The 57,671-nt window shown below is 45.8% G+C and carries 47 protein-coding genes, 3 tRNA genes and 1 riboswitch (1 of these 51 running past the window's edge); of the genes, 37 read left to right on the top strand and 13 right to left on the bottom strand.

Annotated elements, in window-relative coordinates; translation table 11 throughout:
- The 3 genes in view from Q5866_RS11885 to Q5866_RS11875 are tightly spaced (at most 27 nt apart) and all read left to right on the top strand, a layout consistent with a single transcriptional unit that may run on beyond the window.
- Nucleotides 1–269: the 3' portion of a zinc-dependent metalloprotease gene (locus Q5866_RS11885; RefSeq protein ID WP_186977500.1), read on the top strand. The gene continues 1,906 nt to the left of window position 1, outside the view; the window shows 269 of its 2,175 coding nt (coding positions 1,907–2,175); its start codon lies off the left edge, out of view; the stop codon is at nt 267–269.
- Nucleotides 270–296: 27 nt separating this feature from the next.
- Entirely contained in the window at nt 297–1,571 is a 1,275-nt protein-coding gene (locus tag Q5866_RS11880) for a DUF255 domain-containing protein (RefSeq protein WP_186977498.1), read from the top strand.
- Between the two features lie 7 nt (nt 1,572–1,578).
- Entirely contained in the window at nt 1,579–2,817 is a 1,239-nt protein-coding gene (locus Q5866_RS11875; RefSeq protein ID WP_303180427.1) for a thioredoxin fold domain-containing protein, read from the top strand.
- 63 nt (nt 2,818–2,880) lie between these two features.
- Here the strand turns inward: Q5866_RS11875 and kbl are convergent, their stop codons facing one another.
- The 5 genes from kbl to Q5866_RS11850 all read right to left on the bottom strand — a co-directional run bounded on the left by kbl (nt 2,881) and on the right by Q5866_RS11850 (nt 7,947).
- Nucleotides 2,881–4,071 carry a glycine C-acetyltransferase gene (gene kbl, locus Q5866_RS11870; RefSeq protein ID WP_186977494.1) on the bottom strand — a complete coding sequence of 397 codons (1,191 nt, stop codon included), beginning with the start codon at nt 4,069–4,071 and terminating at the stop codon, nt 2,881–2,883.
- 211 nt (nt 4,072–4,282) lie between these two features.
- A complete protein-coding gene (locus Q5866_RS11865; protein WP_186977492.1) occupies nt 4,283–5,446 on the bottom strand; it encodes an aminotransferase class V-fold PLP-dependent enzyme in 1,164 nt (387 codons plus the stop codon).
- Between the two features lie 199 nt (nt 5,447–5,645).
- Nucleotides 5,646–6,968 (bottom strand): (Fe-S)-binding protein, encoded by a 1,323-nt coding sequence (locus Q5866_RS11860; protein ID WP_303180425.1) that lies wholly within the window; start codon nt 6,966–6,968, stop codon nt 5,646–5,648.
- A complete protein-coding gene (locus Q5866_RS11855; RefSeq protein WP_186977490.1) occupies nt 6,965–7,618 on the bottom strand; it encodes a hypothetical protein in 654 nt (217 codons plus the stop codon). The genes Q5866_RS11860 and Q5866_RS11855 overlap by 4 nt, the downstream gene beginning before the upstream one ends.
- An 11-nt stretch (nt 7,619–7,629) precedes the next feature.
- Nucleotides 7,630–7,947, bottom strand: coding sequence for a TusE/DsrC/DsvC family sulfur relay protein (locus tag Q5866_RS11850; protein ID WP_186977488.1), 318 nt, complete (start codon nt 7,945–7,947; stop codon nt 7,630–7,632).
- Nucleotides 7,948–8,376: 429 nt separating this feature from the next.
- Here Q5866_RS11850 and Q5866_RS11845 point away from each other — a divergent pair, with 429 nt between their 5' ends.
- From Q5866_RS11845 to Q5866_RS11835, 3 genes are all read left to right on the top strand, one after another.
- The gene (locus tag Q5866_RS11845) at nt 8,377–11,019 is read left to right on the top strand and encodes an ABC transporter substrate binding protein (protein WP_303180423.1); all 2,643 of its coding nucleotides are present in this window, start codon (nt 8,377–8,379) and stop codon (nt 11,017–11,019) included.
- 275 nt (nt 11,020–11,294) lie between these two features.
- Nucleotides 11,295–11,681, top strand: a complete 387-nt coding sequence (locus tag Q5866_RS11840) for a hypothetical protein (RefSeq protein ID WP_186977484.1) — start codon at nt 11,295–11,297, stop codon at nt 11,679–11,681.
- Nucleotides 11,668–11,886, top strand: coding sequence for a hypothetical protein (locus Q5866_RS11835; RefSeq protein ID WP_186977482.1), 219 nt, complete (start codon nt 11,668–11,670; stop codon nt 11,884–11,886). Before Q5866_RS11840 ends, Q5866_RS11835 begins: the two co-directional genes overlap by 14 nt.
- Before the next feature lie 48 nt (nt 11,887–11,934).
- Here the strand turns inward: Q5866_RS11835 and Q5866_RS11830 are convergent.
- A tRNA-Asn gene (locus tag Q5866_RS11830) sits at nt 11,935–12,011 on the bottom strand.
- A gap of 234 nt (nt 12,012–12,245) precedes the next feature.
- Between Q5866_RS11830 and Q5866_RS11825 the strand changes: the two genes are divergently transcribed.
- The 21 genes from Q5866_RS11825 to ribE all read left to right on the top strand — a co-directional run bounded on the left by Q5866_RS11825 (nt 12,246) and on the right by ribE (nt 42,876).
- Nucleotides 12,246–12,818, top strand: coding sequence for an RNA polymerase sigma factor (locus Q5866_RS11825; protein ID WP_186977480.1), 573 nt, complete (start codon nt 12,246–12,248; stop codon nt 12,816–12,818).
- Between the two features lie 203 nt (nt 12,819–13,021).
- Nucleotides 13,022–14,185 (top strand): FecR family protein, encoded by a 1,164-nt coding sequence (locus Q5866_RS11820; protein ID WP_186977478.1) that lies wholly within the window; start codon nt 13,022–13,024, stop codon nt 14,183–14,185.
- A 103-nt stretch (nt 14,186–14,288) separates the two neighbouring features.
- Entirely contained in the window at nt 14,289–17,699 is a 3,411-nt protein-coding gene (locus Q5866_RS11815) for a SusC/RagA family TonB-linked outer membrane protein (RefSeq protein ID WP_186977476.1), read from the top strand.
- Between the two features lie 15 nt (nt 17,700–17,714).
- Nucleotides 17,715–19,283, top strand: coding sequence for a RagB/SusD family nutrient uptake outer membrane protein (locus Q5866_RS11810; RefSeq protein WP_186977473.1), 1,569 nt, complete (start codon nt 17,715–17,717; stop codon nt 19,281–19,283).
- Between the two features lie 20 nt (nt 19,284–19,303).
- A complete protein-coding gene (locus Q5866_RS11805) occupies nt 19,304–20,044 on the top strand; it encodes a DUF4843 domain-containing protein (protein ID WP_186977471.1) in 741 nt (246 codons plus the stop codon).
- 19 nt (nt 20,045–20,063) lie between these two features.
- Nucleotides 20,064–21,647, top strand: coding sequence for a PKD-like family lipoprotein (locus Q5866_RS11800; RefSeq protein WP_186977469.1), 1,584 nt, complete (start codon nt 20,064–20,066; stop codon nt 21,645–21,647).
- 157 nt (nt 21,648–21,804) lie between these two features.
- Complete coding sequence (locus Q5866_RS11795; RefSeq protein ID WP_303180419.1) at nt 21,805–24,468, top strand: zinc-dependent metalloprotease; 2,664 nt, start codon at nt 21,805–21,807, stop codon at nt 24,466–24,468.
- An 8-nt stretch (nt 24,469–24,476) separates the two neighbouring features.
- The gene (locus tag Q5866_RS11790) at nt 24,477–27,050 is read left to right on the top strand and encodes a zinc-dependent metalloprotease (protein WP_303180417.1); all 2,574 of its coding nucleotides are present in this window, start codon (nt 24,477–24,479) and stop codon (nt 27,048–27,050) included.
- Nucleotides 27,051–27,076: 26 nt separating this feature from the next.
- Complete coding sequence (locus tag Q5866_RS11785; RefSeq protein ID WP_099289862.1) at nt 27,077–27,997, top strand: ABC transporter ATP-binding protein; 921 nt, start codon at nt 27,077–27,079, stop codon at nt 27,995–27,997.
- 24 nt (nt 27,998–28,021) lie between these two features.
- A complete protein-coding gene (locus Q5866_RS11780) occupies nt 28,022–30,316 on the top strand; it encodes a Gldg family protein (RefSeq protein WP_303180414.1) in 2,295 nt (764 codons plus the stop codon).
- A gap of 396 nt (nt 30,317–30,712) precedes the next feature.
- Nucleotides 30,713–32,803, top strand: a complete 2,091-nt coding sequence (locus Q5866_RS11775) for an alpha-L-fucosidase (protein WP_303180413.1) — start codon at nt 30,713–30,715, stop codon at nt 32,801–32,803.
- Between the two features lie 15 nt (nt 32,804–32,818).
- On the top strand, nt 32,819–33,139 hold the full coding sequence (locus tag Q5866_RS11770; protein WP_227217254.1) for a 50S ribosome-binding protein YggL: 321 nt from the start codon (nt 32,819–32,821) through the stop codon (nt 33,137–33,139).
- A gap of 118 nt (nt 33,140–33,257) precedes the next feature.
- Nucleotides 33,258–35,294, top strand: coding sequence for a M13 family metallopeptidase (locus Q5866_RS11765; protein WP_303180411.1), 2,037 nt, complete (start codon nt 33,258–33,260; stop codon nt 35,292–35,294).
- Nucleotides 35,295–35,877: 583 nt separating this feature from the next.
- Nucleotides 35,878–36,618: a DUF169 domain-containing protein gene (locus tag Q5866_RS11760; protein ID WP_303180409.1), complete on the top strand. Its 741-nt coding sequence runs from the start codon at nt 35,878–35,880 to the stop codon at nt 36,616–36,618.
- Entirely contained in the window at nt 36,618–36,947 is a 330-nt protein-coding gene (locus Q5866_RS11755; protein ID WP_303180408.1) for a hypothetical protein, read from the top strand. The genes Q5866_RS11760 and Q5866_RS11755 overlap by 1 nt, the downstream gene beginning before the upstream one ends.
- Entirely contained in the window at nt 36,947–37,636 is a 690-nt protein-coding gene (locus Q5866_RS11750; RefSeq protein ID WP_303180407.1) for an ATP-binding cassette domain-containing protein, read from the top strand. Before Q5866_RS11755 ends, Q5866_RS11750 begins: the two co-directional genes overlap by 1 nt.
- The gene (locus tag Q5866_RS11745) at nt 37,602–38,924 is read left to right on the top strand and encodes a hypothetical protein (RefSeq protein ID WP_303180405.1); all 1,323 of its coding nucleotides are present in this window, start codon (nt 37,602–37,604) and stop codon (nt 38,922–38,924) included. Before Q5866_RS11750 ends, Q5866_RS11745 begins: the two co-directional genes overlap by 35 nt.
- Nucleotides 38,925–39,066: 142 nt before the next feature.
- Nucleotides 39,067–39,188, top strand: a riboswitch (FMN riboswitch).
- A gap of 93 nt (nt 39,189–39,281) precedes the next feature.
- Nucleotides 39,282–40,388 carry a bifunctional diaminohydroxyphosphoribosylaminopyrimidine deaminase/5-amino-6-(5-phosphoribosylamino)uracil reductase RibD gene (ribD, locus tag Q5866_RS11740; RefSeq protein ID WP_099289879.1) on the top strand — a complete coding sequence of 369 codons (1,107 nt, stop codon included), beginning with the start codon at nt 39,282–39,284 and terminating at the stop codon, nt 40,386–40,388.
- Between the two features lie 81 nt (nt 40,389–40,469).
- Nucleotides 40,470–41,117 carry a riboflavin synthase gene (locus Q5866_RS11735; protein ID WP_099289880.1) on the top strand — a complete coding sequence of 216 codons (648 nt, stop codon included), beginning with the start codon at nt 40,470–40,472 and terminating at the stop codon, nt 41,115–41,117.
- 31 nt (nt 41,118–41,148) lie between these two features.
- On the top strand, nt 41,149–42,402 hold the full coding sequence (locus Q5866_RS11730; protein ID WP_303180403.1) for a bifunctional 3,4-dihydroxy-2-butanone-4-phosphate synthase/GTP cyclohydrolase II: 1,254 nt from the start codon (nt 41,149–41,151) through the stop codon (nt 42,400–42,402).
- 12 nt (nt 42,403–42,414) lie between these two features.
- Nucleotides 42,415–42,876, top strand: coding sequence for a 6,7-dimethyl-8-ribityllumazine synthase (gene ribE / locus Q5866_RS11725; RefSeq protein WP_186977446.1), 462 nt, complete (start codon nt 42,415–42,417; stop codon nt 42,874–42,876).
- A gap of 324 nt (nt 42,877–43,200) precedes the next feature.
- Here the strand turns inward: ribE and yidC are convergent, their stop codons facing one another.
- From yidC to Q5866_RS11710, 3 genes are all read right to left on the bottom strand, one after another.
- On the bottom strand, nt 43,201–45,045 hold the full coding sequence (yidC, locus tag Q5866_RS11720; RefSeq protein ID WP_099289883.1) for a membrane protein insertase YidC: 1,845 nt from the start codon (nt 45,043–45,045) through the stop codon (nt 43,201–43,203).
- A 103-nt stretch (nt 45,046–45,148) separates the two neighbouring features.
- Nucleotides 45,149–46,747, bottom strand: coding sequence for a CTP synthase (locus Q5866_RS11715; RefSeq protein ID WP_099289884.1), 1,599 nt, complete (start codon nt 46,745–46,747; stop codon nt 45,149–45,151).
- A 188-nt stretch (nt 46,748–46,935) separates the two neighbouring features.
- Entirely contained in the window at nt 46,936–48,795 is a 1,860-nt protein-coding gene (locus Q5866_RS11710) for a DUF349 domain-containing protein (RefSeq protein ID WP_303180400.1), read from the bottom strand.
- A 145-nt stretch (nt 48,796–48,940) separates the two neighbouring features.
- Here Q5866_RS11710 and Q5866_RS11705 point away from each other — a divergent pair, with 145 nt between their 5' ends.
- The 10 genes from Q5866_RS11705 to Q5866_RS11660 all read left to right on the top strand — a co-directional run bounded on the left by Q5866_RS11705 (nt 48,941) and on the right by Q5866_RS11660 (nt 54,736).
- Nucleotides 48,941–49,807 (top strand): lysophospholipid acyltransferase family protein, encoded by an 867-nt coding sequence (locus Q5866_RS11705; RefSeq protein ID WP_186977440.1) that lies wholly within the window; start codon nt 48,941–48,943, stop codon nt 49,805–49,807.
- A 56-nt stretch (nt 49,808–49,863) separates the two neighbouring features.
- Complete coding sequence (locus Q5866_RS11700; RefSeq protein WP_303180398.1) at nt 49,864–50,868, top strand: glycosyltransferase family 2 protein; 1,005 nt, start codon at nt 49,864–49,866, stop codon at nt 50,866–50,868.
- 71 nt (nt 50,869–50,939) lie between these two features.
- Entirely contained in the window at nt 50,940–51,509 is a 570-nt protein-coding gene (locus Q5866_RS11695; RefSeq protein WP_099289888.1) for an RNA polymerase sigma factor, read from the top strand.
- A gap of 22 nt (nt 51,510–51,531) precedes the next feature.
- Nucleotides 51,532–51,915 (top strand): hypothetical protein, encoded by a 384-nt coding sequence (locus Q5866_RS11690; protein ID WP_303180396.1) that lies wholly within the window; start codon nt 51,532–51,534, stop codon nt 51,913–51,915.
- A gap of 22 nt (nt 51,916–51,937) precedes the next feature.
- On the top strand, nt 51,938–52,396 hold the full coding sequence (locus Q5866_RS11685) for a hypothetical protein (RefSeq protein ID WP_303180395.1): 459 nt from the start codon (nt 51,938–51,940) through the stop codon (nt 52,394–52,396).
- A 117-nt stretch (nt 52,397–52,513) separates the two neighbouring features.
- Nucleotides 52,514–52,604, top strand: a tRNA-Ser gene (locus Q5866_RS11680).
- Between the two features lie 18 nt (nt 52,605–52,622).
- A tRNA-Pro gene (locus tag Q5866_RS11675) sits at nt 52,623–52,696 on the top strand.
- Between the two features lie 140 nt (nt 52,697–52,836).
- Nucleotides 52,837–54,033, top strand: coding sequence for a site-specific integrase (locus tag Q5866_RS11670; RefSeq protein ID WP_303180394.1), 1,197 nt, complete (start codon nt 52,837–52,839; stop codon nt 54,031–54,033).
- A 78-nt stretch (nt 54,034–54,111) separates the two neighbouring features.
- Complete coding sequence (locus Q5866_RS11665) at nt 54,112–54,309, top strand: type II toxin-antitoxin system HicA family toxin (RefSeq protein ID WP_303180392.1); 198 nt, start codon at nt 54,112–54,114, stop codon at nt 54,307–54,309.
- Between the two features lie 34 nt (nt 54,310–54,343).
- A complete protein-coding gene (locus tag Q5866_RS11660) occupies nt 54,344–54,736 on the top strand; it encodes a type II toxin-antitoxin system HicB family antitoxin (RefSeq protein WP_303180390.1) in 393 nt (130 codons plus the stop codon).
- A gap of 325 nt (nt 54,737–55,061) precedes the next feature.
- On the opposite strand, the gene Q5866_RS11655 is transcribed toward Q5866_RS11660, so the two are convergent.
- From Q5866_RS11655 to Q5866_RS11640, 4 genes are all read right to left on the bottom strand, one after another.
- Nucleotides 55,062–55,544 (bottom strand): hypothetical protein, encoded by a 483-nt coding sequence (locus Q5866_RS11655; protein ID WP_303180389.1) that lies wholly within the window; start codon nt 55,542–55,544, stop codon nt 55,062–55,064.
- Nucleotides 55,545–55,564: 20 nt separating this feature from the next.
- Nucleotides 55,565–56,881, bottom strand: a complete 1,317-nt coding sequence (locus Q5866_RS11650; RefSeq protein ID WP_303180387.1) for an exonuclease domain-containing protein — start codon at nt 56,879–56,881, stop codon at nt 55,565–55,567.
- A 1-nt stretch (nt 56,882) separates the two neighbouring features.
- Complete coding sequence (locus Q5866_RS11645) at nt 56,883–57,335, bottom strand: hypothetical protein (protein ID WP_303180386.1); 453 nt, start codon at nt 57,333–57,335, stop codon at nt 56,883–56,885.
- 31 nt (nt 57,336–57,366) lie between these two features.
- The coding region (locus tag Q5866_RS11640) for a S24 family peptidase (RefSeq protein WP_303180385.1) at nt 57,367–57,671 on the bottom strand (305 nt) is incomplete at its 5' end.

Below are 57,671 nucleotides of genomic sequence, written 5' to 3'. Positions count from 1 at the left end.
CGGCAGATGAATTTTTAGACGGTCTGTACCGGGCTATATGGGTTGATGCGGGACATGAAGATGCTTGTATGAAGGCTTTGCGGTTGCGTTACTTGGAGATCGTTGGGAAAGTTGCGCGAGGGTATGCCAAAAGTAATGAGTCGGTAGCTTTGCGGGTGCATTTGCGTAAACTGCACGGAAGGATTGAACAAGCCTTGTCCGGAACGGTTGGCGGGGTGGAACGGGAGAGTTGGATGAGTTATAAAACTAAAATAGAGGATGTATTATAGTATGTTGTAAATTAAAAAAAGAAACGTATGAAATTGATTATTATTATTGCATTGGTGCTTTGTATGCCGGGCCTTACGAGGGCACAAGAACAGGGAATCCGCTTTGACAAGAGCATGAGTTGGCGGGAAGTGGTTGAAAAGGCCACGCGGGAGAATAAATATATCTACGTGGACGTTATGGCCACGTGGTGCGGACCTTGTCAAGCTATGGTCAAGAATATCTTTCCTCAAAAGGAGGTCGGAGATTTCTACAACGAGCATTTTATCTGCGTCAAATTGCAAACGGACAAAACCGCCAAGGACGACGAGTACGTGAAGGCTTGGCACAAGGAGGTGAACGATATATGCACGAAAGCGAAAATCAAGGTGTTGCCCACGTCTTTATACTATAACCCGCAAGGGGAGTTGGTGCATATCATCCCGGGCGGGATGCCTGATGCCGGGCGTTTCGTGGAGGCGGGCAAAATAGCCTTGGACGAGAACCGGCAAATATTCACGTGTTTGAAAAAATACGAGGCAGGGGAGCGTGACGTGGAGTTCCTGTATGAATTGTCCGTGAACTTCTTGATGTTGGGCGATAAGGTGATGGCGAGAAAGGTGGGTAATACTTTTTGGCAGACGATAACCCCGGAAGAACGGTTACTGGACAAGGGTATCCGTTATGCCGCCGATTTTTTCGAGAGTGTTGACGACGCCATGCTCCCTCTTTTCATGGATCACCCGGAGCGGGTCGATGCCGTACTCGGGAAAGGAGTGGCGGATCAGAAAGTAATACGGGCAATCGAGGCGAAATACATCAATCCGCTGATGAAGGATTCCGTGAATATACCCGATTGGGACGGGCTTTACCGGGAATTAACGGAGAGATACCCGAAGAAACAAGAGAGTATCCGGAAAATGTTATTGAACCGGAAATTAGGATACGGGCAACGGTATCATAATGATGGGCTTTGTGCCGCCGCGCTGAAAGAGTTGTTGCCTATCTGTTGGGAGGAAGGGAGTGAGGTGTTGATTCCTAATTACGCGTACGAATTGGGACGCAAGGCTCAAGACAAAGAAGCGGGTAAAATTGCCCTCGAGTGGCTGGAGCGCACGTTGGATGAAACGAACGCTTATCAGTTGTTGAATTACGCGGATATCCTTTTCTTGAACAAACAAAAGGGGAAAGGGTTGAAATGCGTGAACACGGCGTTGAAGCTGACCGAGGAAGGGAGTAAACTACACGAGAGGGCAATGGAAATGAAAAAGAAAAATGCCCGGGAAATGAAGTTTTTAAAGCAAGTGATGAATGAAATTAATTAAAACAGTTATGAGGTTTAAAGTGCTCGTGTTATTGGCTTTATTGTTTCCGGTGGGGACAATTGCCCAAGAGAATAAAGGTATCCGGTTTGATAAAAGCATGAGTTGGGAAGAGGTCGTGAAAAAGGCTACACGAGAGAATAAATACATCTTTATGGATGTCATGGCGACGTGGTGCGGACCTTGTCAAGCTATGGCACAAGCCGTTTTCCCGAACGAGGAAGTCGGGAACTTTTTTAACGAGCATTTTGTTTGCGTGAAGCTACAACTTAATAAAACGGCAAACGATGACGAGTATGTCAAAGCATGGTATCAAGAAGCGGAAAAGATACAAAAGACCTACAAGATACAGAGTGTACCGACTTTACTTTTCTTTAATTCCAAAGGGGAGATTGTGCATTCCATGTCGGGAGCGACGAATAATGCCGGTGCTTTTATCGAGTTGGGAAAGAATGCTTTGGACGAGAAGCAACAGTTGTACACCCGTTTACGTGCATTTGAGGCGGGAGAACGGGACGTGGAATTTCTCTACGACCTGTCAATTGATTTCGCCATGCGGCGGGATGGGGTGAATGCCATGAAGGTCGCCAATGTCTTCTGGCAGACCATTACTCCCGAGAAGCGGGTTTTGGAGAAAGGAATCCGTTATGCCAATGATTTCATGTCCGGTACGCGGGATGAAACTTTTAGGTTCTTTCTGGAACACCCGGAAGAAGTGGATGCCGTTCTGGGGGAAGGCAGTGCCAAGAAAAAAGTGGTGGGGCTTATCGAGCGGGAAATGGTTTTGCCTCTCGTGAATGACTCCGCTAGAATGCCGGAATGGGATGGTATTTATAACGACTTGTGTGTGAAATACCCTTCATTAGAGAAGAATTTTAAAGAAATGGTATCTAACCGGAAAATGTATTATGCCCAAAGATACCGCAAAGACGATCTGTATTTGGAAGCTTTGTTGGAATTAATCCCCATATACGGGGAACAGGAAAACGGTACATTGGCAAGATCGTACGCCCATCAATTGGGGAAAAAGGCACAGAATCGGGAACAAAGAAATATAGCCTTGAAATGGTTGAAAGAGAAGTTGGACGAGAAAGATGCGGTAGGGATGGCGTATTACGCGGAGATACTTTTCTTGTCCGGGCAGAAAAAAGAGGGTAGAAAATACATCGACTTAGCTGTCAAATCCATGGGTCAGGGGGATTTTGTTTACACGGAAGTGAAAAGGATAAAAGAGGAATACGCTAATTAAAAAGCGGGTAATGAAAAAAGGGCGTGCACAATCACGCCCTTTTTGTATATAAGATTATCTCGTTTACTTGATAACCCCGAGTTTCTTACCGATCTTGATAAAGGCAGCCAAGGCACGATCCAGTTGCTCGCGAGTGTGTGCGGCTGACAATTGGATACGGATGCGGGCTTGTCCTTTCGGTACAACCGGGTAGTAGAATCCGGTAACGTAGATGTTTTCTTTTTGCAGTTCGGCAGCGAATTGTTGTGAAAGCACTGCATCGTAAAGCATCAAGGCACAGATGGCTGATTCGGACGGTTTCAAGTCGAATCCGGCTTCCGTCAATTTAGCGCGGAAGTAGTTGGCGTTGTCCATCACGCGGTCTCTCAATTCCGTACTTTTTGTCAGCATATCGAATACGGCGATAGATGCACCGCAGATTGCCGGGGACAAGGAGTTGGAGAACAGGTAAGGTCTTGAACGTTGGCGCAACATATCGATCACTTCTTTCTTACCGGTCGTGTATCCGCCCATGGCACCACCGAGAGCTTTACCGAGGGTTCCGGTGAAGATATCCACGCGTTCCATGCAGTGGTGGTGTTCGGCTGAACCGCGTCCTGTTTTACCGATGAATCCGGCAGCGTGGCTGTCGTCAACCATTACGAGTGCGTTGTATTTTTCAGCCAAGTCGCAGATTTCGTTCATCTTGGCGATATCCCCGTCCATGGAGAACACACCGTCGGTAACGATGATGCGGTAGCGTTGAGCCTGAGAAATCTTCAATTGTTCCTCTAGGTCAGCCATGTTGGCATGTTTGTATCTGTAACGTACGGCTTTGCAAAGACGAACTCCGTCGATGATGGAAGCGTGGTTCAACTCGTCGGAGATGATGGCATCTTCCTGTCCAAATAACGGTTCGAATACCCCGCCGTTAGCGTCGAAACAAGCGGCGTAGAGGATCGTGTCTTCCGTGCCGAAGAATTGAGAAATTTTAGCTTCCAGTTCCTTGTGTATATCTTGAGTTCCGCAAATAAAACGTACAGAAGACATACCGTAACCGCGGCTGTCCAATGCTTTCTTGGCACCCTCGATGACTGTCGGGTTGGAAGAAAGTCCTAAATAGTTGTTCGCGCAAAAGTTTAACACTGTTTCTCCCGTGGCAAGTTTAATCTCCGCGTCTTGCGGGGTCACGATAATTCTTTCGCTTTTGTATAAGCCGGCGTCTTTTATCGACTGTAATTCAGTCTTTAAAAAGTCTTGAAATTTTCCGTACATATCGCTAATTTTAATGTTTGTTTTAATGGCCTCAAAAGTAATCATTTTTTACTTATAACGTATTCGAAAATGAATATATCGTACTTTATTCGGGGAAAAAATTCGAAAGTGTTATTTGCTTGAAAACAAGAGAGGTGTCAAAAGTCATTTTGACACCCCCTTCTAGTAAAGTCCATAAAGTCGACCTTTGGTTCCTAAAATTTCCCTTGCGTTAGTTTCTGATAGCGGCAATTTCCTTTACTGCCTCGATCGCCGTGTTCACGTCTTTTTCCGTGGTGAAGGCGCCGATGCTCATGCGGACGGTGCCGTGGAGGTCGAACGTGCCGATCACCTCGTGTACTTTCGGGGCACACTGTAATCCGGTACGAACGGCGATATTGTAGTCCACGTCGAGCATGGTACCCACGTCAGCGGAATCGAATCCGTTGATGTTGAAACTAAGTACCGGGTTTTTGTTCTCGGGGCTATTGGCGCAATAAGTGGTAACACCTTCGATGTCCTGTAACGCTTTGCGCAGTTTATCCCATAATTGGATTTCCCGGTGGTGTATATTCATGATACCCTGTTCTTGAATCCATTTTACCCCGGCATTCAATCCGGCAACGCCTAACAGGTTCAACGTTCCGTATTCCAAACGATACGGGTATTCATCCAGATGCACGGGATAAGCGGAACGTACTCCGGTACCTCCGGCGCGGGTATGTTTGATCTCGATGCCTTCACGCACGTATGAACCGCCGATTCCCGTCGGGCCCATGAGGCATTTATGTCCGGTGAAGCAATACACGTCGATATTCGAGGCTTGCATATCCAGATCCACGGCTCCGGCACCCTGACTGCCGTCAACCACGAATATCACACCCTTTTCTTTACATACCTTCCCGATCTCAGCCAAGGGTTGGATTGTTCCCAGTACGTTGGAACAATGGGTAACCACCACGAATTTGGTATTCGGTCGAATCGCTTTTTTGATGTCGTCGGGATGCACGTAACCGTTCTCGTCAAAAGAAACGTAAGTCACGTCAATTGTACCGTTTTGATGGTGCATGTTGAGGGGACGCAATACCGAGTTGTGTTCCAGCATGGTGGAAACCACGTGAATGCCTTTCTCCACCAGACCGTTGATGATGAGGTTTAATGAATCTGTGGCGTTGTAGCTGAACGTCAAACGGTTGTGGTCTGTTCCCCCGTTGAAGAGTTTCGTCAGCATCTTGCGGGTGCTGTTCACCACTTCTTCCGTTTCAACGGCAGCATCGAATCCGGAGCGTCCGGGATTAACACCATGTTTGCGATAGAAGTCGTTCATGAAATCATAAACTACGTCCGGCTTCGGGAAGCTGGTTGCTGAATTGTCTAAGTAGATTAATTTGCTCATAACTTGTATTAATTTTAGATCCTAATTAATTTTAGATTTTAAATTTTAGATTTTAAATTCCAACCGCACAAGCCGACCATTTTTTTGTTCAAAATTTGAATTACTCACGACCTGCGAATTAGTCACCAGCTTCTCCTCTGTTTATAGAGGAGGAGGCACGGAGTGCCGGAGGAGTTTCTTTATTTTTAATTTCCAATTTTCAATTCTCCATTTTCAATTCTCCATTTTCAATAATCAGGGCATCTGCGACCAGTTCCGCCACGGTCTTTATGGTAATGCCCAGATTGTACGTGTGATTGATTTGCGTTAATTGGTCCACGCAGTTGTGACAAGGGGTGACCACGATTTGTGCCCCGGTGGCGGTAATTTGGTCGGCTTTGACTTTACCGATTTTGAGGCGTCGTTCGTTGTACTCGCTCATGGCAAGAGCCCCGCCGCCGCCGCCGCAACAGAAGTTGTCGGTGCCGTAGGGCGTCATTTCCACCACGTGGGCTGCCGCCGCATTCACGACGAAACGGATTTCATCGAGTAATCCGCCGTTGCGCACGAGATTGCAGGGGTCGTGTATGGTGACCACTTTATCGTTGAGCGTCTTGTCCAGTTTGATGCGTCCGCCACGGATATATTCCCCGATCAATTCAACCACGGTAATCGTGTCGAAATCGTACTTCGTTTTGAGGTAGTTCGGGCCTTCCCAGCGCATGGCACGGGAACCGTGACCGCATTCTCCCAGCACGAGGCGTTTGCAATTGAGTTTGTGTATCTCGTCGTAGAGGTTACGGGCGATTTGGGTTGCCTCGGCGTTGTTGCCGTTGAAGTAGCCGTAATTCGTCACGTCGTAGTACTTGGACGAGAGCGTCCAGTCCTCACCGGCGGCGTAGAACACTTTGCCCATGGCGGCGATGGAGAGCGGGAAGAACTTCGGTTCGCGCGGGTTCACGGTGTAAAACACGTTTTTGTCCGTCCGGTCGAGGAACAAGCCTGCTTTCGGGTCTTCCATTTCGTCCTGCAATTCTTCTTCCATCCATTGAATCGTGTCCACGAATTCTTCCGTGGGGATAGCCATGTTGTTGCCCGTGTTAACCGCCGCGTCAACCGTGGATTGCAGGGTTTTCGGCACCATGCCCATCTCGGCGAGCATTTCCCTTCCTTTCTTCACCACGAAGGGAATATCTACCCCGATAGAGCAATGTTTCACGCAGCGCCCGCACATGGTGCAAGCCCCGAAAAGGGAATCGATCATCTCGTCACACGTCTCCCGGTTCAATTCCCGGGCGCGGAACAATTTTGGGAACGCAGCTCCCTGCCATGTCCGGTAGCGCCTGTAAATGGAGCTGACGAGGTCTACTTTTCTCGCCGGGATGAACTTGCTTTCTTTCATGGTGAGATAGTACATGCAACTATCTGCGCACAGCCCGCAACGCACGCATGAGTTCAAGTGGGTTTCCAGCTTGCTGTCATTCGTCTTGTCGAGGACGGCAAGGGCTTTGGCTTTTTGTTCGTTCGTGATATTGTTCATCATACGGTAGCTTTTTTAGGAGGCCATGTTCCACGCCAGCCGTAGAAAAAGCCTAAATGGTATCTCGCGAAGAAAAAATAAAGCACGTGTTTGATCTTACCGATCGGCATCCATATAAAAAGGAGTGCCATCGTGACGAAGTATACCGCCCCGAATTGGAACATCCACAGGGAATACGCCGAAACGAAGAGCATGACCGTGCAGAGAAAATTGGAAATGTAATCGTCCGCGCAGGATAGCTCCCGGAGTTCTTTTTTCACGATACGTTTAATGAATAAGGATAGTCCACAGATGCCGGCAACTAGAATCGCGGCTGCCGGCACGATGATGACCAAGTTCGTTACGCTTTCAACAGGAATCACGAGGCTGAAGATTGCCGATGCGGCGATAATTACGTACACGAGCAATGCCAAGAAGTTTCCTATATGAAAAATAATACCTGCCGAATAGGTGGGCAGGTGTAAATAAGCTGATTCTTTTTGCACGGGTGACATGGCTCCGATGCAAGAGTAACAGACTGCTTGAGCAATATTCCCGGATTTTTGGGAAAGGTCTTTCGGCGACCCTTTTTTCAAAAGCCGTAGGAAATATCCCCCTAACAGCACCACGCAAAAGAGAAGTGCAGCCAACGAGGTCCAAATATACCAAGACATAGTCGTGTATTTTAAACGCACCCGTCCGGTTTTGGCAGACCTGCTACCCGACATGCGCCGCGGGCTGGTCCTAACGGGAATAATTCATAAATTTCTTTCAGTTTCAATCCGGTTTCTTTGCAGATAGTCCGGACCATCGGTGCGTTCCCCTTCTCCTCGAAATTGTTGCGGATAATCTTGATGATAGCCCAATGTTTATCCGTCAACTCGTTGATTCCGTCCGCTTCGGCAAATAATTGTGCTACCTCATCGTTCCAGATTGCAGGATCGGTGAGGAAACCGTCACCATCCACTTCAAACATCTTTCCTTTAATTTCTAGTGTTGCCATAATGTTTATTTGGTTTTAGATTGTCCTGCAATATAATAAATATTTGAAAAAACAACAATGATTTTAATATGTGTTTCAAGCAATATAGGGGGAATATGATATGAACCGGGTTGGACAGTAGGCTTGAATAGTGGTATATTTTACTGTATACCAGATTGATATATAATATTTGGAATTACTTGAAAGAGAATATTTATGGTACGTCTTGATGATAGGATTTTATCTTTAGTATAATGTATTAATTATTTTTCGCGGTGATAGCCGCTTTGTTTTTACCTTTTTTAAGTAGCTGTATGGTGAGTTTATTTGGATGTATAAATAATTTACACGAGCGAAGAAATAACAAAATAGGCTATTCTTGGATAATTGTTGACTAAAAAACATTACCTTTACAAAATAAATATTGTGGTTGTTATAAAATATTCCTTGATGAAAATAATCCGATTATTATTGGTAATATTTTTAAGTGGATTCGTGTTTCGTGCCCAAGGAGGAGCGACGGTTGCTCCCGCGAGCGAGAGAATATTGTTTATTAGCTCGAATCAAGCAGGGCAAGCTGCGAATCAAAGGATGTCGGTATCTTTCATCCAACAATTCCGTTCAGCCCCGTTTAAGATGGAACTGGAAGAAATCTATCTGGGAGCCAAGAAAGTGTTGAACGCGGAAGAGAGGCGTCGGGTGTTGGATTCCTGCTTGAGGGATATAAAAGGAGATATGGATTTAATCGTGGCGTCGGACGAAGAGGCTGCCGCCGCTCTTTTTTCTTTAAATATTCCTTTGACCCGGGAGATTCCCGTTATCTTTTGCGGGATGACCGATTACCGGTGTGTATCCGGTCGGGATAACGTGACGGGAGTGGTTTATCCGGTTGATTACGAGAGAGTATTCTTGTCCGGACGCAAGTTGTTCCCTGAGGTGCAGCAAGTATATGTCTATTCGGACCGGACGGAGGAGGGACAGGTTCAAGCTCGTCTGGCAAGGAAACAACTGGAGAAGTACACGAAAGATTTTCCCCTTTATTTCGTGAGCGATACCACGATGGGAGTGGATGCTTTCACGAGTGAATTACAGAATATATTCCCGCTTTCGTTTGTTATTTTGACCACTTGGCAACAGGGGGAAGACGGGGACTATCTTAATCCGGATATTTATTACGCCACGTACGCGAACGAGTCCGCGGTACCGGTTTTCACGGCTTTTGACCGCGGTCTGGGGAAAGGGGTTTTCGGGGGTGTGGTTGTTACACTAGAGCGGCAAGGTGCCCGGCTGGGGAAAATGGCGGTGGACGTGTTGAAAGGGACGTCCGTTCGTTCTATTCCAGTCGACACGTTGAAGCCGGTTCACGTGTTCGATGATAATCTGTTAAGAATGTGGCGTTTGAAACATTCCGAACTACCGTCAGACAAGGTGATTTTGAATAACCGGGGTACGTTTTGGATCACGTATAAAACTTACATCGTGGCTATATGCTTGGTCTTCTGTGTTCTGGTATTTATGTTGGTATGTTTGGTCTTGTACCAGTTGCGTTACCGGAAAATGTTACGCCGGAGCGGGTATCTCGAAAAGGCAGCCCAGCAAATGGCAACTATGTTAAAAGAAAAAACGGAAATCTTATCGAACACCTTATCTTCCATGAGCGAGGGTATTCTGGTCGTGGATAAAGAATTGCGGATTATCGAGTTGAATCGCGCCACTGTCGAGGGATTGGGACTTGCGGGGAAGATTATCGGGAAGCCGCTTCACGAGGTTTGTGAAGTCGCCAGAGATAAAGTGGGGCATGGTATCGAGGAGTTGGCGGAAGGCGTGATGCGGGAGAAAGCGCGTAAGGATCTGGCTTTGGATACCGTGTTGATTCCCGGTGGGGATGCCCCGATACAAAAGGTGGCGGGTAGCATCTCTCCTTTGTTGAACTTCGATAACGAGGTTTACGGTGCGGTGATTATGTTCCGGGATATAACGAGGGAGTGGCAGCAACAGAAATTCCTGCGTATTTCGGTGAACGCTCTACAGGCGTTCTCGTGGTATTACGATGTCGAGAATGATATATTGAATATCGGCGAGGGCTTTGCCGAAGACGAGTTCGTGAAGGAAAACCTGAATACTTTGAACAAGTTTGTGGCACATATTCACCCGGATGACAGGGATAGCGTCATCTCTGTTTTCCGGCAAGTGTTGGAGGGGAAGATGAAAGAATTTGCCATTGAATGTCGGGTTGATTTCTCGCGAACGGGGAATTATCACTGGTGGGCAAGCCGGGGTGTCATGGAAATAGTCGTGATGGCAGACGGGAAGAAGGTGCAGTATCTTTACGGGATGGGCATAAGTATCGACAAGCATAAACAGGCGGAAGAGGAGTTGGCGAGCGCCCTGCGGCGGGCGGAGGAGTCGGACAGGTTGAAATCCGCTTTCGTGGCGAATATTTCACACGAGATCAGAACACCGTTGAACAGTATTGTTGGCTTCACCAATTTGATGACGGAGGAAGGGTATTCGGACGAGGAGAGAAAGTTGTTCAGGGATTCAATTTCAAATAACAGCAGGGATTTGTTGGGGTTGCTGGATGACGTGCTTGACTTGTCGCGTCTGGAAGCGGGGCAGGAAATGTGTTACCCGGGTGTGTGTGATATGCGTTTTCTCGTGCATTCGGTGTTGGATGTCGGGCATTTGAACGCCGCGGAAGGAGTAGAATTTATTGAACGGGGACCACGGGAAGAGTTGCTGGTTATAACTGACGAGATTAAGTTGACAAAGGTGTTTTTGAATCTGGTAAGAAACGCAAAGAAATTCACTTCCCGCGGGCATGTTGCTGTCGGTGCGAAAGTATCGGATGACGGAAACTGGATCGAGTGTTTCGTGGAGGATACGGGTATCGGAATATCAAAAGAATCTCTCGGGCGTGTTTTCGACAGGTTTTTCAAGGCGAACGAGTTCGTGCAGGGAACGGGACTCGGTCTGCCGATATGCAAGGCGATTATCGAGTTGTTGGGCGGAGAAATTTATTTGACCTCGGAACCCGGTAAGGGAACGACGGTTTATTTTAGAATACCTTATAAAAGACCGGAGACAGTGTAGTTTTCGCCTTCGGCGAGTTGCAAGTTACATGTTGCATTTGCCTTCGGCAAGTTGCAGGTTATTTTATTGTTTCTTGTTTATTTACAGGGGGGGGGACGGTACTGTTGCGCTTAACCTGCCCTTGAATTGCCGCTAACCCGACAAGGCGGTTTAACGGCACGATAACAGCACATTCACGGTACTCCCCGGAAAAACGTGACATCCTCGCGAACTCCTTGAGCGAGCGGGCAACCTGTTAGCCTCACCCCGGGCATTCAAACGGGAGAAATACCCCCTTGCCAGGCAGAAAATCAAAAAAAACATCCCGTTTTTATTTTTTTTTACGTTATAAAGGGGGGGTATTTTTTACGAAAAATCTATTATACAAGAAAAGAGAGTATCATGATAAGAACAGATTTAGAATTATTACATGGGAAAAAACGGTCAGGGGAACCACCGCCACTCTCTACTGGCGGCTGGGCAATCCCGTTATCCGGAGAAGGAGAAACAGGAACGTGTCCGGCAAAAAATGGAAACGTACCCCCGGACGGGAACAAGCGATAAACAAATTCACCAACGGGAAACGACTGGTGACTGAGTTCCTGCTGGAACTGGGAGAGGTGTCCTCGTGGAGGCGGGCGGCAAGGCTATACAGCAAGAACGGGCGGGGTGTGGAGAGGTGACGGAAAAACCGTGTTCTCCCTTGACCCGGCGCGGGGAACATGCGTGCACCTGTACTCTTTCTTCGAGCGGGAGGATAATTCGAAATTTTCGGAGAACGATTATTTCACGTGCGAGATAACCCCCTATCTTCCCCTGCGGACGCTCGTTCTACACGTCTTTCTTCGCGAGAATATCCCGACTCTTTCAAAAAGGAGGTTGGAATGAAGAATTGTATAAAAGAAAAAACCGACATTTCTGTCGGTTCACCCTGCTTGGCTCCTCAGGTAGGACTTGAACCTACGACCTACGGATTAACAGTCCGCCGCTCTAACCAACTGAGCTACTAAGGAATTTTTTTCAAAAGCGATGCAAATATAGGGGTTTTGTACTATCGAGCAAAATTATTTGGAGAAAAAATTGTTGAATGATACAAAATATTTTTAGTGTCTTGTCAGGTGATTAAAAATCAAAGAAATAGGATTTCGTTTGAATTGGAGGTAAGTATATTTTATTTTGGTTTCTGTATAAAGTATTAGGTTTTTTTATATATTTGTGAGAATTAGCGAAAGAACGTAATGGTTGATATGGAGATAAATATACTTCGGGATTTGAATCAAGGTAAGGAAAAGGCGTTAAAGGAGGTTTACCGCTTATTTTTTCATGCCTTATGTGCCTTCGGGAGTCGCTTTGTCAAAGATGATGCAGCCGTTGCCGATATCGTGCAGGAAGTATTTATAAAGGTGTGGGCTCGCCGGGAGGATTTCGAGGCGATTTATTCTTTGCGTTCGTTCATGTATCTTTCGGTGCGTAATGCCTGCTTGAATTATAATCGGGATCGGGCGCGGGTGAAAAAGATTTCCTTGAATGATACGGTTCCGGAAACTTTTGTCGAGGAGGATGATTGTTTCGTGATCGAGGAAGAGTTACATCGCCGGATCCGGAACGAGGTGGAGCGTTTGCCCGAGGCAATGAAGAAAGTTTTTAACCTTACCTTGCTGGATATGTCCATATCGGAGATTGCCGAAGTGTTGGAAGTGTCGGAAAACACGGTACGCAATCAGCGTGCCCGTGCCCGGGAGATTCTCCGTGCTCGGTTGAAAGACAAGATATTCCTGTTGTTTCTTTTTTATTTTGTCGATGTAAATCATATTAATTAATTCAAGTTTTTTCCTGCTCGATGAACAGAGGAGGAGTTAAAATACCGTCTTGAAAAGCAACCTGTAACTTGCCGAAGGCAAATGCAACCTGCAACTTTTCCAACTCTCAATTGTAAGGACAATTGAGAGTTGGAAAAAAAATGTGGGTATGGATAGTATGCCGTGTACTTTTTCGTGTTATAGGGTTAAAAAGAGAATAGAATATGTCGGAAGAGAATTTGAAAATCGCGGATATTATTTATGCTTATATTGACGGTTCGATCACGGAGGGGCAACTTGGGGAATTGACCCGATGGTTGGGAGCTGCCGCAGAACACCGGGAGGTATTTGAACGGTTGATTGCGGCTGCTTCATACCGGGACAAGGAGGCCATTTACCGACGGTTCGACGAGTATTATAATTTTGATCGGTTGAGGCGTGCTATACGGCATCAGCGGCGTATCGAGTGGAGGCGTATTGCAGCCGCGGCAGCCGTGGTGATTCTGCCGTTGCTGGTGACTTTTTTCTTGTTGGAACAGCGGGTGGACTCCGTGCGGCAGGAGTACCCGGGAGAGATGACTTTATTGCCGGGCAAGTCGATGGCGACGTTGACGCTGTCAGACGGGAGTAGCAAGGCGTTGAACCGGGAGAATTTTACGGTGGTGGACGGGAGTAAGCGAATCGTGAGTAACCGGGGTGGGTTGGTTTATACCGGGAAGGACACGAGTTCTGTCGAGGAGGAAGTGTACAACACGATACGGGTTCCCCGCGGGGCGGAGTTCAACGTGACTTTGGACGACGGGACGAAGGTATGGTTGAATTCGGAAAGTTCAATCCGTTTTCCCGTTGCATTCTTGGGGGAAGAACGCAGGATATGGGTGAGCGGGGAGGTATTCGCAGAGGTGGCGGAAGATGCCGGGCGACCTTTTATCATGAACACGGGGAAGATTGATATAAAAGTGCTTGGAACGAAGTTTAACGTGCGGGCGTACAGTGACGAGGAGTGTATTATGACGACACTGGTGGAAGGTGCCGTGCAAGTGGACGATTCATCGGGAGAGGTTGCCGTGTTGAGCCCGTCGGAACAACTGGTGTATGATAAGGCGAGCGGGAGGAACGATGTGCGGAAAGTGGACGTCGAGTTGTTCGTGTCTTGGAAAGACGGGGTGTATTTGTTTGAATCCCAACGTTTGGAGGATATCATGACGTTGATATCCAAGTGGTATGATGTCGAGGTATTTTACCAGAATGCGGGGGTGAAGGATATTATATTCTCCGGAAGATTGAAACGTTACGAGAATGCGGAAACGTTGCTGAACGTGTTCGAGAGTTTGGGTGGAGTGCGGTTTACCGTGCAAGGGAAGACCGTTGTTGTAGAGGCTGAGTAAAGCAAATGAGCGATAGGAAGGTGCAACTTCTAACCGCTCATGTATGACTCCCGACCGGGTGCAACCGGGCGGGCATTGTTTAATCATATAATGGTACAAATGTATGAAAAAAAATCGAGAATGTTATCTCCGTTGGTCGGGGATACGAAAAATCTTATTAACTATGCGTTTTCTAGCTCTTTTCCTTTTTTGTACGGCTATGCATTTATCTGCGGCAGTACATTCGCAACATGTGGTGTTCAGTTTTAACCTGAAGAACGCGACATTCGAGGATTTAATGAAAGAGATTCGCCAGCACAGTGATTATTATTTTATTTACAAGGACAGCGAGGTGGCGAGTGTCAACAAGTTGAACAAGCGGTTTAAGGCGGTGGAAATAGACGAGATTCTCCGCGAATGCTTGAAAGGTACGGGGTTGACTTATTTCGTGGAGGATAAATTGATTGTTATCCGGAAAACGAACGAGGTGCTTGCCTGCGACACGACCGACAAGAAAAATGTTGCCCAGTCGGTGAAAGGTACGGTGGTGGACGAAACGGGGAAGCCGTTGCCGGGGGTAACGGTGGTGATCAGGGGAACGACCGTGGGTGTCGCTACTGATATCGATGGCGGGTTCAGTATTGTTTTGCCTGTTGATACGGCAACGCTGGTTTTTACTTTTGTCGGGATGGAAACGCGATACGTGAAGATCGCTGCCCTAAAGAAAGGCGAAACTCGCAAGGCTCTCCGGGTGGCGATGAAAGAGGATAAGATCGCATTGGAAGATGTTGTGGTGACGGGATATGCGAATATCCGAAAATCGAGTTTCACGGGTAACGTGACTTCCGTGGACCGGGATCAGTTGCTAAAGGCGAATAACCAGAATATGATTTCGGCGTTACAGAATTTTGACCCTTCTTTCCGTATCCGGCCTAATTCATTGTGGGGGTCAGACCCGAACGCCTTGCCGGAGATAAATATCCGCGGCGAGTCGAGTATCGGGATGAATAAAAGTTTGGAAACGGAGTATATGAAACAGACGCAACGGACGAATCTGACGGATAATCCTAATTTGCCCGTGTTTATTCTGGATGGTTTCGAGGTGAGCGTGCAGAAGATTTACGACATGGATATGAACCGGGTGGAGAATGTCACGATATTGAAGGATGCCGCGGCGACCGCCATGTATGGTTCCCGTGCGGCCAACGGTGTGGTGGTCGTTACGACGATAGCCCCGAAACCGGGAGAAATGCGTATTTCTTATAATTTTACGGGCGGTGCCGTGTTGCCGGATTTGTCCGATTATAATATGTGTAATGCCGTCGAGAAATTGGAAGCGGAGCGGCTCGCGGGCGTGTACACGTCGGATAACACGAGTACTCAAGCCAGTTTGGATATTGATTATAACACGGTGAAGAACAAGATACTGAGAGGGGTTGACACGGATTGGTTGGCTCGACCTTTACGTAACGTGTTCAATCACAAGCACACGTTATATGTAGAAGGTGGGGTGGAGAGCATCCGTTACTCTATTGATTTTAATTATGACAGTAACGGGGGAGCGATGAAAGGCTCTTATCGTGACCGCATGGGGGCGGGGATGTCTTTGGATTACCGTTACAAGAAGTTGCAAATCCGGAATTACGTGTCCTACAATTCTACCCGTTCGGAGGATTCTCCTTATGGATTGTTCAGTACGTACGTTAATTTACTTCCCTATTACGAGATTTATGACGATTTCGGGAATTTGCTGAAGAATTTCTCGGGGTTTGCGGGGGCGATAAACCCGTTGTGGAAGGTTAAAAATTTGCGAAGTTATTCGGGACGGAGCCGTTACCACGAGTTTATGGATAATTTCAGTATTAATCTGTACATACTGGAAGGGTTACAGTTCAAGGGACAATTCAGTATAACGAAGACCGAACAGACGACGGAGAGTTTCTCTGACCCGAACGATCCGACTTATGATTATTATGACGCACAGGAAAAGGGGCGTTTGACCAAAAACCTGAGTAGCGGGTATAATTGGAACGTGAACGCCATGTTCTATTACAACAGGGCGCTGGGCAAGCATTTTATAAACGCCACGTTGGGTATCAACGCGAAACAGGATCATTCGGAAAGTCATAATATGGGTTTTAGAGGATTTCAGTTGGGTAACCTGCATAGTGCGGCATTCGCGGCTTTACAACCGGATAAGACTACCGTTGGCAAGACGGAAAGCCGTTTATTCGGTTTCTTGGCATCTGTGAACTATTCCTTTAACGATATCTATCTGTTCGACGGTTCGTTCCGGTTGGACGGTTCCTCTCAGTTCGGCTCGGACAAGCGTTTTGCCCCGTTCTGGTCATTTGGCGCGGGTATTAACGTGCATAATTACAGCTGGCTGAAAGATAACGGGATATTGAGCAAGTTGCGGGTACGTGCATCGTATGGAAGTACGGGTAAGGTGAATTTCCCCTCGTACACGGCTGTAACCACTTACGAGATTGATGCGGATGGTTGGTATTACACGGGGCCTGCCGCTTATCTGGTGTACTTGGGTAACCCGAAGTTGAAATGGGAAACGACGAAAACATTAGATGCCGGTATCGAGTTGGGATTCCTGAATGATCGTATTACTTTCTCTGCCAATTATTATAACAAGAAAACAGAGGATTTGATCGATCAGATTTCTATACGCCCTTCTTCCGGTTTTTCCGAGTATCGTTCTAATTCGGGTGCAGTGGTGAACAAAGGTTTTGAGTTGGATTTGATGGCAACCGTTTACAGGGATAAAGATTGGGTGATTACTTTGATCGGGAATCTGGGTGCGAATAAAAACGAGATTACGGAACTGGGTGCTGCTTCTGAAGCTTATAACAAGGCTATTGACGAGAATTACGAGGCCCGCTACGGGTACAGTGCGTTGAAAGCGACCCCCCTCCGGAAGTATTACAAGGGAGCCTCGACAACGGCAATTTATGCTGTTCGTTCTGCGGGAATTGATCCGGCAAACGGGAAAGAGAAGTTTATTAAAAAAGGAGGAACCAGTACTTACACGTGGTGCGCGGACGATCAGGTAGTGGTGGGAGATGAGTCTCCGGATGCTCAGGGTACTTTTGCCATTAACGTGGGGTTCAAGGGGATTTATCTGAATGCCGCTTTCCGGTACCAGTGGGGAGGACAGACGTATAACGAAACGTTGTTGAAGAAGGTAGAAGAGGTTGATATCAAAACTAGTAACGTGGACAAAAGGGTGCTTTCCGACAGGTGGAGGAAACCGGGAGACATAGCTCCGTTCTATGACTTGGGACAGCAGATATCAACCCGCCCGACGACTCGTTTCGTTCAGGATGAAAATATCGTGGAGTTTGCCAGTTTGTCCGTCGGTTATGATTTCAGGAGAGAGATGATCTCGAAATGGAGATTGACTTCATTGGGATTGCGGTTTAACGCTAATGACTTGTGCCGGTGGTCGACGGTGAAAGAGGAACGGGGTATTAATTACCCGTATGCCAAGAATTACAGTTTTACCTTGAGTATTGGTTTTTAATTAAAAGTTAGAGATATGAAAACCTGTATAAATATAATTATTATATCATCGTTATTCTTCCTCGTGTCTTGTGATTCTTGGTTGGATTTGAAGCCGGAAACGCAGGTGACGGAGGACGAGCTTTTTAATTCTGGGGACGGGTACCGTGCCTCGCTGAACGGATTGTATAAAACTATGGGAACTGCCAGTTTGTACGGGCGGGAGTTGTCGTTCGGGATGGTGGATTGTATTTCCCAACAGTACCAGATGGATTTGGGTACTACTATCACTTATGACCAGAAATACGTGGATATCGCCGGATTTAATTACATGACGACGGATGCGATCGCGCTGATAGAAAGTACATGGAGACAAGCCTTTAACGTGGTGGCGAATGCAAATAATCTGATACAGAACGTGGCGAACGAGTCGCCGGACTTGTTCGCGCAGGGGGAAATGGAGAAGAATCTGATCTTGGGAGAGGCTTATGCGTGCCGGGCTTTGATGCATTTTGATATGTTGAGGTTGTTTGCCCCGTCACCGGTGAATGATGACGGGAAAATCTATGTTCCTTACGTGGAAACTTATCCCGATATCACGGCTATCCCGATAGCGGTCAAACCGTTTCTGGACAAGGTGATCACGGATTTGGAGTATGCCAGAACGCTGGTCGCGGAATGGGATACCTGTAACGTGGGCGTAGGGACGTTGATTACCGGGAAAGCGCGTTTCTATAACACGTTTTCGTTCGGTACGGAAATCTATGACAATAGTAATTTGAGAATCGAGAATTTCTTCAAGGGGCGGGGGTATCGGTTGAATTACTACGCGATAACGGCATTGCTGGCACGGGTATGTCAATACGCCGAGTTGGAACAAAAGGCTTTCGAATACGCCCGGGAAGTGATGGCTTTCGAGGTGAAGGATTATTACGGTTGGCAGAAGGCTTTCGCCATCGATGATTATTCCGGAGTGACCAGCACGAACTGGAACTCAAAGAGTGATCTGCGGGTGGTGAGTAATTTGATTTTTGCCGTTTATAATGAAAAGGCTTATGATGAATTGAGTTTGTCGAAGTTCTTTACCCCGCAATCGAACGGGTACCCGACGTGGTTGGTCATAAACAGGACGAATCAGAAGACGTTTGAAACCCGCGAGGGTACGGATGAGTCTGTCCTTGACTATCGTTCTTTGAATATGATCTTTTACGGGAACGGTCAATATCCTCTCTCCGGAAAATGGTATTATAGCGAGAACGAGTCAGTGAGAGATAATAACGTGACGATACTTCCCGTTATCCGCGCTACCGAGATGCGTTATATTATGGCTGAATATTATGCCCGGCAAGGAAATTTTGCAGAGGCTAAAAGTATCTTGACGGAGATCAGGAGCCGGAGAGGTTGTTCCGAGGCAATTTCCATATCGAATTGGGCGGAATTCGAGGAGGAACTGATACGTGATGCCCGCCGGGAGTGGATTGCCGAGGGACAGTTGTTTTATTTATATAAACGGTTGAACGCCGCGGTGAATTTTGGTAGAAATGTTATTCGACCGCTAAACAGGTCTGAATATTTGTTACCGATACCAACGAATGAATCATTGTAATAATTTTTCAATTGAGAGATATGAAAAAGTGTATATTATTTATATTACCGGCTTTGCTTTTTGCTTGTACGGAAAAGAAGATTCCGACTTTTAACGACGGGCGAGAAATCTTTTTCGAGAAATTTTATATGGACGAAGTATACCCGGGTACGGCCTCGGCTGATTCCACGGTTATTTCTTATTTCTTTTATCCGGACGGTACGCGGGATATAGAGATTCCTCTGGTCGTGTGTTTATCCGGACGACTTCTGACGTCTGATGTCACTTTCGGGTTGAAAACGGTGGCAGACGGGACGACAGCCGTTGGGGAGGAATACACGCTGGAACCAGTGTACACGTTTAAATCGACCACAGTCGGGGAGGACGTCACGGAAGTGAAAGACACGGTTTTCGTGAAAATACACCGTAGTGCCCGGATGGACGACGCTCCCGTGAGGTTGATCGTGGAATTGGTACCGAATGAGATGATAGGGTTAGGGCAGTATGAACGTTGTCGGGCAAAAATTATTGTATCGACAATAGCGATAAAACCGGATTGGTGGACAACCGAAGTGACAAATAATCTGTTGGGTACTTATTCCGAGAAGAAATACAAGTTGTTCCTGAACGAGATTGACACGAATGCGGAGATGAGTGCCCGTTTGATACAGGAGCGTCCGGATCAGGCGATCAAGCTGGTGATGAAATTCAAGGCTTGGTTGAGTGAGCAAAATCCGCCGGTTACCGAAGAGGACGGAAGTATAATGAAGGTCGCAATTTAATTATCAAAAACGAGAGAGTATGAAGAATCTGATAACAATAGGATGTTTCCTTTTTATCTTCTTCCTGACGGGATGTTTTGAAGACGAGGGAAATTATGATCTGAAAGAGACAAACGAGCCGACATGGTTGTGGAACTACACGCAAAGTCCTTTATACATTACCACGTACGCGGGGGATACGATTAACGTGAATGTGCCGTTCCGTTTTGATAAAGATTCGGCGACGGCATTGGCAAACGCCCGCTACGAGTGGAGGTTTAACGGGACTCTTTTCTCCGAAGACCGGAATCTGAGAATGCCGGCGGATACTATCGTGAAGAAGTTGAATCTGCCTTTTTCCGAAACATCGGGCGGAAGCGGTACTTACGCGATTATAGACAAAACAACCGATATAAAGTATATGGTTCGCACGTGGTTGACTATCCGCCCCATGTATTACAAGGGAGATTGGCTGATTCTTTCGGAAAACGGGGCGGACTCGAAACTTTCTTTTTATAAAATAAAGAGAAGGACTGTCGGGGGAATGTCGACGACGACTTACACGTTGTATGATAACGTTTATGAAGAGTTGAACCCCGGGATGAAATTGCCGGGCACTCCTCGCAGATTGCGTTACCACGTGGCAAAGCATATATCTGCACCCATGGGGGCGACCACGATTGTCACGAGTCAGTCCGGTTACACGTTGAATAATGAGAATTTATTGGCGGTGGGGGACGTGAAAGAGGAATTTGAAGACGGGATTCCGGCGAACTTTAATATTTCCAACGTGTTCCACGGGGGACAGGTGTCATGGATAGCGACGGAGGACGGACGTTTGTTCCGACGGATTATGAGTGATAACTGGTTGGGCGGTAAGTATCTGGCAGACCCGTACGTGGTAGACGAGAAGGGATACAAGGTGACGGATTTCGGTCAGGGAAGAACCCCTTCAAATATTACTTCCCCGTGTTACGACGAGTTGAATAGGAGGGTGTTGATGATTCGGATGAGAGCTCCTTTCAGTATATTGCCGGTAACGTATATTGCGGGAACAAATCATCCGCTTCCCGTGTGGGATATGCCCGCTGGAACGGAAGTGTTGCATTTGTACGCGTCTTCTCATAAAAATCTACCATACGGTGATAATCAGATGTATTCTATGATATTTAATGACGCGAATGGCGATACATGGATGGCTGATTTCGTGTTGAATAAGAATAACGGACTTTGCGTGGAGCATGAACACGCCAGTTTGATACGTTTCCCGGGTGGGAATTTGCCTAAGGGAACGAAATTCCTGACGGCAGCTGCCGATTATAAACCTTATTCGAATATTTACACGTTTTATACCAAGGGAAACGAGTTGCGTTACGTGAATCGGGTGAACGACGTGGATTACCCGTTTATGACTTTCGACCACGAGATTACGGTGGTCCGTTATAACGCGTATAATATTAATTATAACAGGTTGGGAATCGGGTTGGAGAACGGAGATTTCTTTTTGGTTGATCTGACGGATATCGCGAATCCCGTGATTATGGAGGAAACAAAGGTAAACGTGGGTGGTAAGGTCGTGGATTTGATGGAGTTTGCCACGGATACGTATGTGGATTTGTATTAGTGTGTTTTATAAGTAATAGATGAACGGAAGGGTGTGTCACGGGACTCCTGTTCTTGATGGATACATCGGCACATCCTTCTTTTTTAGATTGCCTTCGCGTAAGAGTGTAAAGTACGTGTTGGTGTAATATCACGTGTGAAATTTAAATGAAGAAGTTATGAACAAATCAATTCGGATTTCTTTCTTGCTGGTGGCGGCTTTGGCTCTAGGGAGCGGGGATACCGTGTTCGCGAGGAAAAAGAAAGCGGCTGCTAAAGACAAGGAAACTAAAAAGGAAACTCCTTACGAGAAATTATTTAAGGGAAAAGCCTGTGAAACGGTAAAAGGGTTATTGACAATCCACAAGACGGATAATAAGGTGTATTTCGAGATTCCGTTTAACTTGTTGAACAAGGATATGTTGCTGGGTTCCACGATTTCGGAAACCACGAGTAACTGGTTCGGGAGCGTGGGGGAAAAGCCGACAGACCCGTTGCACGTGGTGTTTACCCGGACGGACTCCATTATCAGTTTACGTCAGGTGAACACGTCTTACGAAACTGACGTGGAAAGTTTGAGGCAGCGTATTGCCGAGAGTACCCGTCCCGCCGTGATGCATAATTTTGGTATTCAGGCTTACAATCCGGACAGTACGGCGGTCGTGGTTGACGTGAGCGAGTTCTTTCTGGCGGATAACGAACAGATGCCCCCGTTTTCGCCCTACGCACCGATATTGGGGGGCGGGCGTTGGATTGTGAAAGAGTTCAAGAAAGATAAATCCCAGTTGGGCAAGGTAAAGGCTTTTGATGATAACGTGAGTGTACAGTCTTCCCTGAGTTACGAGGTGAACGTGCGGGACGGAAGATATTATTATATATATAAATTACCGTTCACGGCGGTATTGACCCGTAGTTTCGTGCTGTTGCCGGAGGAGCCGATGCGTCCCCGTTTTGCCGACCCGCGGATCGGGATATTTTACAGTAATAAATCCGCTTTCAGTCACGAGAACAAGGGCATAGAGCCAAGGTATTACGCGAATCGCTGGCGGTTGGAACCTGCTGACGAGATTGCTTTCAGGCAGGGGAGATTGGTGGAACCGAAGCAACCGATCGTGTTCTACGTGGATAACGCTTTCCCGGAAAGCTGGAAAAAGTATATCCGTGCCGGGGTGGAGGAATGGCAAAAGGCGTTTGAAGAAATAGGATTCAGAAACGCGATTGTCGCGAAGGAGTTTCCAATGGATGATCCCGCGTTTGATCCCGATAACTTGAAGTATTCCTGTGTACGATATTCCCCGTCGCCGGTGGCGAACGCCATGGGACCCTCGTGGACGGATCCCCGGACGGGCGAGATATTGAATGCCTCGGTGTACTTGTACCACAATCTGGTGAAACTGGTGCAGGACTGGCGTTTCTTGCAGACTTCTCCCGCTGACGCTGACGTGCGCAAGGTGATGTTCGACGAGGAAACCTTGGGGGAATGTATCTGTTACGTGGTGGCGCATGAAGTAGGACACTGTCTGGCGTTGATGCACAATATGTCCGGTTCGGCAGCCATACCGACGGATTCGCTGCGCTCCCCGTCGTTCACGGGTAAATACGGGACGACGTACTCGATCATGGATTACGCCCGTAACAATTACGTGGCGCAACCCGGTGATAAAGAACGGGGGGTGAAATTGACCCCGCTGCGCTTGGGCGTGTATGATTTGTATGCTATCAAATGGTTGTACTCCCCGTTATTGGATGCCAAGAGTGCTAAAGAAGAGGTGCCGACGCTGAATCAATGGATTACCGAGAAGTCGGGGGACCCGGTGTATCGTTACGGGAAGCAACAGATTTTTGCCCGTTTTGACCCGAGTTCCGTGGAGGAAGACTTGGGGGATGACGCTATGAAATCGTCTGCTTATGGAGTGAAGAACCTGAAATATGTATTGGATAACATGAGCGATTGGGTGGGGAAAGATGACCCGGACTATACTTTCCGTCAGGGAATGTATAACGAGATCGTTTACCAGTACGTGCGTTACGTGAATCACGTGTTATTGAATATCGGGGGATTATACCTGAACGAGCGTTATGACGGGGACGAGTTGCCGAGTTTCGCGGTCGTGCCGAAAGAGAAACAGCAACGGGCTCTTCGTTTCCTGTTGGAACAGATCGGGAACATGGATTGGTTGAATGCTGCCAAGATGCAGGCGCAATGGCCGTTGATGAGTAATATTTCTTCCGAGTTGGAAGACAAAATATTCGGGGCGGTGATGTCCCGTCTGGCTTCCGTGGCGTTGAGTGCCGTGAAGGACGAGAACCCGGAAACATACACTCCGCGGGAGTTCTTGGCGGACGTGCAGGATTTCGTGTTTGCCCCGACCAAAAAAGGAAAAACACTCACCGTGCCGGAAAAGAATCTGCAAATGAAACTGTTGTCTAACGTGATGCTGTTCTCTGGGGTGGCGAAGAAAGGAATATCCGGCGATCCCCTGTCCGTGGCGTCCGTGAGCCGGATGATAGAGGTCCCGGAGTGCGTGAAGGCTTTCAGCAGAGAGAGATACGGTGTTCTTCCCGCTGAATGGTTAGGTATGTTTGCCAATCAGGAAACGGTAGAGGCTTGCGGGGAAGCGGTTCCGGTTCCGGAGAGTTTACCGAAGTATCTCGAGCGGCAGGGTTTCGGTTACTGGGTGAACGTCAATTCCAATATGGTCGTTGAGCCGTTGGATCACCTGTATTTCGATATGTTGAAGAGAATACAAGTTCTGGTAAAAAGTAAGGCGAACACGGGTTCTGAGGATACCCGCCAGCATTACCGGTTACTACTCTACAAGTTGGAACAAGCATTTAAATAACTCATCCTATGAAAAGAATAATATGCATCATATGGGTATCTTTTTTCTTGTTCGGACTTTGTAATGAAGGGATGGCAAGGAAGAAAAAACAAGATGCCAAAAAAGAACAGCGAGAGAAACAATCTCCTTACGACGAGTTCTTCAAGGGAAAGACGATGAAGACCGCCAAGGGGTTGATGACCGTACATAAATGGAAGGATAAAGTATATGTAGAATTTCCCGTCGAGTTGTTGGGAAAGGATATGATGCTTGTTTCTTCTATCGAAGATATCAGCGATAACGGAGAAGGGGTAGTCGGGCAGTTTGCCGGTTATTCTTTGCCGCTTTGTTTTACCCGTTTGGATTCGTTTTTGCATGCTCGAATCTCGTTAATTGACAAACCTCTGAACAACAGTAACCAGCGGAATATAGACGAGGCGATAGACCAAGCAAACGCGGGCGGGATTTACGCCATGTTCAAAGTTTTAGCTTTTACACCGGATAGTAGTGCTATCGTGGTAGACATGACCTCTCTATTTATGGAGTATTCCCCGTACACGACTCCCTTTGCTCCGTACGCTGCCAATTCATTTTACGGGTGGATAGCCCGGGAGCATGACTATAAAAAGGAATGCTCTTTCCTGAAAGACGTGAAAGCTTTTGACAATAACATTGCCGTGCAGTGTGAACTCGGGTTCGTGGAGAATCAATATTTGTTCGGGGCTTTCAAGATAGTTCCCGGTGACGTGAAAGTATCGGTAACCGTGAATAAGATTCTGTTGCAGTTGCCCGAGGAACAAATGAAACCCCGTCTGGCAGATCCCCGTCTGGGGGTTGCCTATACACGGGTTTCTCATTTCCCGGACGAGAGGAAACCGCTGGAACAAACGCATTACACGAAGCGTTGGCGTCTGGAGCCGGCGGATGAGGCTGCTTATAACCGGGGAGAATTGGTCGAGCCTGAAAAGCCGATCGTGTTTTATATGGATTCATTGATGCCGCGGACATGGAAAAAGTACGTGAAAGAAGGCGTGGAAGCGTGGAATCGGGCGTTTGAGGCAATCGGGTTTAAAGACGCGGTACGGGTGGTGGATTTCCCGCGGAATGACCCGGAGTTTGACGCTAATAATATAAAATATTCGACGATTCGTTACGCTCCCCTGTGGTTGGATATGCAGAGTTCAATGCATATAGACCCGAGAACGGGCGAGATATTGAATGCTTCCCTGTATTTGTATGACGGCATGGTGTCCGGCTTGCAGGACGAACGGAAATTAACCACGATGGCTGCTGACCCGGGGGTGAGAAAGGCTTTCCTGTCGGAAGAAATAGTAGGTGATCTGATTCGCTTAACCGTGACGCGGGAAACGGGAATCAACTTGGGACTCCTTTACAACGCGGGAGCTTCGAGTGTCTACCCGGTTGATTCGTTGCGTTCTCCCGCGTTCACGCGAGAGTACGGGCTAAGTCCATCGATTATGGATGATGTACCCTGTAACTATATTGCCCAGCCGGGAGATTTGGAACGGGGGGTGCGAATGACTCCCAAAGGATTGGGCGAGTATGATTATTATGTCATTCATTGGCTGTACAAACCGATTTCCCCGGCGGCGACACCTTGGGATGAGTTTGCCGTTTTGGACGGGTGGATCAAGGAGGGACGGGGTAACCCGAATCTTCGTTACGGTAAAATGCCTTACTATTATTATGATCCTACCTCTTTCTCCGGGGATTTGGGCGATGACCACCTGAAGGCTTTACGCTACGCGATCAATAACTTGAAACTCTCTTTGCGGCATTTCTACCGGTGGTATGCGGATGAGGATATCGATCAACGGAAACGTGCGGCCATGTATAACGCTTTGGGGTATCAATTGCGCAAGCGGATTAATGACCTTTCCGTGAATTTGGGCGGATTTTACCAGCATGAGGCATTCTCGGATGAAAACACGCCTTCTTATGTCGTGGTGCCCCGGGAAACACAAAGGGCGGCTTTGAAATATATGGTCGAACTGGCGAAAGACCTCTCGTGGCTGGATAACAAAGAGGTGGAGCGTAAACTGGAAATCAGAAATTCGATGGAAGACCAGATTCGCGGTTTCATACTGGGAACATTGACATTCAGGATAAAATACGTGGCTCTCGGTGCGGAGAAAGGCGGGGATTATTCCGTGAAAGAATATGTGAATGATATCTACAATACCGTGTGGGAAGGTACGATCAAGAACCGCCCGTTGAAGAAGTACGAGATGGATTTGCAAAAAGACTTTCTGGGAAGTGTGGTTGCCTCGTCGACTGCGGCCACGACGGCGGGGAATTTTACGCCTCGCAAGGGATTGGTGGAAAGTGAACTCGCGGAGTTACCGGGTATCGATCGGCGGCAGGTGGAAAGCATGATGATGACAGCGAGAGAACGTGGCGGATTCTCGCCGAATATGCGTGTCGTGATGCCGGGTGATTACGTGCCGGTAGACCATTACTTCAATATGTTGTTCCGGATTCAGGATTTGTTGAAAGGGGCAGTGACGAAAAGTACGGGGGATACACGTTTGCATTACGAGTATTTGTTGTACAAGATCAGGAAGATGCTAGATAATAAATAATGTTTGTATAAATAATTAAATCACGTATGGAAGAACCAATTATTAGAGTGGAAAATTTATCCCATCGTTACAGTATTCAATGGGCGATTCGGGATATAAGTTTCGAAATCACCGGAAATGGTATTTACGGGTTGCTGGGATCGAACGGTGCCGGGAAATCAACCACGATGAATATCATTTGCGGGGTGTTGAAACAGACGCAGGGAGATGTCTGGATCAAGGGAATCAATTTGCGGGAAAACCCGGTAGAGGCAAAGAAGCATCTGGGTTTTCTCCCCCAAAAACCACCTTTACATTCGGATCTTACCGTGGAGGAGTACTTGATTCATTGCGCGAATATGCGGTTGATGCCGGGAAAAGAGATTCCCGGGGCGGTGAGGGATGTTATGGTACGTTGCGGCATATCACATTTCGCCAAACGTCTGATTCGTAATTTATCGGGAGGATACCAGCAACGGTTGGGAATAGCGCAGGCTATTATTCATAACCCCGATTTCGTGGTGCTGGATGAACCGACCAACGGGCTCGATCCGAACCAAATCGTGGAAATACGCCACTTGATCAAGGAGATTGCCGAGGAACGGACGATTATTCTGTCGACTCATATCTTGTCTGAAGTGCAGGCTACCTGTGATTATATCCGGATGATCGAGGAAGGGCAGCTCGTGTTCGCCGGGACGGTGGATGATTTCGACAATTATATCGTGCCGGACACGTTGGTCGTTTCTTTGATAAACACGCCGGCAGCGGAAGAGTTGAAAGCCATCGAGGGTGTGCTCGGCGTGGAGGAATTGGGCGGTAAAAATTACCGGGTACGCTTTGACGACGCTACCGGGGTAACGGAACGTATCGTGGAAACCAGCGTGGCGAAGGGATGGAGATTGTCGGGTATTCAGGTGGAAAAAAATTCCATGGATTCCATTTTTGCCGTGTTATCAAAGAAGTAAATCACTCTATAAACTGATAAAAAGATGAAGACAATATATAAAATAGCCCGGACCGAATTGCAAACTTTGTTCTATTCGCCGGTGGCATGGTTGATTCTGGTGATTTTTACTTTTCAAGCGAGCATGGCGTTTACCGATATGCTGGGAGGATACGTCAGAAGCCAGTCGCTGGGCTACCGCCTGTGGAGCGTGACGGAAGGAACTTTTGGTGGGATGCGCGGTTTGTTTACTCAAATGCAGCAATACCTGTATCTCTATATCCCCTTGTTGACCATGGGATTGATGAGCCGGGAGTTAAGTAGCGGTTCCATTAAATTACTCTATTCGTCACCCGTGACGAACACGCAGATTATTCTCGGGAAATACCTTTCTATGATGATCTACGGGCTCGTGTTGACGGGAATATTGATGGTGTACATGATCTTTGCCTTGTTCGCCGTGAAGTCTGCCGATTTCCCGGCTATGCTTTCCGGTTTACTGGGGCTTTATTTGCTGCTCTGCGCTTACGCGGCGATAGGTTTGTTCATGTCGAGCGTTACTTCTTACCAAGTCGTTGCGGCTATGGGAACGCTGGCTATACTCGCAGTATTAAATTACGTGAAAGGTATGTGGCAGGATATCGAATTTGTGCGTGATATCACCTATTGGCTGGCGATCGGCGGACGCGCGGACGAATTTATCCGGGGACTGATATGCAGTGAAGATGTTTTATATTTCGTGATTGTTATCGTGCTTTTTCTGATGTTGTCCATTATCCGCTTACAAGGACGGCGTCAGAAAACTTTGTGGATGGTGACGTGGGGAAAATATGCCGGAGTGGTTGTTGTTGCTATGCTTATGGGGTTCCTCACTTCCCGTCCCAAGTTAATGGCTTTCTATGATGCGACACGTACCAAAATGCGCACGTTGACACCTAATAGTCAGGATATCGTGGCAAGAATGGACGGCGGGTTGACAATCACTACTTTCGTGAATATATTGGAAGAGAATTACTGGGCCGGTTTGCCCCGGAGCGTGAACGATGATCTCCGGCGTTTCAGAATGTACACGCGCTTCAAGCCGGAGATTAAAATGAAGTACATTTACTATTATGACAAGGCTGAAAATCCCTCGCTGGATAAGTCTTACCCGAACTTGTCCGATCGGGGACGGATGTTAAAACGTGCCGAGATATGGGATCTGGATTCGAATATGTTTATGCGCCCGGAAGAAGTGAAGAAAATAGTAGACTTGAAACCCGAGGGGAATCGTTTCGTACGTCTGTTGGAAAGGGATAACGGGGAAAAGACTTTCTTGCGGATATTCGACGATCTGCAACGCTTCCCCTTTGAAACAGAGATTTCTGCATCGTTCAAACGATTGGTCATGGAGCTGCCTTTGGTCGGTTTCGTGAAAGGTCATGGCGAGCGGGATTGTATCCGGGAAGGTGATCGGGATTATAACCGCTTCGCTCAAGATAAGCCTTTCCGTCATTCTTTGATTAACCAAGGATTTGATTTCACGGAAGTAACATTGGATAAACCCATACCGGAAAAGGTGGATATCATCGTGATTGCCGATATGCGTTACGCGATGACGGAGCAGGAGAAAGCGAATCTGGGCGCTTATATTGCCCGCGGCGGTAATCTGGTTGTCGCCGGAGAACCCCGTAGGCAGGAAGTGATGAACCCGATCGTGGAACAATTCGGCGTGAAATTCTTACCGGGACGTCTGGTAAAAGTCAGCGAGAATTTTGATCCTGATTTTATTATCGCTCGTTCGACCAAGGAAGCACAGGATATTGCTTACATTTTTGAGACTCTCTATCGCCGGGAATACGTGGTGACAATGCCGGGTTCTACGGCATTGGAGTATACCGAAGATAAAGGATTCAAAGTAACCCCGCTTTTCGTGAGCGACACGATCGGCAGTTGGAACGAGGTGGAAACAACCGATTTTCTGGATGATACCGTCCGTCTGAATCCTGCCGCGGGTGAAGTGGAGCGCTCGTATCCGACCGTGTTGGCATTATCACGCCAAATGGGTGATAAGGAGCAACGAATCGTTATTCTCGGTGATGCCGATTGCTTGAGCAACGGAGAGATTAGCATATCCCGAAAAGATGTTCCCGCGGCTAACTATTATTTAATCTCTGGTTCTTTCTTCTGGCTCTCCGAAGAGGAGGTGCCGATTGATGTGCGGCGTCCGACACCCCCCGATAATGCGGTGAACTTAGGGATGAACGCCATGTATTACTGGAAAATCGTACTGATGGGGCTTTGGCCTGCCATTCTGGCTTTCTTCGCTATCTTTATCTGGGTACGCCGGAGAGGGAGGTAAAAGAATAATTCCGGTAAGATAGAACTTTGAATTATAGTGCCGAAACGTGTGAGTTTTCTTTCTTTAAAGGGGCATTCCGGTGAGAATCGGGATGCCTCTTCTGTTTTTTTCACGGGATACTCTTGTGGGAAAAGAAAATGAGTTACATAGACAAGAGTCACTTCCTTTTTTATTTTGTGTGGCGTCACCACGTGTTACCACTGGCGTGTATAAGCCTGCATAGTGGTTAGTATTGTAATCGTATGTGAATTTATTTTTCATAGAACTATAAAAAAATATAATCAAGGTTTACTCGTCTGGAATAATATCGCGGGATGATTTAAGGAAACGCTAATAAATGCTATATTTACAACCTAAATTTTGTGTAATGTGTTTTAAATTGTAAATGTGTTTATTATGTTATTGCGCGGATGTTTAATTATTATTTTGCTGGGTGTGCAGTTTGCTTTCGGGCAACAGAAGCCCGATCCTGATTGGGTAAATCAGAAGTTTTCAATGTTCATTCACTGGGGTTTGTACTCGGAGTTGGGGGGAGTTTGGAAGGGAGAACCGGTACGGGCGGGATACAGTGAGCAGATTCAGTCGTTTGCACGGATTCCGAAAGCGGAGTACGAGGCGGTGGCGAAACAGTTCGATCCGGAGAAATGGAATGCGGACGAGGTGGCAGCTTTGGCAAAAGCGGCAGGGATGAAGTCGATCGTGTTCACGTCGAAGCATCATGACGGTTTTTGTATGTACCATTCCAAGTACACGAAATACAATATCGTGAATGCTACTCCATTCAAACGGGACGTGATGAAGGAATTGTCGGATGCCTGTCAGCGGCAGGGAGTGAAGTTCGCGGTGTATTATTCTTTGATAGACTGGAACTTCCCGGGCAACGGGATTACTCCTCATAACGCGGATGCTATTTCCCCGAAACATCACGAGTTTAGTATGAAGCAAGTGGAAGAGATCATGACGAACTATGGTCCGATCTCCGAAATTTGGTTTGACATGGGTTCCTTGACGGCGGAGCAGAGTAAGGAATTGTACGACTTGGTGACCCGCTTGCAACCGCGATGTATGGTGAGCGGACGTTTGGGGAATGACCGGGGTGACTTTGCCGTGATGGCGGACAATAAAATGCCTGACCATAAGATCGGGGTGCCTTGGCAAACCGCGGCTTCATTCTTCCATGAAACGTGGAGTTATCGTTCATGGCAGGAACGGGGTAATTTGGACGCGAAGATCAACGAGAAGATAGGCAGTATGGTCAAAGTGGTAAGCCGGGGAGGGAACTACTTGTTGAATATCGGTCCCCGGGGAGATGGTTCCGTGGTAGAGTTCGAGAAGGATGCTCTTTTGGCGATGGGACAATGGCTGAAAAATTACGGGGAAGCGATTTATAGTACCACCGCGAATCCGTTTGACCATGCCCCGGAATGGGGTGATATCACCCGTAAGGGGAACAACCTCTATTTGTTCGTCGAGAAAATGCCGGACAATCGGGAGATCGAGTTAAAAGGCGTGATAGGCAAGGCAAAGCGTGCGGCGTTGTTGCTTGACGGCAAGGCATTGGACATGAAACAAAACGGGCAAACGGTATCCGTGGCTATCCCGCGAACCGTGAAGCCGGACAGGGGGATGATTGTGGTGAAGTTGGAATTTGAGGATACATTCCGGGCGATACCCGACCAAGTTTTAAAAACGAAAGTGTTGACAGCGGTTAACGCTATACCCGTGTATGCGCATTCAAGTATGGATTACTATTCCAGTTACCGGAGTACGGTCGGTTTTGCGTGGCATTTCGAGAAGAAGGGGGCAACGGTGACCCCGACGGTCGTTTATGCGGCAGGGGATCAGGATCGGGTGGTACGTCTTACGATAGATGGAGAAGTACAAGATGTTACTTTAACAGGTGGTAAAACTCAAGCGTTGAATGGTAACCCGCGATCTTTGCACTGGGGCAACGTGTACATGTACAATGCCCGGGGCGGAGCCTATACCGGTAATGCCGAGGGATTGAAAAAGAATATCGATATCGTCGGGGATGGTTGGAAACCCCGTCAGGACTTAAAGCCGGGCGAGGAGGTGAAAATTCCGGTAGAAGAAAAGGAAGCCGTGGAGATTTTACACGAGTTCACCAGTGATCGGGAACAAGATATTCTGGTGGAGATTGCCGTTGCCGACGGAACCCAAGTTATTTTGAACGGGAAACGGGTATCCTTGCGCTCGTACGTGGGAGGAGTGCCCCGGAATAACACGGTGGTGAAATTGCACGTGCAAAAAGGGAAAAATCAATTGATAGTGCAGCTATATAACCGTTACGGGAAAGAAGTTACCTACTTGATGAACCCGAACGTGAAACAAGAAGAGTATAAACTACGTTTGAATCCTATGAAGCTTTGCCCGGGAAATATCCATGACTGCACGTTGAAAGAGGCATCCCCGGTGAACAAGAACAGTGACATGGGATTACGGGATGCACGGGTAGAATTTGAATAATAAATAATAGAGCGTATGAAAAAGAGATTGCGGAAAAAATTGCACAAGGGAGAGTTTAAAGAATTGGGATTCTCGTTTGATGCTAAATTTAAGGCAGATACGGATCTGGGTGTCGTGGAAGCATGGTTGCAGGAATTGGCAATTTTGTTGCATGACCGGGGGCTGGAAATGGGAGGAGGTTGGAATTCTGATGTTTGCGGGGGATTTATCACCCGTGAGCGGGGAAGCGTAACTTCCGAGGAACGGGAAATGATGAAAAAATGGTTTGACGAGCATAATCAAAATATCGACCAAATCAACGTGGGAGAGTTGAAAGATGCTTGGTACGGCTGGTAAAAATAGCCCGATCGGTTTTCGTTTTGTTGCAAAATATTTTACTTTTGTCAGTCACTACCCGGGGACAGGTTCTCCGGGTATGTGCTTGAAAGGAAAAGACGACTAGAAAACTGATAATATGAGAAAAACAATTTATTTACCTTTTATTGCATTGGCATTAATGGCTACAAGTTGCAATACTAAAAAAGCAGCCGCTCCCCAAGGGGGTATTCGGGTGGAGAACCTCGATAAGACGGCGAATCCGCGCACTGATTTTTATCAATACGCTTGTGGAGGTTGGATGGCAGCGAACCCGTTGACCGACGAGTATTCCCGTTTCGGTTCTTTTGACCAGTTGGCGGAAAACAATCGCACGCAAATCAAAAGTTTGATCGAGGACTTGGCTCACAAACAGTCCGAACAGGGGAGCGTTGCCCGGAAAGTGGGTGACTTGTATAATATCGCCATGGATAGCGCGAAGTTAAACGCCGAGGGGATTGCCCCAATCAAGGCGGAACTGGAAAAGATTGCCGCTATTTCCAACCGGAAAGGGTTTCCCCAATTGATTGCGAATATGCATCGTGACGGTTTCGGACCTTTCTTCGGGTTGTACGTGGGGGCTGACGAAATGAACAGTTCCATGAATATAGCCCAACTTTATCAGGGAGGCTTGAGCTTGGGACAACGTGATTATTACATGGAGAATGACGAGCACACGAAAGAAATTCGCGCGAAATTCGAAGAGCACGTGGCTAAGATGTTCCAGTTAGCGGGATTCACGACAGGGGAGGCTCAAAAGGCTGCCGCTAACGTGATGAAAGTGGAAACCCGTTTGGCTGAAAGCTCAAAATCGATGGTTGAATTGCGTGATCCGCAGGGAAACTATAATAAAATCACGGTGGCTCAATTGCAGAAAGAAGTTCCGGGGATGGATTGGAATACTTATTTCACCACGATCGGGTTGAAAGACTTGAAAGAGGTAAATGCCGGGCAGATCGCTCAATTGAAGGCGGTTGCCGATTTACTGAACAAGGAAAATCTGGATGTGTTGAAATCATACTTGGAATGGAACGTGATTAATTCCGCTTCCGGTTACTTGAGTGATGACTTGGTTGCCCAGAATTTCGAGTTCTACGGTAAAGTACTGTCCGGGAGAAAAGAGATGCAACCCCGTTGGAAACGTGCCGTGAGCACGGTCAACGGCGTGTTGGGAGAAGCGGTAGGCCAGATGTACACGGAGAAGTATTTCCCCGCTGCGGCAAAAGAACGTATGGTGAAATTGGTTGCCAACTTGCAGAAAGCGTTGGGTGAACGTATTCAAGGTTTGGCATGGATGAGTGACGAAACAAAAGCGAAAGCGCAAGAGAAGCTGGCTGCATTCCACGTGAAGATCGGTTATCCCGACAAATGGAGGGATTATTCCAGCTTGGAAATTAAGAATGATTCTTACTGGAATAACATCGTTCGTTCCAATCATTTCGATTATGACTACATGATCTCTAAAGCCGGCAAACCGGTGGATAAAGACGAGTGGTTGATGACTCCCCAGACCGTGAACGCGTATTATAACCCGACCACGAACGAGATTTGTTTCCCTGCCGGGATTCTTCAATACCCGTTCTTCGACATGAACGCCGATGACGCTTGCAACTACGGGGCTATCGGTGTGGTGATCGGACACGAGATGACTCACGGGTTTGACGATCAAGGTCGCCAGTACGACAAGGACGGTAACTTGAAAGACTGGTGGACGGCTACTGACGCCGAGAACTTTGAAAAACGGGCTCAAGTATTGGTGGATTACTTCAACAATATCAAAGTATTACCCGATTTGAACGCGAACGGAGAATTGACTTTGGGTGAGAATATTGCCGACCACGGGGGATTGCAAGTGGCTTACACGGCATTGCAAAAAGCGATGGCTGAAACCCCGCTCGGTAACGATGCAAACGGATTTACCCCGGCACAGCGTTTCTTCCTGTCATACGCTAACGTGTGGGCAGGTAATGTTCGTGACGAGCAAATCCGTCTGCAAACGAAATCCGATCCCCACTCTTTGGGACGTTGGCGTGTAAATGGTGCTCTTCCGCATATCGGTGCTTGGTACGAGGCATTCGGGGTGAAAGAGGGCGATCCGTTGTATTTGCCCGTGGAGCAGAGAGCTTCTATCTGGTAATTTGTAAATAGAATTTATTATGAGGGTGTGTTGAAGCACACCCTCTAGTTCACAAAGTCTAAAAATCCATAAGGTCGTAAGGTCAAATGTGTAGGTGATTTGTATATCATTATATTGAATATCATCGTGTTTTTAACTTTGTGGACTTTAAGAGCCGGAGGCTCGACTTTATGAACTTTATAGACTAGAGGTGTGTTCTGACACACCTCCTTTTTATTTTTAGTCGCGATAACAGCTATATTCTCGTGTAGTTATTTGGCTCGTGTTTGAGAAAAATTTCTATCGATTTTAGTTATCCTATTGTTATTAATCATGATTTTATCAAGTAGTTTTCAAGTATTAAATTTTAAATAATTACTATTTAATTTCTATTTTTCAACTATTGTAATAGGCTTTGAATGGGAGATGAATGGGAATTGAATAGGAGATGATACTAATGAACTATAAATGTGATAAAATAAAAATACTTATTATTTAACTTTTGTTTTGCTTTTCCGGTCTGTCCTTCCTGTCATTTTTGGCATAGGGCTTGTTTTTAACAAACAAATAATATATATTTGTTTGATACTAAAAATAATGGGTCATGGACATAGTTAAACGAGATCGTTTTACCGCACACTGGAAAAAATATTTCAATGACGCGGAACTTCCTGTCGCCTTTTATTATTCGAAAGAGAATAATAACGCGACTATCGTAAAAAAAGCCGTGGGACATACTTGTATTATAGCTCAACTCGGACGGGTAAGAAAAGGTGAGCCACTTTGTTTCCTGCCGGATTCAGTCGGTTGCGGAGGGGGAAAATATTACTTGGGATTTAGTGACGGGATGCGTGAAGGGTTCGAGTATTTTTTGTCACACGGGGAGAACGAGCCTCATTGTGAGCGCTATAAACGTACACCGGAACAAGTGAACGCGTTAATGAAAACTATACCGGTGTTGCCGAGGAAAGGTGATTGTCTGGTATTCAAGCGTTGGGATCATTTGACGGAACAGGATGAACCGGAAGCGGTATTTTTCTTTGCGACACCTGATGTACTGTCCGGTCTTTTTACTCTAGCCAACTTTGACAGTACCAAGCAAGAACCGGTGATCTCTCCTTTTGGAGCGGGATGTACCTCTATTATTTATTATCCTTACCGGGAACAACTGGAGGGGACGCGAAGAGCCGTAATCGGGATGTTTGACCCGTCGGCGAGAAAATGTATCACGAATAATTTAATATCGTTTGGCGTGCCTATCACGAAATTCATGGAAATGATCGACCAGATGGAGGAGTGTTTTCTGGTAACTGACACGTGGAAGGTGATACAAAAGCGAATTTGATGGGGACGGGGTGTACTTTGAGGGCGTGTATCTCTTTTTGTAGAATGTACATGACTCCTGCGTTGGCGGTATCTTGCTCTTGCGGGGGAATCATGTACGCGTATAGCATGAAAGCACCTGCCGTCATCGGGGTAATTATAGTCGCCACGTTTTGGTTCAAGGTGGCGACTATGGTGTTTTTCTATTTTGCCATGAAACGGAAAGTGTGGAAAATCTTCTATTATTACAAGAACGTGGGGGTGTCTGTCCGGTGGTTGTGGGGAACGACTTTGTCGTTTGACTTCTTGACATACGTGGCGGTTTTGTTTGTCGGTTATTATATAAGGTGATGCATAGACTTGATATAAGTAATCTCCGTTTGGAGTATGGTTTTAAACGTGTACTGTGGGACGTGTTTTTGCGTTGCGAAACGGGAAAAGTACTCGGTTTGTTAGGACGGAACGGTTGCGGCAAGACCTGTTTGATGAAAGCCGTGTACGGGGAATTGAAATTGCAGGATCAATACGTGGGGATTGACGGAAAGGTTTTGTTGACAAGCGAGAGGCGACCGGAAGATATGCGTTATTTACCCCAGCACGATTTTATTCCTTCCGGTTTATCCGTGAAGCGGGTGTTTGGTGATTTTGGCGTGGATTTTGAACGGTTTGTAACGGACTTCCCGGAGTTTGAGCAAGTTTACCGGAAACGGATAAAGGCGTTTTCCTCGGGAGAACGGAGAATAATCGAGGCGTATTTGATATTGACTTCCGAAACGAAGTTTTGTTTGTTGGATGAGCCTTTTTCTTTTTTGATGCCGTTGCACGTGCAGAAAATGAAAGAGATTATTCGCCGGGAGAAAGCGACGAAAGGTATACTGATTACCGATCATTATTTCGAGGACGTGATGGAGGTTAGCGACGAGTTGTTCGTCTTGCGGGGTGGCAAGACTTGGAAAGTAAACGAGCGTACGGATTTGGAATTATTGCAATATATAAAAGAGTCAGATGGAATTCAAGACAGACGAGCAGACATTGAATGACCTTGAGTTATTCGCCGCGAGAGAGGGAAAAAGTGTCTTTTCCTATTTCGATTATGCCCGCTCGGATGGGGGACGGGCGTACATGAAAAAGTTATTCGAGAATCCGTTGGCTGACGCGGAGCGTATTCGGGAACGGGTGGAGGCTATCGTTTATTTGCAGCGGTTGCCTTTCTTCTTGGAAATACGGCGGGATGAATTGAGTTTTATCGAGATATATTTGCAGCAGAAGGAGGTGCCTAAACGGGACGTGCTTCATTTGATGAAACGTGCCGTGGCGGGATGGGTGAATCCGGATAACGATCACTACGTGCGTCAGCGTGCGGTGTCCTATCTGGGGCGGTTGATTCACGAGTTGGCTGTTTTTATGGATGATGTACCTGCGGTTCGGGTACCGAAGATCATGCGGGAATTGAAAGAGCAAGTGGCTAAGGTGCTCTCTCGTCCCGGTATGCGCTATCTGGCAAACCGGAAAAAGGATACTTTTTGGTCGAGGGAGAAGTTAGACCTTTATTTCAGGGGAAAAGAAGCGGATGCCGTACGGACGGTGTTGGATACGCTTTATATGTTGGAGGCTTTGAGGACAATAGGTCAGGTGGCACTGGAGCATGGTTTTGTTTTTCCGGTTTTTGTCGAGGAGAGAAGAAAGATTGAAATAGAAGGTTTGTTTCATCTTTTTTTGCCTGATCCGGTGAGGAATGACGTGCGGGTGGATGATAAGCATCACTTGTGTTTTTTGACAGGACCGAATATGGCGGGGAAATCGACTTACATGAAGGCTTTCGGGGTGGCGGTGTATTTGGCGCATTGTGGTTTCCCGGTTCCCGCGCGAAGAATGGAAGTTTCCGTGTTCCGTGGATTGTTCACGACGATTAATTTGTCTGATAATTTGTCATTGGGGTATAGCCATTATTATAATGAGGTGGCGCGGGTGAAGTACGTGGTGGAACGAGTGCGTGAAGTGGGGGACGTGGTGGTTGTGTTTGATGAATTATTCCGGGGCACTAACGTGAAGGATGCTTACGATGCTTCGTTCGCGGTGGTGGACGGACTGGCACGGTTGAAACAGGGAGTATTTGTTATTTCATCGCATATTGTGGAGGTGGCGGAGGCGTTAAAACGAGAGTCTTCGGTGGACTTCCGGTTTTTCGAGATCAATATGGAAACCGGAGAACCTCGCTACACGTATCGTTTGCGGGAAGGTGTTTCTGACGAACGTATCGGGATGTATATTTTGAGAAAGGAGAGGGTGGTAGCTTTAATAGAGGAGTTGACAAGGAATCCGTCGTGAGAGAAAAGCAATTTATATTTGATACCCGTGTTGTCGAAAAAATTGTAACTTTGTAAGGAGGATGATTATTTGTATCATGGTCAGAATACTTTCCTTATTTGTTTGTATTCGTGAAAATATTTACTATTTTTGCCTCCGTGAAATGTTTCTTCGGGGCAGGGTGCAATTCCCTACCGGCGGTTATAGTCCGCGACTCCCTTTCGAGGGACTGATTCAGTGAAATTCTGGAACCGACGGTTAAAGTCCGGATGATAGAAGAGATGTTGATTGTAATTGATATTATATTAGTACAATATAAATCTATGCCCCGAATGTATTACATTCGGGGCATTTTGTTTTTGGAAAGGAGTAACACGTATGGTAAAACAGAAAGATATCGAGTACATGAGGCGGGCGATAGAACTTGCCGAACAGGGAGCGGGATTCGTGAATCCCAACCCGATGGTGGGAGCCGTGATCGTGAAGGGGGGACGAGTGATAGGTGAAGGTTGGCACGAGCGTTACGGGGAGTGGCATGCGGAACGGAATGCGTTGAAAAATTGTACGGAAGATGCCCGGGGGGCGACGATGTACGTGACTTTGGAGCCGTGTTGCCATTACGGGAAAACTCCGCCTTGCACGGAGGCGATTATCGAACACGGAATTGAACGGGTATTTGTCGGGATGCCTGACCCGAACCCGTTGGTGGCGGGAAAAGGATTGTCTTTATTGAGAGAAGCGGGGATAGAAGTGGTTTGTGGGGTTGAAGAAGAAGCGATACGGGAGCAAAACAAGATATTTTTGAAGTATATAGCGACACGGCGTCCGTGGGTAATATTGAAGACGGCGATGACGTTGGACGGAAAGATAGCCACGTGGTCGGGCGATTCGAGATGGATCACCGGTACGGAAGCACGGGCTTACGTGCACGAGTTGCGTCATCGTCTGATGGCGGTGATGATTGGTATCGGTACTGCCGTGGCGGATGATCCGTTATTAAATTGCCGGATAGAAGGGCGGGGAGTGCGTCAGCCGATACGGGTTATCGTGGATAGCAATGCCCGTTTGGGATTGGATAGCCAAATTGTGAAGACCGCGGGTAAATATCATACGATTGTAGCTCATACCCGCTTTGCCGCGGAGGAACGTTTGGAAGCGTTGAAGCAAGCGGGTGTTGAAACTTTGCTTTGCGAGGAGAAAGAAGGATTGGTAGACGTGGATAACTTGCTTTTCTTACTAGGACAAATGGGGGTGGATTCCATTTTGTTGGAAGGTGGTGGAGGTTTGAACTACAGCTTTCTTGCCGGTGGTTTCACGGATGAAGTCTACTCTTTTATCGCCCCGAAGATAGTGGGAGGCGAAAAAGCCAAAACCCCGGTGGAAGGTGTCGGTATTGAAAAAATGGCAGATGCCGTCACTTTAGAAAGAACAGACGTGTTGTGTTTGGGACAGGACATACTCGTGAAGCTAAAAGTTAAAAATTAAAAGATAATAGATTTGGTGATTTAAAAGCGGGGGATTTGAGCGGGGAAATCTAAAATCTAAAATCATAAATCTAAAATTAGTATGTTTACAGGAATAATAGAAGAAATAGGAACAATAAAAGGTATCAAGCGGGGAAACCGGAGTGTGGTGCTGGAGGTGAAGGCGAAAAAGGTGTTGGAGGATTTGAAAGTGGGTGATAGCATTGCCACGAACGGGGTTTGCCTGACGGTGATTTCTTTTGATAGCGGAAGTTTTTGCGCGGATGTGATGCCGGAAACGATGCAGCGCAGTAATCTCGGAGAGTTACGCGCGGGTAGTCCCGTGAATCTGGAAAGAGCGTTGAGTTTGAACGGTCGATTGGGGGGGCATATTGTTTCGGGACACGTGGACGGGATGGGAAAGATCGTGGGGCGAGAGAAGGATGAAAATGCGATACGGGTGACGATTGCGACCTCTGGCGAATTGTTGCGGTATATCGTGGAGAAGGGGTCTATCACGATTGACGGGATTAGTCTGACCGTGGTGTCGGTATCGGATAGCGTATTTACCGTTTCTGTTATTCCTCACACGCGGGATGAAACGACCTTGGTAAAGAAACAGGTCGGGGATAACGTGAACTTGGAGAATGACGTGATTGCCAAATACGTGGAGAAGTTAATGCGTCCGGCATCTCCCGCGGAGCCTAAGGGTGGATTGACGTTGGATTTTTTGTTGGCGAACGGGTTTTGAGAATTTAAAATATAGAATTTAAAACAAAGATATGGAAGATTTCAAGTTTAGTACGATTGAAGAGGCGATAGCCGATTTGAGAGCCGGGAAAATGATTATCGCGGTGGATGATCCGGATCGTGAGAACGAGGGGGATTTGATTTGTGCCGCGGAGTTTGCCACGTTGGAGAACGTGAATTTTATGGCATCATACGCTAAAGGTTTAATTTGTATGCCGATGAGCAAGGCTTTGACGACAAAGTTAGGCTTGGAACAAATGGTGACCACGAATACGGATAATCATTGTACGGCTTTCACCGTGTCAATCGACCACGTGGATACAACCACGGGTATTTCCGCGTTGGAGCGTTCGGTTACGGCAATGAAGGCGGTAGAGGATGATGCCAAGTCGGCGGATTTTCGTCGTCCGGGACATATGTTCCCGTTGGAGGCGAAGAAAGGCGGTGTGTTGGAGCGTATGGGACACACGGAGGCCACGGTGGATTTGATGCGGATTGCCGGGTTGAAAGAGTGTGGGTTGTGCTGCGAGATCATGCGGGAGGATGGGACGATGATGCGTACTCCGGAATTGATGGAATTCGCTAAAGCACACGGGATGAAGATGATTACCGTGTCGGATTTGATTACTTATCGTCGGCAGACGGAGATGCTCGTGGAACGGGTGACAGAGGCGGATATGCCCACGAAGTACGGTTTCTTCAAAGCGTACGGGTACGTGAATAAGATTAACGGGGAGCATCACGTGGCGTTGGTGAAAGGTGACGTGACGGATGGCGAACCTGTTTTGTGTCGGGTGCATTCGGAATGTCTGACAGGCGATGTGTTCGGTTCCTTGCGTTGCGATTGTGGCGACCAGCTTGCCGAGGCGATGCGCCGGATAGGCGAGAGAGGTCGTGGCGTGTTATTGTATATGCGTCAGGAAGGTCGCGGTATCGGGTTGATTAATAAGCTGAAGGCTTACCACTTGCAGGACGAGGGAATGGATACGGTGGACGCGAATCTGGCACTCGGTTTTAAAGCCGATTTACGGGAATACGGCACCGGGGCAGAGATTCTCGCTGATCTTGGCGTGAAGAAAATGGTATTAATGACCAATAACCCGTTGAAAATTAACGGGCTGACAGGGTACGGGATCGAGATCGTGGGACGTGAACCGATAGAGATGACGTGTAACGAGAAAAACGAGTTCTACATGTACACGAAGTACAAGAAAATGGGACACATGCTTCATGTGCGTGAACGCGAAGAGGTAGAGAGATTGAAAGAAGAATTGAAAAACAAATAAATATAGGAAACGATGAATTTACTCGAAGGAAAATTATTAGCAGAAGGACAGCGCATCGGTATCGTTGCGGGACGTTTTAATGAATTTATTACCAGTAAATTGTTGGGTGGGGCAGTAGATGCTTTCAAGCGTCATGGCGGTGACGAGTCGAATATTGATTTAGCTTGGGTTCCCGGTGCATTCGAGATTCCGCTGGTTGCTAAGAAAATGGCAGAAACAAAGAAGTACGATGCCGTGATTTGTTTGGGTGCCGTGATTCGCGGTGCAACTCCTCACTTCGACATGGTCGCTAACGAGGCTACCAAAGGTATTGCTAACGTGGGTTTACAAACCGGGGTACCGATTATTTTCGGTGTTTTGACTACCGACACGATTGAACAAGCCGTTGAGAGAGCCGGAACGAAAGCCGGAAACAAAGGTTTCGAGGCTGTAACCACGGCAATCGAGATGATTGATTTGTTGAAGCAGATTTAAGACAATAAATGATAAGTGAAGAAAAACGTCGCTCTCACGAGTGGCGTTTTTTTTAAGGTATATTTCCTATATCTACTGAAGACCTATCGTAATCCTACCGAAGAACTAGGGTAATCAGTACGTGGTGCTGTGTTTGCTGCGGCGAATACCCGGGGGTTCTTATGGGAGATAATAGGATGTTCGGGAAATAAACGGAGGACAACCGGAGATGGGGGATGATTACGGTATTATTTGGGTAGGATTACAATGGGTTCTCGATAGGAATTACAATAAAGGGGCTGCATCAGAATTTTGATACAGCCCCTAATCGAGTTCTTTTGAACGTTATTTCTTTTTCGGCATTTGTTTCATGCGTTGTTCTTGCATACGTTGCATATCTTCCAGTCTTTGTTGGAACTTGGATTTCTTCACAGGTTTCGTTTTGGCGAGTTCTATTTGTTTTAATAGTTTCTCGTCGTTGACGAATTTACGGATAGCCCAAGTTTGCACGATGGTGATCAACGTGGCGATGAAGTAGTAGTAACTCAAACCGGACGAGTAGCTGTTGAAGATGAACAGGAACATGATAGGCATGATATACATCATGGTCTGCATACCTTTCATTTGGTCGTTTTGCGGTTGGTTCTTACTGTTATACCACATGTACAGGATGTTCGTGATTGTCATTAACAAACAGAATAAGCTGACATGGTTGCCGTAGAACGGGATGTTGAACGGCAGCGTGGCGATAGAGTCGTATGATGCGAGGTCGGTAGCCCACAAGAAACTCTTCTGGCGCAATTCGATGGCACCGGGGAAGAAGTAGAAAAGGGCGATCAAGATCGGCATTTGTAATAGCATCGGCAAACAACCGCCCATGGGGTTGACTCCCGCCTTTTTATACAGTTTCATGACTGCCTGCTGGCGTTCCATGGCTTTGTCGGCAGGGATTTTCTTGTTGATTTCGTCAATCTGCGGTTTGAGTACCCGCATTTTCGCCTGTGACATATAGGATTTATAGGTCAAGGGGAAGAGTACCAATTTAATGATCAACGTCAACAGGAAGATGATTAAACCGTAGTTCAGTGTCACGTTTGATTCCAAGAAGTTGAAAATCGGAATGACCACGTAACGGTTAAACCAAGCAATCCATTTCCACCCGAGGTTGATCAGTTGGGGAAGTTCTATGTCTTTTCCGTATTCTCTCAGTATCGGGTAGGAGTTCGGTCCGAAGAAGAATTGCATATCGTATTTCTCGATAGCTTTTCCCGTGTAAGGGAGAGATATTTCTGCCTCGGCGTTCTTCAAGTAGCCCGGGGTATTGTTTGTTGTGTTGGAAACATCGGCGTTTGGAAACGACTCTTTGGCGATAAGTACTGAGGAGAAGAATTGTTGTTTGAATGCAATCCATTTCACGCTCGTTGCCAGATCGGTCTTCTCGTCGCCGGTAAGTGACAAGTGTTCCACGTCGTTGTTCGAGAAGTTATAGTAGACTCCCGTGTAGCGACTTTCGAAATCACGGCTCTTTTCCAATTGCGGCATATCCACTTTCCAGTAAAGGGTCAGGAAATTCGTGTTGGCGGCAATGACGTCGTTAAGGTTATAGGTGTTGATATTGAAATCGACCATGTAGGAGTCGGGTGCCAGCCTGTACTCAAATTCGAGGTATTTGTTTTCTTCCACGTATGCACGCATGGTGAGCACTTGCTCGGAATTTGCGGCGATTAGGTTTTTCTGGTTCGTGCTAGGGACAAAGATCAAGTCTTCGGTGTTGATCTGTTTATTTCTGGCATAGAAATTCATTCCCAAGGCACTCTTGTTTTCTTTCCACAATACAAGCGGGAGTGAGTCGTGGGTACGGTAGTCTTTCAAGTCCACGTAGTCAATCCGTCCGCCTTTGGTGTTGATATGCAATTTGATTTTGTCATTTTCCAGCGTGTATTGTTCCTCGACAGCCGAAGAGTCTTGCGTGAAGACACTTGTAGCGGTTTGAGCCGTTGCCTCCTGTTGTGAAGCGAAATCAGCTTCTCTCTGTTTCTCCAGCGCAGCGGCTCTTTGAGCCTCCACTCTCGCTATGGAGTCACGGCGGTGTATTTGCCGCAATTCCTCTTTCGATGGGCTCATGAAATAAGAGTAGCCGATTAGCATTAACGCGATAACGACTAAACCGGTTATTGTATTTCTATCCATATACTGATTTTAAATTTTATGATTTATTGATTCTGTGATTTATTGATTGCCGATTCTGTGATTCTTGTAATCTGGGAATCATTGAATCGGCAATCACGGAATATCATGATAAACACGCTTTTACAAATGCCACGAACAAGGGATGCGGGTTGGTTACCGTACTCTTGTATTCCGGGTGGAATTGAGTTCCCACGAACCATTTGTGCGTGGGGATTTCCACGATTTCGGTCAACCCTGTTTCCGGGTTTACCCCTGTCGTGATCATTCCGGCTGCTTCGAATTGGTCGGTGTATTCTCCATTAAATTCGTAGCGGTGGCGATGTCTTTCTTCAATCTCTTTCGAGCCGTATGCTTCCATGGCCTTGGAACCTTCTTTTAACACGCACTTGTAGGCTCCCAGACGCATGGTACCTCCCTTGTCGGTTACTTCTTTTTGCGATTCCATGAGGTCTATCACGGGATATTTGGTTTTTGGTGCCATTTCCGTAGAATCGGCTCCTTCAAGATGCATCACGTTGCGAGCGTATTCGATAACAGCCATTTGCATTCCGAGGCAGATACCGAGGAACGGGATGTTATTGGTGCGGGCGTATTCGATAGCCAGCAGTTTGCCTTCTATACCGCGTTGCCCGAAACCGGGAGCAACCAAAATGCCGTCAACGTCCTTGAAGAGTTCGCAGATATTGTCTACATGGATATCATGGGCACTGTGCACCCATTTGATATTCACTTTGCAGTCGTTGGCTGCACCGGCATGGATGAATGATTCCACGATAGATTTGTACGCGTCGTGTAATTCCACGTACTTACCCACGAGGGCAATGTTTATTTTGCGATTGTAGTTTTTGAATTTGTACAGGAAACGCTCCCATGATTCCAAATCCGGCTCGTGTTTTAAAGGTAATCCTAGTTGGGATAGTACTATCTCGTCGAGTTTCTCTTCCCGCATTTTGATGGGCACCTTGTAAATGGTGTCGACGTCGATGGATTGAATGACAGCTTTCGGGTCTACATTACAGAATAAGGCTACTTTTCTCCGGATGTCGGAACCCAGTTCATGTTCCGTGCGCAACACGATGATATCCGGTTGTACCCCGTTTTCCAAAAGGGCTTTCACGGAATGTTGCGTGGGTTTGGTTTTCAATTCTCCCGATGCGGTGAGATAAGGAACCAAGGTCAAATGGATGAACACGGATTTCTCCCCGAGCTCCCAGCGTAACTGGCGAACGGCTTCGATGAACGGCAGCGATTCGATGTCGCCCACGGTTCCCCCGATCTCGGTGATAACGAAATCGTAGTCACCTTGGCTGCCGAGAAGTTTTATATTTCGTTTGATCTCATCCGTGATATGCGGAATGATTTGTACGGTTTTTCCCAGATAATCTCCGCGGCGTTCTTTGGTAATCACGTTCTGGTATATGCGTCCGGTCGTGATATTGTTGGCCTGTGAAGTGGGGATGTTCGTGAACCTTTCGTAATGTCCCAAATCCAAATCGGTTTCCGCACCGTCATTGGTCACGTAACATTCTCCGTGTTCATAGGGATTCAAGGTTCCGGGATCTACATTAATATACGGGTCCAGTTTTTGGTTCGCGACTTTATAACCTCTTGACTGGAGGAGTTTGGCTAGCGAGGAAGCAATGATTCCTTTCCCCAAAGATGAGGCAACTCCACCCGTAACGAATACATATTTTGTTGACACGATATAAATATTTTATAATTGTTTCTATATTCTACATCCAACGACTTGAAAATACTTGAACTGTTTGTTATTCTGCTGAATAACAAGCAAAATGATCAAGTATGTCGAAACTTAACGACAAAAGTAAGAAAAAATATGATACAAACATAAAAAGAGGGGCAACTGTGTGCCCCTCTTTTTTATCTTTCTTAGATCATGCCGTCGATAAGTTTTAGCTTTTCTTGCATCAGACTTAGTTTGTGGCGGGCGTTTTCGATCTTGGCAGTAAATTCCCGGATTAAACCTTCCGATTTGTTGGACTTGGAGAAGAACCCGATATTGTTCTCCCAAGCGTGCAGGTCTGTTTCCAGTTGCTTGATCTTGTTTACCAGTTTTTCCCTTTCTTGGATGATCTTGCTTACCTTGTCGTCGCTGTTGTCGAACGTGTTGATCTTGGATTTGAAGCGTTCTATGTTTTTATCGAATTCGTCAATGTCAAGTAGATCAAAATGCGCGTTGATCAGTTTGCGGAATTCTGTTTGAACCGCGTCCTTCTCTTTGATAGGTACGAATCCGATTTCAGCCCAGCGGGTTTGGAATGCTTTCAAAGTTTCGATATCTTCATCCGTGTTGCTTGTCAGTTGGAAGTTGCGCACCTCTTCAATCAAGGCTTTCTTGAGTTCCAGATTCTTCACTTGATCGGCATTCAAGTTTTTTGCCAATTCGGATTTTCTGTCAAAGAAATAGTCACAAGCGGAACGGAAGCGGTTCCATATTTTATTGGAAACCTTTTTTGGCACGGGTCCGATTGTCTTCCATTCCCGTTGATATTCAATAATCTTGGATGTGGTTGCTCGCCAATCTGTACTTTCTTTTATAGCCTCAACTTTTTCACAAAGAGCTATTTTCTTTGTCAGATTCTGGCTTTGCATATTTTGAATTTCTTGGAAGTATTGGCGTTTCTTGTTAAAGAACGCGTCGCACGCTGCCCGGTATCGCTTGTAAAGGCGATTACGTTCTTTGATAGGAATGGTGCCCGCGTGTTTCCATTCTTCCTGAAGGGCGAGTACTCCGTCTGCTGCCGTGTTCCAATCCGAGATCTTTTCGATGTTCAAGGCGGCGTATTCTTCGAGCTTCCGGCAAATCTCTTCTTTTAATTTTAAATTGTTTTCTTGTTCTTCCCGGAGGGTATCGAAGAATTTATGATACGCGTCATTGATCTTGTCGGTCACTTCTTTGAATCGATTCCACGCCTCTTCTTGATGTTCTTTGGCAACCGGGCCAATCTCTTTCCATTGTGCATGGAGCGATTGCAATTGGCGGAAGGCGTTGCCGACATTGTTATCTTCGAGTAAGGCGGTAGCCTGTTCGATCAATGTATTTTTGGCGTCGAGGTTTTTCTTCAGATCCAAATCACGCAATTCTTTATTGATCTTGACGTAGTTGAAGAAGTTCTCCACGTGGTGGTGGTATGTTTCCAGCAGGTTGTTTGCTTGTGCTTGCGGAACCATACCGGTATTACGCCACCTGTCTTGCAGGTTTTTGAAATCCTGATAAGTTTTATTCAACGATTCCTCGTGTTGGATCAAATCTTTGAGTTCCTCTATGATCTGGAGTTTATCTTTTAAGTTTTGTTCTTTTTCCTCTTCCAGTTTTTTATAAAATTCCGTTTTCTTTTCACGGTAGGTTCTGTACACGCTATAAAAACGCTCCTTGGAATTGTCTTGATAATCGAATGTTTCCGCCGGACTTCCGTCTTTCGTGTACTCGGCGAGAGCTTTGTCGTATTCTTTCTGGTATTGTGCTTCGAAAACTTGCGGCAGGCTGTCCAGTACCTTCAAGCGTTGCACGGGAAAGTCGTCGATCAGAGCTTTCATGTGAGAGATGATCTCATCCGTGTTAAAACTGGAGAAATCCCATACCGGAACTTCTTTTTCGGGGGTTTTCTCGATAGGTGTAGGTTGACCCTGAACTGAAACTTCGTTTTGTGTTTCGTCATTTAAAGTGTCCGAAGAAAGCTGCTCGTTATTTTGCAACTCCTCGGCTTGTTGTAAGTTTTCTTGCTCCATAGCTATTCCTGTTTTTACGCATTCAACTGACGAAAATAATGATTTATTCTGACACTGCCAATTTATATTAACTAAAAAAACGGAGAAGACTTCTTTTTGGAATTCTATCGTAAACATGTATCTTTGACATTTATTATTAGCGATTATGTTTTCATATATATTATATGGTCTTGTTTGGTTGATCAGCTTTTTGCCGTTTCGGGTGCTGTATATTATCGCGGACATAAATTATGTCCTGCTATATTACGTGTCCCGTTACCGCCGGGAAGTGGTGCGTACGAACCTCTGTAACTCTTTTCCGGAAAAGAGTTTGAAGGAGATTGTGGCAATAGAGAGGAAGTATTATAAGCATATGGCAGATCTGTCGGTCGAACTGTATAAATTGTGGCATATGTCCGAGGCCGCGATACGGAAACGCTGTGTTTTTCGAAACACGGAGTTGCCGCAGAAATATTTTGACGAGGGAAGGAGCGTGATCGGCGTGCTGGGGCATTACGGCAATTGGGAATGGATGTCTTCGTACAGTCTTTGGGAGAACGATGCCGACTTTTTGGCTTTATATAAGCCTATCCGGAGTAAGGTGACCGACCGGATGATGAAAGCGATTCGCTCGAAGTTTGGTGCCGTGTTGGTTGCCAAGGATGATACCTTGCGGGTGATTGCCCGTTATCGTTCGGAAAAAAAGTTGTTTTTAGCCGGATTTATCGGGGATCAGACACCCAATGTTCACAATCTTAATTTCTGGACTCGCTTTTTGAATCAAGATACTCCTGTTTTACTGGGGACGGAACGAATCGCGAGAAAGTACAATTTTCCTGTTGTTTCCGTGCGTATGCGTAAAGTAAAGCGTGGTTATTACGAGGTGGAGTTTATTGATGTTTGTGCTAATCCTGCCGGGTTGGAACCGGGGGTATTGACCGAGATGCATACCCGGTTACTGGAGTCGTTTATCCGCGAGGAGCCGCAGTATTGGCTGTGGTCGCACAAGCGATGGAAACATAAGAAAGTTTAAGACTCGAGAATAGAGAGTGCGGGGGAAAATTAGAAATCTAAAATCTAAAATCTAAAATGTATAAGCGTGTTGCTGTCATTATATTGAATTGGAACGGGGAGAAGTTGTTGAGGGAATTCCTGCCTTCGGTGATTCGGAATACCAATCCGGAATTGGGAAGGGTGATCGTGGTAGACAATCATTCTTCTGACGATTCGTGGGGGTGTTTGGAACGGGAGTTCGCGAGTGTGGAACGGGTGTTGTTTGAAGATAATTTCGGTTTCGCGGGAGGGTATAACCGGGCGTTGGAGATGATCGAGGCAGAGTACGCGGTGTTGTTGAATAGTGACGTGGAGGTTGCACCGGGATGGCTGGAACCGTTGGTTGATGCTTTGGATCGTGATCCGCGTGTTGTTGCCGTGCAACCCAAAATATTGGCTTACCGGGAGAAAGATAAATTCGAGTATGCCGGGGCGAGTGGCGGTTTTATCGACTATCTCGGCTTTCCCTTTTGCCGCGGCCGCGTGATGGATTGCACGGAGGTCGATACCGGACAGTATGATGATGAGCGGGAAGTGTTTTGGGCAACCGGGGCGGCGTTGTGTATCCGGCGGGAGCGATATCTGGAGGCTGGCGGGTTGGACGAGGCTTTCTTTGCCCACATGGAGGAAATCGATCTTTGTTGGCGATTGAAGAATAGCGGGTATGTATTAAAGGTAGTACCTTCTTCCGTGGTGTATCATTTGGGTGGAGGCTCCTTGCCCATGAATCATCCCCGGAAGTTGTTTTTGAATTATCGCAATAATCTGTTGATGTTGCACAAGAACCTCGGGGGGGCTTCCCGGCAGAAAGTGTTTTTCGTGCGTTTGCTGTTGGATTGTATGGCAGGGGCTCTTTTTCTGATGAAAGGAGAGTTTGCCAACACTCGTTCGATCATACAAGCGTACAAGGCATTCCGGAAGTTGAGGAAAAGATACCCGATCCCGGCAGGCATGAAGCCGTTTGCCGAAATGTATCCCCGTAGTATTATTCTGGATTATTTCTTGCGCGGGAAAAAGAAATTCTCGGATTTGAAATTTTAGAGGTGTGGGAATAAACCTTTGACATAAAACCTTGTCTTAGTGTAGAAGGCTTTTAAAACTTAGGAGTTAGAATGAAGGAAATGAGCGATGAAGATATAGTAAAGCTTTTTCACTCGGGTAACGGTGAGGATAAAGCATTCCGCGCGCTGGTGGCTAAATACGGCGAGCGGCTCTATTGGCATATCCGGAAGATCGTTATCGACCATGATGATAGCGATGATGTATTGCAAAATACATTTATCAAGATATGGAGAGGTCTGAAGGAGTTTCGCTACGAAGCGAAATTGTTCACGTGGATGTACCGCGTGGCAACGAACGAAGCGATTAACTTCTTGAACGAGAAGCGTCGGAAGACTTACGGGAATTCGCAGGAGATTACGCCCATGCTGGAGAATCAGTTGGAGAGTGATACGTTTTTCTGCGGGGACTCTATTCAGCGCGAGTTGCAAAAAGCCGTGCTGAAGTTACCGGAGCGCCAACGGTTGGTTTTCAACATGAAGTATTTTGATGATATGAAATACGAGGATATCGCGGAAGTATTGAATGTGGCGGTAGGGACTCTCAAGGCGACGTATCATAATGCGGTGAAGAAGATCGAGGAGTGCTTGAAGATTTCGGATACTTTGCCCACGTTTGATTAATAATGAATGTAAAGGGATGATTATGGATAATTTAGACGAGAAATACAGATCAAAGAACCCGTTCTCCGTACCTGACGGTTACTTCGACTCCTTGGAGGAGCGAGTGATGGAACGGGTGAAGGAAACCGGGAAACCCAAACGCGCGGGGGCTTTGCAGATGTTGAAGCCTTATTTAGGATTGGCGGGATTATTCGTGTTCGCGATGCTTTTCGTGCAATTTCTATTGCCTCGTTTAGTAGATGATAATGAAATGTTGGCAAAGAAAACGGAACAGAAAGCGTCGGCCGCACAAGAAGAGGACGAGTATATATTCGATACGGATTTCGACCCGTCCCGCGAAGAGATTATCGAGTATTTGTCACAGGAGTCCGATGTTGCGGATTTCTTGTTTGCTGAACGCAGGTAAAATTGTATAGAAGGTATCATATTTGAAAAAAGCTGGATTTATTATTTTGATGGTTGGACTTTCGCTCTCGTTGTTCGCTCAATCGGGTAAATTGAGCGACGAGAAACGCAAAGAGTTTGAAGCCCAAAAAATAGCGTTCTTTACCCAAGAAATGGAATTGACACCGGAGGAGGCTGTCGTGTTCTGGCCTCTCTATAACGAGATGCAACAGAAAATGCGGGTTGAAAACGATAAGATACGTGCGTTGACCTGTAAAAAAGAAAAGACAGCCCCGGTAACGACGGAGGAACAAGCGAAAAAGAATCTGAAAACCGTTTTGGACGCGGAGCAGGCGGCATGGAATATCAAGAAGGAATACACGGATAGGCTGTTGAAAGTGTTGCCCGCTAAAAAAGTGTGGCTGATGTTCGAGGCAGAACAGAAATTCCGTCACCAGCTATGGAAAAAAATGGAGAATAAACCCGTTCCTGTCCCCAGATAATGTGTTTCGGAGGTATTGAGATTTAGTTTATTAGCCGTCTTGCCTGAAAAAAAAAGAAAAAAAAGACCTTAAAAGCTTGCAAGAACGATAAAAAGCACTACTTTTGTCAGCGCTATTGGAGAGATGGGTGAGTGGCTGAAACCAACAGTTTGCTAAACTGTCGTACGGGATTACTGTACCGGGGGTTCGAATCCCCCTCTCTCCGCCACAAATTTTAGAGGTGCTTCGGGGCGTAGCGCAGTCCGGTAGCGCATCTGCTTTGGGAGCAGAGGGTCGCAGGTTCGAATCCTGTCACCCCGACGGTTGGAAGACAAGGAGTTACGGTAAAATGGACTCCTTTTTTTGTATCCTAAAGTATAATGTATTTCGGTTTTTGCGGGTTTTTGCAGGTTTTTTCAGTACATTTGTTTGCAAATAGTTTGCAAATTAGAGGTCAAAATATGATAACTGCAAAAATTTACCTTGATACAAGATCGCAAAAGAAGGACGGGTCATTCCCTGTTAAAATTTACGTTAGCAAAAATAGGAAATATTTCCTAGTAAAAACAGGTTTGTCTTCCATTATAGAGAATTGGGATTTCGACAAGTTCACCTCGAACGAGCCAAATCACAGGGCGAAGAATGTGCGATTGAGAGATATTTTAAATAAGGTCGAGAAAGTGATTTTTGATATAGAGGAGAAAGGGAATGCGTATTCGATCACGAACGAGCGACTAAAAGAGATTATTGAGAAAAAAATATCGGGCAAGCTGGAAGGTATGAGTTTTATTGATTGCTTGGATGAGTTTATCAGTACTAAGACCAAAGAAGGCACGATTGCTGTTTACACGCACACGAAAAGCAAGATATTGGAATTTGACCGAGATGCAACTTTTGAATCGATGAACAAGGAATGGTTAATACGTTTTGAGAATTGGTTACTTGAATGTGATAACAAGGTAAACACGATAGGCATTCACCTTAGGAATATTCGGTCTGTTTTTAATTACGCGATAGATAACGAGTATACTAATATTTACCCGTTTCGCAAATATAAGATAAAGAAGGAGGAAACGGCTAAAAGATCGTTGTCCGTAGAAGAGTTGCGAGAGTTAATGAATTTTGATGTGGAAGAGTATCAGGAGCGATACCGAGATATGTTCATGTTGATGTTTTACTTGATGGGCATTAATGCCGTAGACTTGTTTAATCTTCCCCCGCTAAAAGGAGATAAAATTGTTTTCCACCGGGCGAAAACTAATCGCTTGTACGAGATGAAAGTGGAACCGGAAGCATTGAAAATTATTGAAAAATATAAAGGGCAAGGGAAATATATGCTTAATGTTTTAGATGATTATAAAAATTACAAGGACTTTTTGCACCGGATGAATATAGGGCTTCAAAAAATAGGTGACGTGGAACGTAAGGGGCTAGGAGGAAAGAAAAATATAACGGTAAAATTTCCCGGTTTGTCGTCTTATTGGGCGCGTCACACGTGGGCATCAATCGCCGCCGGTCTTGATATTCCTAAAGAAACGATAGCGGCAGCCCTCGGTCATTCTGCAAGTTCTGTTACAGATATTTATATCAAGTTTGACAAAAAGAAAATTGATGAGGCGAACAGGAAAGTTATTGATTATATTTTTGATAAAAAATAATAGAAATATTTCCTATTTTATTTTGGAATAATAGAAAATTTTCCTATCTTTGAAATGTCAAACAAAACGAATATAAAGATGAAGTACACGGAGTTTCACAAGAGTATTAGAAAAAAAGGTAAAAAAAGAGGTTGGAGATGGACAGGGAAGGCAGAGGGGAGCCACTATATTTACGAGGATAATAAAGGCATCCGTTACCCAGTTCCTTACCACGGGGCGAAGGAGATGCCGGGAGGATTGAGAATAAAGATTAGCAAGGAAATGGAGCTTGAATAGCTCCTTTCTTCTGGAACAAACAAAATTGTACGACATGGGAAAAATTAAAGTAACAATAGAAAGAGGCAAAGACATGTTTGGGGCATGGGCAGAGAATGTGGAAGGTATATACGGGGCGGGAGACACCGTTCAAGAAACACAAAAAAACATTCATGAAGCGATAGACCTGTATAAAAAGTATAACACCGAAATACCTGACATTTTACAGGGGAATATTGAAATTGAATGGAGATTTGACGTTCGTAGTTTACTGGAATATTATAGCGGAATATTAACTAATGCCGGGTTAGAACGTATCACGGGTATAAATCAAAAACAATTGTGGAATTACGCTAACGGGGTAAGCAAACCTCGTCCAACGCAAGTAAAGAAAATAGAAACGGCATTACACAATTTAGGTCGTGAACTTATTGCTTTATCTTTGTAGTTTTGTTTGACAGCTTATGCTATTAGAAAAGCAAAGCCCCGGTAGATTCTACCGGGGTATTTTGATGGGTTAATTTTTTGCAGCTTCTTCTATTTTCTTCATCATCTCTTCATACTCTTCTTTCACGTATAGCATTATCGGATCGCAGCATAAGCCTTGCTTTACAAGTGTAAAATGGTCGTAATCTTTCAATTCTAGCAAAAATCTAAATGCTCTTTCTCGATAGTGTTTATTCTTGCCACGGAAGTAATTGTTTCGAGGCTTATGGAATAGATATTATTCCTTATTGTGGTTAAGGTTATGAATTTTTTCATGATATCTAGTTTTAATTCGTTATATATTTGACTTTTTTGTTTGGAATTAAAGTTGCAAACTTATTCATGAAATCCCAAGAAAGTCTGTATGGACTCCCTTTCATGCCTTGGTAAGATGTTTTGTTCCATGATGATTTTCCAGTTACGCCACCAATCGTAATTTCTACATTCATAATGAATTTTCCAGTTATTCTAATCATGATCGTATCTGATTTTTCAGAAATAACAAACATTAGTTTGTTATCTGTAGATTCAACTCCGTGTGTGCCTGTTGTAATGAAATATGCGGAACTATCAATCTTTTCAGGTTCAATTCCTTCTAATAGTAATACTTTTACGATTTCGTTTAATGCCTCTTTGGGAGTTTTGTAACTTGTTACGAGTTCAATTGTATTTGTTTTCTTAGGTATTTCTATTTTTTTGTTTTTCTTATTTTGACAAAATCCAGAACACGCAACTAATGTCACGATGCATAAAATTAATAGTTTTTTCATAATCTCCCTGTTTTGGTTTGTTATTGAGTATTTTCTTCTTCCGATAATCTCTTTGCGTATCTTTCTTGAAATGTTTGAGACCATTGTTTTAGTGTGATCGTTTCTTCAAGAGACGATTTATTTGCAATGGGCAAATCTACTTTCTCGTATTCGAACCCGCATAAAGCTAACATTTCGATGATTCCGTTTTCGTTTAGGATAATAGCATTTTTCCCTTTGCTGATATTTTCGTTCATTTTCTCAATTTTCTTATCCCCAGCCTGTAAACCTGCTATCAGAATATTAGTTGCGCTAGACACGTGTTCACTAACTATTGCGCCGAGTAATTCAAGTAGATCACGCAACCGTTCTCGATCCGACCATGAAATGAAATGTCCTGATAATGCAATCCTTTTTTTAATAAACGGGTTATCCTCATTATCGAACCGGGAATCTATTGTTACTTTTTTGTTATACACTGCGTATTCGCTTGTGCTCTTCATGGATGATTCGTCACTAAGATCAACGATGTTGTATTCAATTCCGCATTGAGATAACATCTCTATAATCTCATTTTCATTTAAAATAATCGCATCTTTCCCGTTGGCTATATTTTCCTTCATTTTATTCAATTTGGTATCTCCGGGGAACATACCTTTAATGAGGATGTTTGTAGCTCCAGACACGGAACTACTGACCCTTGCGCCAAGTGTTTTCATGAGTTCATGTAAGTCGTCTCTACGTGACCAAGAAATAAATTCACCCGTGAGTACAACTCTTTTCCCCTGAAATGGATTATTCTCATTGTCATACTTGGGATCAATAGGCTTTTGCTCTTTCTTGGTATGACTATTTTGTCGAGGAGCACTTTCATCTTTAGTATTGTTATGCCGCAAGTATATTTCAGCGCAAGCAAGAGCGTCAGAAAGAGGATCGTGATGTGTTAACGGTATTTGAAACTCTTCGCATATTATTTTTAACGATCTCCGGTCTATATCCATTGTATCAACCCATGTTATATTTAAGTCTTCTTGAATATTATATAACTGCATGGCATTATTTAAACAATGAAATTCTACGCTTTTTGCGTTATGTGCGACAATGGTCTTGTTTTTTAACCTGCGTTGAATCTCCGGGTATATTTCTGGGAACGTAGGTGCGGCTATCGTTTTGTCCGGGGTAACTCCATGTATAGATATACACATATTCGAGTATTCATTTCGGGGCGGTTGTATTAGGGAGAAATATTTTTCCATAATAATTCCATTAATGACGGTTACGATACCAACGGAACAAATGGAATGTCTTTCTTTGGTTGCTGTTTCAAAATCAATAGCAACGTAATTTAAAGTATCCATGCTAAAGAATTTTTATCGTGCGTTGAAAAGCTGTTAATAGCATTGATAGATGTCCTAATTCTTCATGAGAACATTTGTCAATATCTCTTCTTTGTATTAGATATTGATTGAAGCTTTGGAATTCTGGATGTGAACATTCGCTTTTAATGTGGTCAATGATTGTTGGGCGTATTCCTAGGTATTTTGATGATTCCTCGTCACCAATTTTTTCGATCATATTTTTTATTGTAACCATCCACGAAGCAACTGAATCAATATAAAATTGTTCCGCTTTTGATACTCGTTTGAGTTCTTTTTGCATTAACGATTTTATCTTTTCTAGGGAAGGATTAGGTTTGATTAATAATTCATATTCGATTTCTTTTTTAGAATCTCCTTTCCAAGGTTTTTCATTTTCAGATAAAAATCTGTACGCTAAAGAATACGAGTATATTTCAATCTGTTCTTGAGTCATTTTATTTTAATTTTGCCGATCCTATAAATTGTTATGCCCACCTACTAATACTTGCTACCGCCACGACTAACGCCCAATCGTGAATATCTACTATTGGGTAGTTGAATGGTTTAAAGCCTTCCTCCTTATTAAAAGATTCCAGTAACACGTATCCTTCTCGATCTGATTCTTGCACGATCTTAACCATAACGCCCTCGGAAGTCGCTAAAGCATAAACTTCGCCGTACCGGACAACACCGGAACGGCATTTTATACACCCAATGTAGTCACCTTCTTTTACACTACGATCCGGGTATTCACGATTTATCATGCTTCGTCCTTTGGCTCGAATCGTGA

The sequence above is a fragment of the uncultured Butyricimonas sp. genome (genome assembly GCF_959596855.1).
Taxonomy (GTDB): domain Bacteria; phylum Bacteroidota; class Bacteroidia; order Bacteroidales; family Marinifilaceae; genus Butyricimonas; species Butyricimonas muris.
This window is presented reverse-complemented; position numbering and strand designations above follow the sequence as displayed.

Coding starts and splice junctions, on each gene's coding strand:
- Q5866_RS11665 (WP_303180392.1), top strand. CDS start 54,112: ATGAAGTACACGGAGTTTCACAAGAGTATTAGAAAAAAAGGTAAAAAA.
- Q5866_RS11705 (WP_186977440.1), top strand. CDS start 48,941: ATGTTTTCATATATATTATATGGTCTTGTTTGGTTGATCAGCTTTTTG.
- Q5866_RS11850 (WP_186977488.1), bottom strand. CDS start 7,947: ATGGCAACACTAGAAATTAAAGGAAAGATGTTTGAAGTGGATGGTGAC.
- Q5866_RS11880 (WP_186977498.1), top strand. CDS start 297: ATGAAATTGATTATTATTATTGCATTGGTGCTTTGTATGCCGGGCCTT.
- Q5866_RS11860 (WP_303180425.1), bottom strand. CDS start 6,968: ATGATGAACAATATCACGAACGAACAAAAAGCCAAAGCCCTTGCCGTC.
- Q5866_RS11800 (WP_186977469.1), top strand. CDS start 20,064: ATGAAGAATCTGATAACAATAGGATGTTTCCTTTTTATCTTCTTCCTG.
- Q5866_RS11655 (WP_303180389.1), bottom strand. CDS start 55,544: ATGAAAAAACTATTAATTTTATGCATCGTGACATTAGTTGCGTGTTCT.
- Q5866_RS11760 (WP_303180409.1), top strand. CDS start 35,878: ATGGACATAGTTAAACGAGATCGTTTTACCGCACACTGGAAAAAATAT.
- Q5866_RS11650 (WP_303180387.1), bottom strand. CDS start 56,881: ATGGATACTTTAAATTACGTTGCTATTGATTTTGAAACAGCAACCAAA.
- Q5866_RS11865 (WP_186977492.1), bottom strand. CDS start 5,446: ATGAGCAAATTAATCTACTTAGACAATTCAGCAACCAGCTTCCCGAAG.
- Q5866_RS11695 (WP_099289888.1), top strand. CDS start 50,940: ATGAAGGAAATGAGCGATGAAGATATAGTAAAGCTTTTTCACTCGGGT.
- Q5866_RS11765 (WP_303180411.1), top strand. CDS start 33,258: ATGAGAAAAACAATTTATTTACCTTTTATTGCATTGGCATTAATGGCT.
- Q5866_RS11690 (WP_303180396.1), top strand. CDS start 51,532: ATGGATAATTTAGACGAGAAATACAGATCAAAGAACCCGTTCTCCGTA.
- yidC (WP_099289883.1), bottom strand. CDS start 45,045: ATGGATAGAAATACAATAACCGGTTTAGTCGTTATCGCGTTAATGCTA.
- Q5866_RS11820 (WP_186977478.1), top strand. CDS start 13,022: ATGTCGGAAGAGAATTTGAAAATCGCGGATATTATTTATGCTTATATT.
- Q5866_RS11855 (WP_186977490.1), bottom strand. CDS start 7,618: ATGTCTTGGTATATTTGGACCTCGTTGGCTGCACTTCTCTTTTGCGTG.
- Q5866_RS11745 (WP_303180405.1), top strand. CDS start 37,602: ATGGAATTCAAGACAGACGAGCAGACATTGAATGACCTTGAGTTATTC.
- ribE (WP_186977446.1), top strand. CDS start 42,415: ATGAATTTACTCGAAGGAAAATTATTAGCAGAAGGACAGCGCATCGGT.
- ribD (WP_099289879.1), top strand. CDS start 39,282: ATGGTAAAACAGAAAGATATCGAGTACATGAGGCGGGCGATAGAACTT.
- Q5866_RS11785 (WP_099289862.1), top strand. CDS start 27,077: ATGGAAGAACCAATTATTAGAGTGGAAAATTTATCCCATCGTTACAGT.
- Q5866_RS11755 (WP_303180408.1), top strand. CDS start 36,618: ATGGGGACGGGGTGTACTTTGAGGGCGTGTATCTCTTTTTGTAGAATG.
- Q5866_RS11845 (WP_303180423.1), top strand. CDS start 8,377: ATGAAAATAATCCGATTATTATTGGTAATATTTTTAAGTGGATTCGTG.
- Q5866_RS11815 (WP_186977476.1), top strand. CDS start 14,289: ATGAAAAAAAATCGAGAATGTTATCTCCGTTGGTCGGGGATACGAAAA.
- Q5866_RS11735 (WP_099289880.1), top strand. CDS start 40,470: ATGTTTACAGGAATAATAGAAGAAATAGGAACAATAAAAGGTATCAAG.
- kbl (WP_186977494.1), bottom strand. CDS start 4,071: ATGTACGGAAAATTTCAAGACTTTTTAAAGACTGAATTACAGTCGATA.
- Q5866_RS11700 (WP_303180398.1), top strand. CDS start 49,864: ATGTATAAGCGTGTTGCTGTCATTATATTGAATTGGAACGGGGAGAAG.
- Q5866_RS11775 (WP_303180413.1), top strand. CDS start 30,713: ATGTTATTGCGCGGATGTTTAATTATTATTTTGCTGGGTGTGCAGTTT.
- Q5866_RS11710 (WP_303180400.1), bottom strand. CDS start 48,795: ATGGAGCAAGAAAACTTACAACAAGCCGAGGAGTTGCAAAATAACGAG.
- Q5866_RS11645 (WP_303180386.1), bottom strand. CDS start 57,335: ATGACTCAAGAACAGATTGAAATATACTCGTATTCTTTAGCGTACAGA.
- Q5866_RS11810 (WP_186977473.1), top strand. CDS start 17,715: ATGAAAACCTGTATAAATATAATTATTATATCATCGTTATTCTTCCTC.
- Q5866_RS11730 (WP_303180403.1), top strand. CDS start 41,149: ATGGAAGATTTCAAGTTTAGTACGATTGAAGAGGCGATAGCCGATTTG.
- Q5866_RS11795 (WP_303180419.1), top strand. CDS start 21,805: ATGAACAAATCAATTCGGATTTCTTTCTTGCTGGTGGCGGCTTTGGCT.
- Q5866_RS11780 (WP_303180414.1), top strand. CDS start 28,022: ATGAAGACAATATATAAAATAGCCCGGACCGAATTGCAAACTTTGTTC.
- Q5866_RS11825 (WP_186977480.1), top strand. CDS start 12,246: ATGGAGATAAATATACTTCGGGATTTGAATCAAGGTAAGGAAAAGGCG.
- Q5866_RS11670 (WP_303180394.1), top strand. CDS start 52,837: ATGATAACTGCAAAAATTTACCTTGATACAAGATCGCAAAAGAAGGAC.
- Q5866_RS11770 (WP_227217254.1), top strand. CDS start 32,819: ATGAAAAAGAGATTGCGGAAAAAATTGCACAAGGGAGAGTTTAAAGAA.
- Q5866_RS11660 (WP_303180390.1), top strand. CDS start 54,344: ATGGGAAAAATTAAAGTAACAATAGAAAGAGGCAAAGACATGTTTGGG.
- Q5866_RS11750 (WP_303180407.1), top strand. CDS start 36,947: ATGCATAGACTTGATATAAGTAATCTCCGTTTGGAGTATGGTTTTAAA.
- Q5866_RS11805 (WP_186977471.1), top strand. CDS start 19,304: ATGAAAAAGTGTATATTATTTATATTACCGGCTTTGCTTTTTGCTTGT.
- Q5866_RS11875 (WP_303180427.1), top strand. CDS start 1,579: ATGAGGTTTAAAGTGCTCGTGTTATTGGCTTTATTGTTTCCGGTGGGG.
- Q5866_RS11790 (WP_303180417.1), top strand. CDS start 24,477: ATGAAAAGAATAATATGCATCATATGGGTATCTTTTTTCTTGTTCGGA.